Below are 56,016 nucleotides of genomic sequence, written 5' to 3'. Positions count from 1 at the left end.
TTGATTCCAATCGAATACATTGGACCGAAAATGGTTGAATATGCCAAACAAGCAAAAGTACCTGTCTGTGTGCATCTTGATCATGGAAGTGATTATACGTTTGTCTTACGAGCAATCCGTGCTGGATTCACATCCATAATGTATGACTTGAGTGCTTTGCCATTTGAAGAAAATGCAGCACAATTGAAAACATTTGTTGAATATGCACACAAGATGAACATTACGGTAGAAGCTGAATTGGGAATCATGACTTCGACAGCTGATGATAGTCACGGCGGTGCAGCTGGATGGACACATGAAACGATTAAAAAGACATTTACGGATCCAGCTCAAGCTGCTGAATTTGCGAATATCACAAATGTTGATGCTTTGGCCGTATGTTTTGGTACAGCACATGGAATTTATGCCGAACCACCAATTTTAGATATCGATCGTGTAAAAGCAATTCGTGCAGCGATGCCTTCTTCAACCCGTGTCGTTATGCATGGTGGAAGTGGTGTTGATGCTGATCAGGTACGAGCTGCGATTTCGGCTGGCGTTTCTAAAGTTAACTATTATTCGTATATGGCAAAGGCATGTAGTGCGCATATGGCAGAATATTTTGCTGAAAATAAAGGAGATGTTTTCTATCATGAAGCACAAGAAGAAGCTTATCGCTTTATGCGCGGATATGCAGCCGATGTGATGAGAGTATTTAAAAACGGAAAATAATATGGAATCTAGCATTGATCTATCAAAAGTTTTTGTGAAAGATGCTGTCGTGCTTGATCATGAACCTTTCTTGAATAAAGATGCGATGTTTGACTTCATGGTGGATCGATTTGTACAAGCTGGTATTGTAACCGATAAGCAACAATACTTGGATGCTTTACAATATCGTGAAGGACTTGGATCAACATACATGGGAAATTTTATCGCCCTTCCTCATGGAAAATGTGATGCCGTTATTCAACCAGGTATTGGCTTTTGTCGATGCATATCACCTTTTCAATATGAATCTTGTGGTGAGTCTGGGGAAGTAAAATATATATTCATGTTAGCAATTGCTGGTACACAAACAGGAGATGAATATATGCGTGTGTTAGCAGCTTTGGCAGGATTATTGGCTCATTACGAGTTTATCGATTTGGTGTCGAAAGCAAAAAGTTATGACGAAATTTTAGAAATAATAAAAGAGTTTAAAAAATAGGAGATGTCTTATGAAAGTTGTAGGGGTTACTTCTTGTGCAACGGGTATTGCACATACATATATGGCAGCAGAAGCAATCAAGAAAATTTGTAAAGAGAAAGGATACGAATGCAAAGTAGAGACCCAAGGTGCACTGGGAATCGAAAACAAATTAAAGGATAAAGAAATTGCAGCAGCTGATTTGATTGTCTTTGCCAATGATGTAGGAATTACACAGGCTAGTCGTTTCAAGCCATATAAAGACAAGACGATTTCGGTCAAACCTCATGAAGTCATCAAAAATCCGGGAATCATCTTCGAAAAACAATAAAAAAATAAAACATTAGGATTAAAGGAGAAATAATAATGAAAGACACATTACGTGAGATTCAACAGGCATTGTTAACTGGTGTTTCTTACATGTTACCATTTGTAATTTCAGGTGGAATTTTAATTGCTTTAGGATTCGCATTTGGAGGTTACTTGATTCCAAATGATCCATATGGATCGAGTTTTGCATCTACGACATTCTGGCTTGGTAAAGTTGCATTTGGATTGATGTTACCTGTATTGGGTGCATACATTGCCTATGCAATTGCCGATCGTCCAGGTATCGTTGTTGGTATGGTTGGCGCTTGGATGTGTACAGACCCTTGGGGTGTTGGCCAATCTTCTGGATTCTTAGGTGCTTTGATTGCAGGTATCATTGCAGGTTATTTAACAAACTTAATCAAACGTATTCCTTTACCAGAAAAATTACGTTCGTTGTTACCAACGTTAATTGTTCCTTTGTTAGGCGTTTGGGGCATTGGTTTGATTATGTTCTATATCATTGGTGCACCATTGGCAGCCATGACAACGGGTTTGACTTCATTCTTGAATGGATTGGGTACTGGAAACTTAATTATTTTAGGAATAGTCCAAGGATGTATGCTTGCCTTTGATATGGGTGGTACCGTAAACAAAGTTGCTTATGCATTTGCATTGGCTGCAATGGATGCTAATAATTTTATGCCAATGGCAGCTAACTTTATTGGTAGTATGGCACCGCCACTTGGAATTGCGATTGCTATGCTTATCAACAAGAAAAAATTTACAGAAAATGAACGAGGTTCATTGGTTGGTTTGTTTGTTGGTGCCTTTGCGATGATCACTGAATATGCGATTCCTATCGCGACAGCCGATCCAATTCGTGTTATTCCATCCTTGATGGTTGGTTCCGCAGTAGGTTGTGCATTGAGCTATGCATTTGGATTAACGATGCGTGCTCCACATGGCGGCTTATTCGTTCTATTTGCATTAAATAAACCTATTCTGTTTATCTTAGCATTGATTATTGCAGGTTTTGTAACAGCAGGAATGTTGTTGCTCTTGAAGAAAGATGCTCCGGTTGAGGAAGAAGACTAATAAGAGGTAAAAATGGCAAAGTTAAAAGACATATTAGAAAAATTTCCGTTTGAACCGGATCAAAAACGTCCGATGTTGATTCGAAAAGAAGATTATAGTACAGCACTTTATCCTCCTAATGATGCGTATACATCCGATAATACATTTACATTGATTTCTACCGACACTTTCATGCTGGGAATCTATGAATTAGGGCCAGGCGGTGTATTTCTGCCATTAGATATTCATCCTGGTGATGAATCGTATTATATCTTGAATGGACCAGTCGTACAACGTAGTGGCAATGGACAATTTGCTTATTTGGAAACAGGCGAAGGATTGTTTATGCCAAAGGGAGCATGGCATTGTTGTCATAACTTTGGATCTGAAAAAGCACGAATCTTATATTTTATTACTCCAAAAGCATGGAGTGAAAATATTCCACCAGCTTACATTCCTTCGGATGAAGAAACAAAATTCTATAAAGGACCAAACAATGATAAGTTGCCAAATATGAGAGATAAGATCCATGATATTTCTCGTCAAGGATGTACAGATGATATTGGTCATTGGCCATGTGAAGCAGCCGAAGCACGAGAAACAGGAGCTGTATATGGTGTACGGGATTTTGAAAAACTAAATGTGGTTCATGGCACAAAACATCCTATGTTGATGCGTTTCATCACTAGCAATGATTATGGACACTACGGCGAAATGATCTTGCCTGCTGGTGGTTATGGGCCAAGATGTTCAGATCCAGATGTACACAAAGGAGATGGAGCTCTATTCTGCATCGATGGACCAGTGACGATCAATTTGGTTGATTTGCAGGAAAGTTATGTATTAAACAAAGAGGAAACATTCTTCTTGCCTGCGGGAACAAAATATCAATTGGTAAATTTTGAATCGAAACCAATCAAGGTTGTCTTTGCGATAACAGAATTATAAACAAAAGACCGTAGATTTGTTCTACGGTCTTATTAGAAAGGAGATCAGATGAAATTAGTAGTTGGTTGTGATGAAGCAGCGTTTCAATTAAAGGAGCGCGTAAAAAAACATTTAATGGAAAAAGGATATGAGGTAATAGATGTTGGTGTCTATAATGAGGATCCATCTTTATATCCATTGACAGCAGAAAAGTTATGTCAGGAAATTATTGAAGGACGAGCTGAAAAAGGTGTATTGATGTGCGGAACAGGTATTGGTATGGCGATAACTGCCAATAAAATGCCAGGAATCCGAGCTGCTGTTTGTCACGATATTTTTTCTACAGAGCGTAGTAGAAAGTCAAATGATTGCCAAGTCATGTGTATGGGAGCAAGGATCGTTGCACCAGAAACAGCATTGATGTTATTGGATCGTTGGTTAGAATGTGAATTTTCTGGTGGAGGCAGTTTGCCAAAAGTTGAAAAAATCAATGAAATTGATCAGAAATATAGATGAGGTAGTGTCATGCAAAGAATAATAAATGACCCAAATTTAGTTGTTGAAGATATGTTGGAAGGTTTTGTGAAATGTCATAAAGATATTCTTCATGTTTCATCGGATAATCCTCGTGTAGTTGTATCAAATACCGCAAAAAACAAACCACGTGTTGGTATTGTTACTGGTGGCGGAAGTGGACATAAACCAGCTTTTATTGGATATTGTGGAAAAAATATGGTAGATGCTGTAGCGATTGGTGAAATTTTTTCATCTCCTACGGCCAAATCATTCTATGATTGCTTTCGTGAAGTCGATCAAGGTATGGGCGTTGCATGTCTGTATGGAAACTATGCAGGCGATAATATGAATGTAAAACTGGCAATGGAATTGGCAGATGATGATGATATCGAAGTCAAAACGGTCGTTGCCAACGATGATGTGGCGAGTGCACCTAAAACGGAAAGAGAAAAACGACGTGGGGTAGCCGGTGAAATCTTGATGTGGAAAGTAGGGGGTGCTATGGCTGCCAAAGGTGCTTCTTTGGATGAAGTTATCCGCGTATCCCAAAAAGCTATCGATCATACACGAAGCATTGGTGTTGGATTGAGTTCTTGCACAATTCCAGCGAATGGCAAGCCAAATTTTGAAATCAAACCAGGAACAATGGAATTTGGGATTGGCCATCATGGCGAACCGGGTATCAAAGTGGAACCATTAGGTACAGCCAAAGACATGGCCAAAGAGATGGTGGAAATGGTAGTGAATGACCTACCGTTCCAAAATCGCGATGAAGTGGTTGTGTTGGTGTCTGGTTTGGGATCGACACCTGTTATGGAACAGTATATTTATTATAATGAAGTAGAAAAATTATTGACTGAAAAAGGAATCCGTATTTATAAATCCTATGTTGGTAATTACTTCACATCATTGGAAATGAATGGAATCACTCTTTCTTTGATGGAACTAGACGATGAGCTAAAAGAATGTATAGATATGGACGTAAATACGATGGGATTGGTACAAGCGGAGTAGAATATGGAACAAATAAAGAATGAAAAAAATGCCAAAATTGTATTAGATATGATCCAGGCTATTCATGAAAATGCTGCTTACCTAAGTGAAGTCGATGGTGCTACCGGTGATGGGGATCATGGCGTCAATATGAACAAAGGATTCTTAATGGCAAAAGAGCGAATCAATGAAGAGATGAGTTTCTCGGATGCTTTAAAGATCTTAGGACGAACCCTAGTGATGGATATTGGGGGAAGTATGGGACCTATTTATGGTACATTCTTTAATCGTTTATCAAAGGTAATTTGTAAAAACGATATCGTTGATAAATATGTTTTAGCACAAGCGTTGAATAATGCTACAGAAGGGCTCATGGATCTTGCAGGTGCCAAAGTTGGTGATAAAACGTTGATTGATACAGTATATCCAGCTAAAGAGGCATTTCAAAAAGCCGTCAATCAAAATGAAGATTTTGCGACGTGTTTAGAAATTCTTTCCGATGCAGCCGAAGAAGGAAAAGAAAACACGAAAAATATGGTTGCTAAGATTGGTCGTGCAGCACGGCTAGGGGAACGCAGTAAAGGCTTCTTGGATGCAGGAGCTACATCTTGTTGTATCATTTTAAAAACGATGGCAGCATCTATGATTGCTGAATTAAATGAAACAAAGTAATGAATAGGAAGGTGGTGATGAAATGATCATAAACCGAAAATTAAATGTAAGTGATGAAGAATTATTTGATTATATTGTTAAGCTTTTTCGCCAAGAGATTAAAAAACAAGGTTTTGGAGATGTACGTATACAAGATTTTTATAAAGGATTGGTATTAAAAAAATCTATTCAAAATCAAGAGGAAAACCGAAGTTATTCCTTTACAATTGCTGAATACGACCGACCAAAACGAATAAAGATCATTTACACAACAAGTAAAGGTACACGGTTTGTTGATTATCGAATTCGCCACAAGAAAGACTTTGTATGTGACGTTGAATACGAGGAAGATATCGTTGCTAAAAATTTAAGGATGCGATTAAAGGCCATGAATAATGACGCGAAGACAAGAAAAAACATGGCTAAATCAATCAAAGCTATTGAACAGGATATCATTTCAAAACGACAACAAGATCATCCGATGGAAACAAATTTGTTTTCGGAATGATATTATAATTTAGTAATGTATTGTGTAGATTATCTTTTATTTCAGATTTTGAAGCCATTGTGTAAGCTGGGGCATGATCTTCAGCTTACGCTTTTTTTATTTAACGGCAATATGCTGTTAAATAAAATTAGCTTGTTTTTTTCGATTCAGCAAATTCAGCAAACATTTCAACAATATAGGCTAGTTCCGTTTCGTATATCTCACAATAAAATATGTCTTTGATTACTAAAAAATGCTCGTAGACAACATTATAGATATTACTGTATTTGCGTTGTAATGTATTCAGATGTTTATAGGCTAGCGGTTGCTTTTTTATCAATCTTTCGAGCATAAAGCTTGTATGCATCAAAAAGGCTGTTAAGAGGGAATTAGAAAAGTCTAAATCTAGATCTTTGACTATATTTGAATATATATCATTAAGAATAGGTAATATCTTATTTGCATCTAAAAAAATCAACTGTTGTTGGATGGTGCTCGATAAGACATCATATAAATTCTTTTCTTCTAGCTCTTTGGCATTTTCGGAAAGCGCTTGTGTATTTAAACTGTTTATTGAAGATGACGAATCTCGGAAACAATTGTAGATATTTTTGATTTCTGGATTTGACAAATGGGGGTGCGGACAAATTCTTGGACCGACGATGACAGGGAGGAAGAAAAATGTCGTTTACGGAGGAAGAGAAAAAGAAAGCACTTCAATTGTATGATGAAACTGGATCGATAGCTAAGGTAATTCATAAACTCGGATNCAGGGAGGAAGAAAAATGTCGTTTACGGAGGAAGAGAAAAAGAAAGCACTTCAATTGTATGATGAAACTGGATCGATAGCTAAGGTAATTCATAAACTCGGATATCCAAGCAGACAAAATATGTATACTTGGATCAAGAATCGAGATATCGAAAAGAAACGCAAGAAATATGATGCTACAGATTCACCAGGGCACAGGCGTCATCCATCATTAGAAATAAAACTTGAAATACTTCACCGTTGCTTTGAAGAAGGAGAAGACATAAAATCAATATCAGAAGAATACGGATATTCAAGGACGAGTATTTATAGTTGGAGAAAGCTGTATTTATCTGGAGGTGCAGCGGCGATAATGAATAAAAAGAAAGATTTGCCAAGAGGAACTTTGATCGTTAATGAAGATGCTGATAAGGGTTCCGATAATAATATTGAACTGGCAGCTAAGATAAGAGATCTGGAGCTAGAAAACGATATATTAAGACAGACAATAGAAATATTAAAAAAAGATCAGGGCATCGATCTGTTAAGACTGAAAAACGCAGAGAAGACAATGATAATCGATGCCCTAAGGAATAAATATGCATTGTCCCTGCTTCTTGCAAAACTTCAGATATCCAAGAGCAGTTACTTTTATCAGCACAAGATACAGCAATCACCTTATAAATATGAGGCAATAAAGGTAAAAATTATTAAATTATTCAAAGAAAACAAGGAAAGATACGGTTATAGAAGGATCCATTCACTACTGAGAAAAGATAATATCATTGTATCTGAAAAAATAGTAAGACAAATCATGAAAGATAATAATCTAGTAGTAAAAGTCAGAAAACACAAGAAGTATAGCTCCTATCAAGGAGAAATAAGTGAAGCGGCAGAGAATATTATCAATAGAGATTTTCATTCAGAAAAACCCAATGAAAAGGTGCTGACAGATATCACAGAATTCTCAATACCTGCAGGAAAAGTATATCTTTCACCAATAGTAGACTGTTTTGATGGAATGATATCAAGTTGTACAGTAAGTACCAACCCTAATGCAGATTTGGTCAATAGCATGTTGGATGATTATCATTCTAAGCTAAAAGAAGATGAGAAACCAATAGTTCATAGCGATCGGGGGGGTGTCATTACCGATGGCCTGGATGGATTAATAGAATGAATAAGTATGGATATACCAGAAGCATGTCTAAGAAAGGTTGCTCACCGGATAATTCGGCATGTGAAGGATTCTTTGGCAGGATGAAGAATGAGATGTTTTATGGCCGAAATTTTGTTGGTGTAACAATTGAAACGTTTGTAGAGATTATCAATGATTATATCATATGGTACAATACCAAAAGAATAAAAGCATCGTTGGGTTATTTGAGCCCTATGGAGTACAGGCAAAGTCTGGGACTAATTTGAAATAACAAGGTCCAAGAATTTGTCCGCACCCCCTCTCCATTAAAGGTGAAATATAATGAATCGAGTGATGATTTATGTTATTTGATTATAATAATAAAAACGAAAAAAGTATTTATGATTATGCAAAAAAGTTAGAAGGTATGACGTTTCGGGAAGTACTTGATGAATATAAAGATTCAATGTATAAGACCTATGATGATTTTCATCATTTACGTACGAAAGTTAATGATTCACCTAATATCTCATATTTAAACAAGGATCCTGGTTATATTTATAATCCAAAAGCTAAAGGTCAATTAGGAGGATTATTAGAAAATTGTTATTTTGGATATAAACCAAATAGCGACCCACATGCTGATTTTTTTGATGTTGGTGTTGAATTAAAATCTACCCCGATTGAAAAGAAAAATAATGGTGGATATAGAGCTGGGGAACGATTATCAATTACCAATATTTCATTTGAGGAACCGGTTGAAGATAATTTTTATAAAAGTCATGTTTGGGAAAAAATAAAACGAATATTGTTAATACAATATCTCCGAGATAAATCAATTGATCGATTGGACTATATGATTGAATTTGTAAACTTATTTACGCCACCAAAAGAAGATCTAAAGATAATTATTGATGATTATAATGCTATTAACAACAAGATAAAACAAGGAAAAGCACATGAACTTAGCGAAGGCGATACAATGTATTTAGGCGCTTGTACAAAGGGAGCAACTGCTAAAAAGAGCATGCGGCCACAATATTATGGTGATCATGAGCCTGCAAAAAAACGTAATTATTGTTTTAAAACGGCTTATATGAACTTCGTTTTAAAAAATTATATTCTCAAAAATAATGTGCCCTATGAATCGATTGTTAAAGAAAAGATTGATTCTACTGTTCAGGATTATATTTTAAAATTAATCAATCGACACATTGGTCAAACGGATGAGGAACTTTGTAAAGAATACAATCGTGAATACAACAATAACAAAGCGCAATGGAAAGATCTTTCATTTCGAATGCTAGGAATCAAAGGGAATCATGCTGCAGAACTTGAAAAAGCAAATATTGTTGTTAAAACAATTCGTATAGAAGAGAATGGGAAAAATAAAGAAAGCATGTCTTTTGCTCCTTTTAAAGCAAAAGAGCTTGTAAACGAAAATTGGGAAGATTCAACTGTATATGAATATTTTGAAGCAACTCAATTCCTATTTGTTGTTTTCAAAAAGTCAGGTAATAGATATAAACTTAAAGGCGCCAAACTTTGGCATATGCCATATCATGATTTGAATAAAGTGGTTCATGAAGAATGGGGCCAATATCAAAATATTATAAAAAACGGTGTAAAATTTGAAATTACCAATAGCGATTCCGGAAAAATGAACATTAAAAATAATTTGCCGGGACAAAAAGATACTAAAATTATACATATTCGTCCTCATTCGCAGAAAGCCGCGTATAAACTAAATAATGGTGTACAAATTGGTAATGTAGAACGAGATGCTGACGAATTACCAAATGGTGAATGGATGACCAGACAAAGTTTTTGGTTGAATAGAGAGTATGTATTGAAACAGCTTAAAGATTTATTATAAATATGAAACATAGACATTTAGAAACCACACCGGAAACATCCAAACGAATGAAATCAATGAGCCATAAAAAAAGCAAAGTAGAGTCTATGTTGGCGAAAGCATTATGGCATAAAGGTTATCGATATCGTTTGAATTATAAAAAATTATCGGGAACACCAGACATAGTACTTACCAAGTATAAAATTGTTATTTTTGTTGATGGTGAATTTTGGCATGGAAAAGATTTTGATAAAAATAAGAGTCGTCTACATCAAAATAAAGATTATTGGATTGAAAAAATTGAAGAAAATATCCGAAGAGATGAAGCAATTGATAAATTACTTCGTCAAGATGGTTGGGTCGTTCTACACTATTGGAGCAATGATGTAAAAAAAGAATTAGATGCTTGTGTGGAAGAAATTGAATCTTTTGTCGAACTACAAAAGGAAGGAATGAAAGATTCATAGAGTAAATGGAGCAATATTATAATGAAATTGAATAGAATTGATGGTTATCATAGTGTGCCCTTTGAAGAACTAGAATACACTGATTTGATAATTGATTGTATTTATCAAGGTGGAGAGTCAAAAAATATCAGTTCTGAACCATTCCATAAATTGATACCTAAATGTGAAAATTCTGGTGGTTTTCGTAAAAAGTTGAGGGAAGATGGAAGTGGAAAATATGCGTATATCATTTTATATACAACTATGGAGGAACTAGAATGGCCGGATTATTTGGACAAGGAAACAGGAATCTTTAGATATTATGGAGATAATCGTAAGCCAGGAAGAACGTTGACAGATACAAAGAAAAAAGGAAACCTAATACTCGAAAATGTATTTTCACTGTTGAATAGTGGTGAATCATTAGAAGATATGCCTCCTTTTCTAATATTTCGAAAATTTGACAAGGGTTCTAACATTGGACATGCACGAAATGTCCAATTTCTTGGTTTAGCTGCTCCAGGTAATCCTAAAATTAGTCCAGATAAGGACTTGGTTTCTTTCTGGAGAACTATGGGCGATAATCGATTTCAAAATTATGAGTCATACTTCACAATATTAGACACAGGAGATGAACCAATTTCTAGGAAATGGATTGAATCTTTGATATACGATCATAAGAATAATTTTAGATATGCTCCTAAAGCATGGAAAAAATTTATTCAACAAGGTAAGAATGGAATCAAACCATTGAAAGCTCCAAGAATTATTAAAATACCAACTAAATATGAACAACTACAAGCAAGTGATGAAGGATTGAAATGTTTGGATGAAATTAGGAACTATTATAAAGAAAATCCAACTGGTTTTGAAAGCTGCGCTGTGGATATCATAGAGAAAATGGATCCTAATTTTCTTGATTTTTCGATAACGCGTCCATGGAGAGATGGTGGCCGCGATGCATTTGGATATTACCAAATCTCACAAAATAGCAAATGGAATTATCCATTGAAAATTGATTGTAGTTTGGAGGCTAAATGCTATTCTAAAGATAATTCGGTTGGTGTTAAACAAATGTCAAGACTTATTTCAAGGATTCGGTATCGACAGTTTGGCATCATGGTTACAACAAGTTACGTTGATAGTCAAGCTTATAAAGAAGTGGTAGAAGATGGACATCCGATTTTAATTGTAACAGCATCGGATATAGCGGTAACCTTGAAACGTAGCTTAATAGATATGCATAATATTGATGAATGGCTTGCTTCTCTAGATTGAGAGGTAAGCTTTTATTATAAATATATGCTATAATAAAAATTCAATTCGATCTTTCAATATGGTCGAAAATCAATTATAATATTAAACTAGGAGCAGGTATGGATAAGACAATAGTAGAATTATTTGCTGGTGTTGGTGGATTCCGACTCGGTTTTGATAAATTAAATTCAGGATGGAAAACGGTTTGGTTCAGTCAGTGGGAACCTGGTAAAAAAACACAATGGGCACATGATTGCTATGTTTCCCATTATGGAGATGAAAAAGATTTGAATGGTGAATTAACCACTGGTATCGATATTGCATCAGTAGACAAAAATGCTATTCCAGACCATACGCTATTAGTTGGCGGATTTCCGTGTCAAGACTATTCTGTAGCCCATTCACTAAAGGGTGAAAAAGGCATCGAAGGGAAAAAAGGTGTCTTATGGTGGCAAATAAGAGATACAATCATTGCGAAACAGCCTCCATTTTGTTTATTTGAAAATGTCGACCGGTTATTAAAATCACCAGCCAAACAAAGAGGAAGAGATTTTGGAATGATATTAGCATGTCTAAATAATTTGGATTATGACGTAGAATGGCGAGTAATCAATGCTGCTCAATATGGATGTGCTCAAAGAAGACGAAGAACTTTTATTTTTGCTTATAAACGAAATACGAAATATTTTAAGAATCAAAAAAATCGTTCTGTGGATAGTATTTTAGATTCGGAAGGTTTTTTCGCAAAAGGATTTCCTGTTGACACGATTGACAAAAGAATGATAAAAACTACAAAAATTCCAGAAGATTTGCTCGAAGTATCAGATAATTTCCGTTTCCTATTTGAAAATTCAGGTTATTTACATGATGGAGAGCTACATACGCTAAAGGTTCAAGAAATCGAAGAAAAACCGATTGTATTGAGAGATATTCTACAATCGAATGTAGATGAAGAATATTATCTTTCCACTGATCAATTAAAAGATTGGACATACATGAAGGGGTCAAAACGAATTGAAAGAGTAGCCGCTAATGGTCATAAATATGTATATTCGGAAGGTCCTGTTGGATTTCCAGATGCATATGATAAACCAGGAAGAACGATGTTGACCAGTGAAGGTACAAAGAATCGTAGCACGCATGTTGTAGCTGATCCATGGACTGGTAGACTTAGGATATTAACTCCAATTGAGGCAGAAAGATTGCAAGGATTTGATGATGATTGGACAAACACGGGGATGACCAATAGACAACGTTATTTTTGCATGGGGAATGCTTTGGTTGTTCCTTTGATTACGCGAATGGGAAAGCAAATAGATAATCTTATTAAAGAAGAATAATTGGGATAATCATGTTGTTTTTTGTTTTACGTGCATGGATTTTCTATTGCATTTATTAGTTGTGAGAAAAATCTTGAATCACAGATAAAGAGAAAACGTAGATTAGGCTAATTATCAGGGGATGGCTCGATAATATATTTGATAAATTGCATAGGAATAAATGTATTTGTCAACTGAAAACTGACCAGCTATTCATTCTCAGATTGAAGATATCCCACCATCTTCAAACATGGGTTGGGGGTGCGGACAAATTCTTGGACCTTGTTATTTAAAATTGGTCCCATACTTTGCCTGTACTCCATAGGGCTCATATAAATGCTTGTATAAATATACGAAGACTCAATATGAAAAGTCATAATCACTTTTTGCTGTTTTGACCTTCCAAATCATGGATTACTAGTTTTCCATCAACGATTTCACAGCCACGTAATGCTGCCATTGTAGGATCTTCTTTCGTAAAAATATAAATTTCCTCATCGGTCAAGTTCCATGGAAAATCTTCCCAAAATTGATAGATTTTTTTCTTGTCGAAAGAAAAGAATGTAGGACCAAATCTCCCTATGGCTCCAGCTTCCCATATCTTGCTTTTTGGATCATTTTTATAAAAATCAGATAACTGGCCATATTCTTTTTCAGCTTCTTCTTTACTATAGTACATGCCCATCTACTCCTTTCATTTGTTTTTCAATGTCTGTATTGATAAAACGAATGCAATTGTTAAATTCATCATTCTTTTTCAAAGTATCAGCTTTTATAAAAAAGTTTCATAGGTCTGGAAAGCAGTTCATCTGAAAACTTGATTGTATGCCATCGATGTATCCTTTGTTTGGGCTGCATTGCATCGATTTCAGAAAGTATCAAAGTACTTCAGGACTTTGTTTATCCCTATCAAGCCCTGCATCGTAATAGTCCATGGTGGGTAGAGATAATCTTCATTTGTATTGTCAATGATTCTAACCAGCCCTTTTCTAGTGACAGGACTGTATAGACTTCACCATAAGTAAGTCCCAGAAAACTACTTTTACCTAACCATCCAGCTTTCATTCTGGCCACTTTTTCAATTTAAAAACGAAATGTCTTATTTCATATCCCAAGAATAGCTAAAAATCTAATTTTCTAGTTGATGTCTTTCTATCAATAATTGAATAAGCATGATTACCCATAGTATCCATGCAATACGTACTCCTTTACCAGGAGAGTATATATCAATGCCAATTCCAATCAAAAAAGGAATAGCCCACAACATCATCTTTTTCCCATAGTCTTTACATAATGTATCTTCATTGAATTTTTTGCGTTCGTCTATGGATTTCATATTATAGCCCGTTAAAAAATTAGCGGCTTTTCCGTTGGATTTATAAAAGTATATCCCAATCAAAAAGAAAAGAATGGCCATCATCAAATCAAATAGGATGTAATAAAGCTTCATAATAATATCCTCCTGAAGTCTAGATATTCAAATCATCAATCAATGCTACAAATTTGAGTTTGTATCCCATATTCATTTTCCTGTCTGATCCATTTATATTCAAAAATTATGTGGTTAAAACTTCAAAAATACGGATTATTTCCAATATGAAAAATACTTTAGGTTTGAGAGTATCTTATCTTTGTACAGACATCAACTACCATCCTAGTCATCGTCATCATTGGCAATCCAATCTCATCTTTTATATGTCGGTTTTGCTTGTAAGATGGCATCCGTTATTTGATAAAACGCTTGTTTCCAATCCAATTGGCCTTGTTTAACGGCCCATTTGTATTCCAAGCCTAGGAATGCAAAATTACAGGCATCATAGAGTGTTTTGGTATCTTCACTGGATTGGAATTCATTGGCTTTTTTTCCTTTATCAATGAACACTTCCACAATTTTTGAGAGTTGATCTCTGGTCGCAAAACTATTGAAATCTTTGGACAAATTCAGGTCTAACATCTTCGCAATTAATTTTGGTCCAAGTTCAATGGAACGATCGATGATCATGTCATAAAATAAGTGAAATTGTTCGTAGTATGTATCGGCTTGGACGATATGGGAAAAGTGCAAATAGATATCTTGACAGACTTCATCATAATAAGACGTTAAAATGGATTCTTTGGAATCAATATATTTATAAAAAGTGGGCTTAGTGATTCCAGCCTTTCTACAAATGTCATCGACACTGACTTCATCAAATCCCTTGGCTTTAAAACAGTCATAGGCAACGTGTAAGATTTCTTCTCTTGTGGTTTTATTTTTCATACTTTAAGAATATTAAAAATTAGTACAGTGTGCAATGTTTTATCATTTACTTTACTTAGAGTAAATGATAATCTGTATGTAGTAAATAATGGAGGAAATGAGTATGTCAAATTTATTTAGTCCTATGTATATTGGCAATCTACGCATTAAAAATCGCATTGCGATGGCCCCAATGCATACCAACTATGAAGCCGATGGTTCGTATCCTTTGAATGCCATTCGTTATTTTGAAGAACGTGCCAAAGGTGGTGCGGGCTTGGTCATGACGGGTGCCAATGTAGTGAGTACCAAGTATGACGGCAAACGCCCTAGTCCAGAAATTTCATCATTAGCGCATGTCGAACGCATGGCCATGCTCGTTGATCGGGTCCATGCCTATGGAGCGAAGGTTTGTTTCCAATTAAGTCCTGGTGCCGGTCGTGTAGCCGTTCCCAATCCTGCCAATCCACCGTATTCGGCCAGTGAAATTGAAGAATTTTGGGCACCTATGATCAAATGCCAAGTCTTGTCAGTGGAAGATATTCATTATCTAGCCGATCGTGTTGGCTTTGCAGCTTGGTTAGTAAATAAAGCGGGTGGTGACATGGTCGAACTGCATGCTTATGGTGGCTATTTATTGGATCAGTTTATGAGTAGTCAATGGAATCATCGGACCGATGCATATGGAGGATCCCTTGATAATCGCATGCGTTTTCCATTGGAATGTATTGCGGCCATTCGTAAATATACCAATGGAAAGATGCCTATCAGTGTTAAATTTACGGCCGACCAAGGCATTGAAGGATTCCGTACCTTGGATGAAGGTATTCAAATGGCAAAGATCTTTGAACAAGCGGGTGTGGATATCCTACATTGTGATCGCGGTGTCTATGAAGCTTGGTATCAAGCCATTCCAACCGTTTATCAAAAACATGCCTATAATGTCGAAATGATCAAAAAGATCAAAGCCAGTGTATCGATTCCTGTCATGGGACATGGTAAATTATTTGATCCAAGTCAAGCTACATCTATGATTGAAGAAAATATTTGCGATATGATTGCCCTTGGCCATCAAGAAATTGCCGATCCATATTGGCCAGAAAAAGTAAAGAAAGGAAATATCGAAGACATTGTTCCTTGTATTGGGTGTAACGAATGTTTGAATTCAGCCTTTAATGGTACACATCCTGTATGTTCGGTCAATCCAACTTGTTTTGAAGAAGATGCCTTTGCCTTACCAGAAACCCAAGATACCCATCGAAATGTGTTGATCGTTGGTGCTGGGGCTGGTGGCATGGAAGCCGCTATTACCGCAGCCAAACGCGGATATACTGTTGAAGTATGGGAAAAGAAGGATCGTGTTGGCGGTAATTTATGGGGAGCTGGAACCGCACCATTCAAACACGATGTGCTTCGTTTGATTACGTATTATGAAACACAAATGAAAAAATTAGGCGTACAAGTTGTTTTCCATAAAGAAGCAACAGCCGAAGAAATTTTAGCCAATTCGTATGATAAAGTCATCCTTTCTACGGGTGCCCATAGTTTTATGCCACCAATCAAAGGCATTGAATATGCCAAAGAATCCTTGGCATACCTAGAAGGAAACGTACAACCAGGCAAACATGTTGTTGTGATTGGTGGCGGATTAGTTGGTTGTGAAACGGCTTGTTTCATGGCCGAAAAAGCCGAAGATGTGACCATTGTGGAAATGTTACCAGACATTTTAAAGATTGCCGATCATTGTAAGAACAATGACCAAGCTTTACGTGCCATGATCGATGAAAAACACATCCAAAAAGTATGTGGTGTCAAAGTTACCGAGATCAAAGAAGATGGCATTATCTATCAAGATGATCAAGCCAATCTCCATACGCTTCCATGCGATACTGTGATCATTGCTTCTGGTTTTAGAAGCAACAACCAACTGATCAAAGAGTTGGATGGCAAGATCGATTTTGACATTGTTGGCGATGCCAATCGACCAACCAAGATCATCAATGCCGTGAAACAAGGCTATCACGCCATTCGCACGATGAAATAAAACGATAACCGTCCAATCGGGCGGTTATTTTTATGATATAGTAGGCTTATGATACAGATCTATTTAACTCGACATGGACAAACCCAATCCAATGTAGAACGTTTGATGCAAGGATGGGCCGATACACCTTTAACTGCTCTTGGTTTAGAACAAGGGAAGTTGTTAGGAAAGAAATTACGTTCGATTCCTTTTTCTAAGATTTATTGTTCACCTAGTAAACGAGCACAAATGACCGCTTCCTTTATCAATGCGTATCAGCACACCGATATCATTGCAACCAATGGTTTAAAAGAAATGAATTTTGGGGATTTAGAACTAAAAGCAGAACCCGAAGGCAGTACTTGGCAACAACTTTTGTTGTATGATTGGACAAAAATTGGTGGCAACAACATTGATATGGTTTCCAAACAAATGAAACAAATGATGGATAGAATCGTTCAACACGCTCAAGATAATACTAATATTTTATGTGTAACCCATTGTTTTTCAATCTTATCTTTACTTTATGCCATTGATGTCAATTTTTTTGAACAATGCCTGAAAAACGATGATAAAGTCGAAAACTGCCGATTGACCATCCTTCAATACGATGCCGGTCAATATTCCATTACTTCTTTTAATGAATAATGGATGCCGTTCTCACTGAAAGTTAAAACGATGTACGAATTCTGGTATCCTCGTTCCGGAAAAGCAAGACTACCCGGATTTAACAACAGGATACCTTTTTTCTTTGTGATTAAAGGAATATGGGTATGACCGAAACAAATGATATCGACTTGTTGAGAAATCCCTTCATTGATTAAATCTTGTAGTGAATATTTCACATGGTATAGATGTCCATGACAAATCAAGATCTTATAGCCACAGACGTCAATGATTCTTTCATATGGAATTTTTTTACCAATACGCCTGGAATCACAATTGCCCTTGACAAAATACATTGGAAAAGAAAGATCCTTGCCAAACGCCTCTTCCATATCGCCACAATGAATCAAACCATCGATAGGTGATTCCTTGTCAATCACTTCTTGGACCAAATCATTTTGTCCATGACTATCACTCATTACTAAAAATTTCTTCTTCATATTTTAAGCATACCACTTTATAATACAGATAAGAATAAACCACCGCCGGGTGGATGACCAGGACTTTGCATCAGTAGGCCAATGAAGATGCAAGGACCTGGTATTTTTTTTGGAGGTAGACATATGGAATGGATGTATCTAATCTTAGCTGGTATTTTTGAAATTACTTGGGCAACGACGATGAAACTATCCCAAGGCTTTTCCAAAGCGCTGCCCACATTGATTATCATCATTGGTTATATTGCCAGTGCCATCTTGCTTTCCATGGCATTAAAAAAGAAGTGCCTATGCGATATGGACGGGTATCGGTATTGTTGGGACAAGTGTACTTGGTGTTGTATTATTTCATGAAATGCTCAGTGGACTTCAAATCCTTTGTATCGGATTGATCGTCATTGGTGTTGCGGGATTAAAATTGCTTGCATAAAAAAAGATGAAGACTTACTTCATCTTTTTCTCTAATTCATCAAAATCAACCGGTGGGATTTCACCAAACGCTAACGTGACATGATCATCATTGACATAGCGAGGAATCAAATGCACATGGAAATGATGTACGCTCTGACCCGCTGCTTCATGAATGTTGGAAAGCACGTTGATCCCATCACAATGGAGTCTTTCCTCTAATTTGTTGGCTAGTTGTTGCGCAACTTCAAAGACATGATCACGAAGTTGTGGTGGACAATCCAAGAATGAATCGGTATGTTCTTTGGGAACGACTAGACAATGTCCATAACTCGTTGGATTGACATCGAAGAAAGCGATGACCGTATCATCTTCATATAATTTATGACTCGGAATCTTTCCGGCTGCGATATCGCAAAAAATACACATATGTAATGTCCTCCTTATTTTTTAGTATACGCCTAAAAATAGGAAAAGCCAGGCTAAGGGGATGCCTGACTTCTCCAAAAAATTAAGGGGATAGAAAATTGTATGAATATCGAATCGATGATTCACACAGGCAAGGTCTTCTACTCCTTGCTTATAACGAGTATATCACACCTTGCGACGCCATTTATGTGAAAATTGTGGGAAAATATGTGAAAACAGGTCAAAAATGGATTTTTATGGACAAAAATCTGAAAAATGTAGACTTTTTTTATCAAAAAAGAAAAAATTTCAAGGAAAAATGGGATGAAATGGGAATTTGAAATGGATAACTTAAAATGTGCTATAATAGCCGCACAAGGAGTATATTTCATGATTCAAACAACCATCCAAACCATCGCAAAAGCACTCGATACATCCCTTTTTGGATGTAAAGATTCCGATATTTCTATTTCCGGTATATCCATTGATTCACGTACCGTCCAGCCAGGTAATCTCTATATTCCGATTATCGGTGAACGCGTTGATGGACATACTTTTTTAGATTCAGCCAAAACCAATGGCGCTGTCGCTTCCTTTTGGCAAATCGATCATAAACCCTATCCTGATTTTCCTGTTATCCTTGTTAAGGATACCACCGTTGCTTTACAAGATTTAGCACGCGCGTATATGCAAAGTCTATCTTGTACCGTGATTGGCGTGACCGGATCCAATGGCAAGACCTCTTGTAAAGATATGTTGTATTCGGTCTTTTCACAAAAATACAAAACCCAAAAGACCCAGGGCAACCACAACAATGAAATTGGCTTACCACTCACCGTTTTAGATCTAGATGCTGATGTGGAAATTGCCATTTTAGAAATGGGTATGGAACACAAAGGCGACATCAACTTCTTATGTTCCATTGCTTCTCCCGATATTTCCATCATTACCAGCATTGGTTCGGCCCATATGGAAAATTTCGGATCCAAAGAAAATATTGCTCGTGGCAAATTGGAAATCTTGACCCACACAAAATCCTTATGTTTATATCATACCTGCCCCGAAATCGATGCCGTATTGTCCGAAATTCCGCATGGGGAAGTCATTTTGCATTCCTTTGGACCACATGGAGATAGCTATATTATAGGTGATATCATCCATCATAAAGATGGCATTACCTTTACCTGCAACGACATGGAAAATCCTGTTTCCATGAATGTTTTAGGAGACTTTCAAGCTGAAAACGCTTTACCCGTAATTTATGCCGCAAAGACTAAACAAATTGACGAAAATGCTATAGAATATGGTCTGGAGCATATTGAAATGACAAAGATGCGCACCCAACAAATCACGATTGGTCAAGCAACCATCATTGATGATTCGTATAAGTCCAATCCCGAAAGTGCCAAGGTCGCTTTGGATACTTTATCCAGCATTCCGACCCCTTGTCATATTGCCGTTTTATCGGATATGCTCGATCTAGGAGAAAACGAAAAATCTTTGCATGCACAAATTGGTACCTATGCCCATCAATTAGGCATTGACTATGTATTCTGTGTTGGTGATTTATCTTTTTATACGGCCGATGCAGCCCAAGGCACATGGTTTGACTCCAAACAATCGTTGATTCAAGCCTTGCGACCATTTTTAGATACCGATTGTGCCATTTTAGTGAAAGGATCCAGAGCGACCGCTATGGACCAAATTATTACCGATTTACAACAAGGAGAAAACGAATGAAAAAAATCAATCTGGCCGTCATTTTCGGCGGACAAAGTTCTGAATACAGTGTTTCGTTACATTCCGCAGCTAGCTTTTTACGACAAATTCATGCCGAAAAGTATCAAATGACCATGATTGGCATTGATCAAGAAGGCATATTCTATATATATGATGGATCGATTGACGATATCGAACATGACAATTGGCAAGAACAAGCCAGACCCTGTGCTTGGGTCCATCAAGGCATATTTGATCTAACCCAACAAAAGAAAATCGATATCGATTGTGCCTTCCCTATCTTACATGGTAAAAACGGAGAAGACGGATGCATCCAAGGCTTGATGGAACTAATGAATATCCATTGTGTAGGCTGTGATGTTTTATCCAGTGCGATGTGCATGGATAAAGAAATCATGCATATTATCTGTAAAGAAGCCCATATTCCATGTGCCGACTACATTTGTTTATACAAAAACGAAGAAGTTCCTGCTTTTGAATCTGTTGTTGCCAAGATTCCTTTACCATGGATCATTAAACCATGCAATGCCGGAAGTAGTTATGGCGTTCATAAAGTTGAAACCAAAGAACAATATACAGAAGCTGTCAAAGACGCGTTCCAATACGATGGTCGTGGCAAATGCTTGATTGAAAAAGCCATCGAAGGCTTTGAAATCGGTTGTGCCGTGATGGGAAATGACGAATTAGTGACAGGATCTTGTGATGAAATCGAAATCACGCGTGGCGTCTTCGATTTTGAAGGCAAATACGATTTGGTAGGTTCTAATATTTATTGTCCAGCCCGTATCGATAAAGATACATTTGATCATGCCCAAACCTTGGCAAAACGTGTGTATCGTGCTTTGAACTGTACCGGTATGGCCCGGGTAGATATGTTTGTCCAACCTGATCACTCCATTGTCTTAAATGAAGTCAATACCATTCCTGGCTTTACCGCTACCTCACGCTATCCAAGCATGATGGCTGAAGCTGGTATTTCCTTTCCAACTCTGATCGATCGTTTGATTGCATTGGCTATGGAAAGAGAAGTTGGCGTATGCTAGAGAGCTATAGCCGTGCCTGGATCGAAATTGATCACGATGCCATTGGCCATAATTTAGACCAAGTGCAAAAACTTGTCGGAAAAACCAAAATTATGGCAATCGTCAAAGCCAATGCCTATGGCCATGGTGATATTGCTGTTGCCAAAGCCTGTCAAGCATGGGGCGTTGACTTTTTTGGCGTCTCCAGTGTAGATGAAGCCTTACGCTTACGCCAAGCTGGCATCCAAGAAAATATCTTGATCTTAGGCTATACACCCGAAGAACACTGGCATTATCTTTACGAACAAAACATTACGCAATCGCTTTGTTCCTATGCGTATGCCTGTAAACTGAATGCCTATGCAAAGGCACATAATGTGATCATTCATGCCCATTGTAAAGTCGATACTGGCATGAATCGTACAGGGATTCTATATCAACCCCAAGAGAAACACTTGGACGACATCATTCAAGCCTATCACTTGGACCATATACAAGTCGACGGTATCTTTTCTCATTTTCCAGTCAGTGATGATTTGGGCGAAGATGCAGCCACTTTCACCAAACGACAAATTGCATTATTTAATGAAGTCATTGATCAATTAAAAGAACACGGCATTGACCCAGGCTTGACGCATCTACAAAATAGCTATGGCATCTTGAACTATCAAGACCTTGGCTATGACTATTGCCGACCTGGATTGTTGCCTTTAGGCTTAACCAGCGATGATCAAATTCCCATCGCCAGTCAGCCCGATTTTATACCAATCCTATCACTCTATGCCAATGTCAGTGTGGTCAAATGGATCCAACCTGGCATGAGTGTTTCGTATGGACGACATTTTATTGCCACCAAACCAACCAAAGTAGCCACCATGTCCATTGGCTATGCCGATGGCTTGCCACGCTTAGTTTCCAACCAAGGTCTAGAAGTGTTGGTTCATGGCCAACGTTGTCCATTGATTGGGAATATTTGTATGGATCAATGTATGATTGATGTAACCAATGTCGAAGACGTACAAGAAGGGGATACCGTATGTCTCATTGGTTATCAAGGCAATGAACATGTCACCATGGATGCGATCACACGAAAAGCACATACGATCAATAATGAATTGGCATCCACACTCGGTGCACGTGTACCACGATTAAAGAAAAGATAAAAAGGGGAAAGAGAGAGAATATGGCAAGACGAAAAAGGGGATATGGAGCTATCGATATTGCCAAATACGTATCGGCACTATTGGTTGTATGCATCCATACCTACCCATTCTATGAAGCTTCACAAACATTTAATACCTATTGGATCCAAACGGTTTGCCGTTTGGCCGTACCATTCTTCTTTGTGGCATCGGGATTTTTCTTCTTTCGTAAAATCACGGATGATACCCTTGCCAATGAAGAAGCACTCATTAATTATGAAAAACGTTTAGGCAAGATCTATTTGACCTGGACCATCATTTATTTACCATACACCATTTGGGATTATGCCCACGCCAACTTCCGTATCTATCACATCTTTGCGTACTTACGCGATGTGCTCTTGAACGGATCCTATTATCATTTGTGGTTCTTACCTGCATTGATGTTGGCAACGTATATTATTTATTTGTTGTATACAAATCACAGTATGAAACGCGCATTGATCGTTTCGCTGATCTTATATATCTTCGGCTATCTGATCAATGTCTATACACCAATTTGGGAAACCATGCCCTATGTATCCTTCTTCTTTGGCTTCTTCACCAAAGTGTTGGTTACTTCCCGGGATGGTATCTTCTTTGGACCTATGTTTGTCGCTATCGGCTTATTATTAAGCAAGACTCGTCGCCTACCACATCGCGTATCGATGGTCGGTTGGTTGATCAGTTTTATCTTATTGGTCTTAGAAGTTCACATCTATGATCGCATGGGCATCCTTCGTGATTTAACTAGTATGTATTTGATGTTGGTGCCAGCTACGTATTTTATGGTTAATAGTCTATTGACATGGAAACTTCCATATAAGGAAAGCTATATGACATTGCGTCATGAATCCTTATTGATTTATACATCGCATATCTTATTCGCAAAAATATTATTAGCGTTGTTACCACATGCGCACTTGGTTGTCTATTTCTTGACCTTGGCCTTTGCGCAAGCCTTTGCCAGCCTTGTGATGCATTACCACAAACGCTATCCGGTGTTAGATAATTTATTATGATACGAGTTTTTCAAGTAAAATGTACCTCGGAAGACAAATCCGAAATCGAGGCACAACTTCTCAAAAAACTACATATGCCAACCAAAGATCTTTTGTCTTGGTCCATCCACCGCAAAAGTGTGGATGCAAGATCACAAAAGATCTTCTTTTCGTATATCATCGATGCCAAAGTCAAACACGAACGCAAATACTTACGACATAAAGACGTTCAACCCCGTCCCAATGAACACTACCAACCCGTATCCAGTGGGACCCATCCCTTGCCAAATCGACCGGTTGTCGTTGGGTTTGGACCAGCTGGTATGTTTGCTGCTTTGATTCTTGCTCAAGCTGGGTATTGTCCCATCATCTTGGAACGTGGATCCAACGTGGATACCCGCACTCAAAAAGTGCATCAATTCTGGCAAACGGGCCGATTGGATCCCGAATGCAACGTCCAATTTGGTGAAGGCGGTGCCGGTACCTTCAGCGATGGCAAATTAACGACGCGATCCAAAGATAGTCGTTGTCGCAAAGTCTTAGAAGAATTGGTACATTTTGGTGCCAAAGACGAGATTTTGATTGATCAACATCCACATATTGGGACGGACGCTTTTATGGAAATCATCAAACAGTGTCGCAAAGAAATCGAACGATTGGGTGGCATGTTCTTGTTCGATACGGCTTTACAAGACATCCAAGTAAAAGATGAAAAATTGGTTTCGATTCAGTTTCAAAACCAATGGCATCCATGTACGGCTTTAATCTTGGCTTGTGGTCATAGTGCCAAAGATACCATCCTTATGTTACATACCCATCATATGGAACTAACTAATAAACGCTTTGCGGTGGGGGTACGCATTGAACATCGCCAAGATTATATTAATCAAGCCATGTTGAAAGAATATGCCCATGATCCCCGTTTGATTCCCGCACGCTACAAATTAACGCATATGGCCTCTAACCACAAAGGCGTCTATACCTTCTGTATGTGTCCAGGTGGCTATGTGATTCCAGCCGCCAGTGAACCAAAACATACCGTAATTAATGGCATGAGCTATGCCAAACGCGATGGCATCAATGCCAATAGTGCTCTCTTGGTCCAAGTGGATGAAAGTGATTATGGCACTAAAATATTAGGTGGCCTTGCCTATCAAGAAAACCTAGAGGCCAAAGCGTATCAAATGGCCGATGGCTATGCCGCTTGTTGCCAATTGGCCAGTGACTATTTAGATCATAAAGTATCCACAAGCTTTGGATCGGTGCAACCAACCTATGCATTAGGAACTAAATTTGTGGATTTAAATACCTTGTTTTCATCACCCATCAACCAAGCCTTACATGAAGCGTTAGAAGTTTTTGAAAAGCGCGTGCCTGGTTTTATTTCTTCGGGTGCCATCTTGAGTGCCGTAGAATCCCGTTCATCCAGTGCGATTCGTATCGCTCGCAATGAACAAGGAATGAGCTCGATTTTTGGTGTATATCCCAGTGGTGAAGGGGCCGGATATGCCGGCGGAATCATGACCAGTGCCATTGATGGTATCCATAGTGCGGAAAAATTAATTGAATATTTTGAAAAGCCTCAGTACAATCTAGAAAAGGAGGGTTGTGAATGACCAAATATTGTAAAGGGTGTGGCGTTGAACTTCAAAATGAAGACCCCGAAGCCTTGGGATATGTTCCCCGACTGGATGCAACCTATTGTGAACGATGTTATAAGATCTCGCATTATGGCCAAGTCACGATTTCCATGCAACAAGGCATTGAATCCAGTCAAACTTTCGAAAAGATCAATGCGATCGATGGCGTTGTCTTTTGGATCGTGGATCTCTTTGATTTTGAAGGCGGTATGATCTCACGACTCAATCAAAAATTACCGGGCAAAGATATTGTCTTGATCTTGACCAAACGAGATATCTTACCCAAGACTGTGACGGATCAAAAGATCTATGCGTTTGTGGATCATCGACTCAAAGAAGAAAAAATCGTAGTTCGCGATATCTTGATTTGTGGTGATCTAATCTTAGATCCATCCAAAAAACATAAAAAACTATCCGATCGAGGGATCCACAGCATCCATCAAATTGAACGTGCCATTGAACGCTATAGCTTTGGCAAAGATATCATCTTTATGGGCATGGCCAATGTAGGAAAAAGTACCTTGTTGAATCAAGTATTGGAAGATCGCCAATTAACGGTTTCGCGTAATCCCGGTACGACTTTGGATTTGATTCCAATTCCCCAAGATGGCTATACCATTTATGATACCCCGGGTATTGAAAATCGCCATAGTGTATTAGCTTGGCTGCAACCCAAAGACTTAAAGACCGTCATTCCAGTTAAACCGGTCCGTCCGTATGTATCACAAATTTATGAAGATCAATCCTTTGCAGCTGGTGGTTTGGCTCGTTTGGATGTTGTCACCAATGGCAAAGCATCCATTGTTGGGTATTTCTCCCGTTCGATTGCGATCCATCGTGGCAAACTAGCCGATGCCGATCGATTGTGGAATGATCATCTGAATGAAATGTTGGTGCCTTGTTTGGATACAAGCTTGGTTACCATGCACACATTCCATGGACCAAAGATTGGTAATGATAAAATGGATGTGGTCATTCACGGTTTAGGCTGGTTCTGCGTGAGTGGTGATATCCAACAAATTTATGTACGCGTACACAAAGGCATCAATGTGACATTTAGAAAGGCAATGATTTAATGGTAGATAAACAAACAAAGAAACAATTACGGAAAATGGCCAATTCCTATCGCGCCATCCTCCAAATCGGCAAAGACGGCTTATCTTATAATACGATGGAAACCTTAGACGCTGCCTTAGAAGCCCATGAACTGGTAAAATGTAAATTATTGAAGACCAGTCCTATTGATGTGCGAGAAGCAGCGATTGAATGTGCTGCCAATACCCATAGTGAAGTCATTCATGTGGTAGGACATACATTTGTATTGTATCGTCGGTCCAAAGAAAATAAGTTGGGGATGTGAATATGAAAGTAGGAATTGTAGGCGGATCTTTTGATCCCATTCATTATGGTCATATTCAAATGGCCAAAACGGCCTTGCAGGATCTTGCATGTGATGAAGTTTGGTTCATGCCCACCAAATCCACGCCATTAAAAGATCGTTCTTTGACAGCGGATGTCCATCGATTAGCCATGATTCAACGGGTCATGGCCTATGATGATCGGTTTCGTCTTTGTACCTTGGAAATGGATCGTGAAGGTAAAAGCTATACGATCGATACGGTCAAAACGTTGAAACAAAAGTATCCTGCATATGAGTTTATTTGGATGATTGGAAATGATCAATTGGCACAATTTGATCAATGGAAAGATCCAGAAGAATTGACTTCTTTGATTCAATTTGTGTGTGTGGATCGCGATGGCCAATTGGTACCAACCGAATATCCGATTCAACGCATTCATATGGAAGCCATGCCCGTATCGAGTTCCGAAATTCGGCAAGGCAATAAATTAAATTATGTACCCTATACAGTATTAGGATATATCTATGAACATCGGTTATATGTAGAAAATTTTATTGCGGCTAGAGAAACCAGACATCGGTATAAACACAGTGTATCAGTCGCGCATTTATGTGAAGAAATGGCTTTGGCCAATGGCTTGGATGGACAGAAAGCCTATTATATTGGTTTGTTTCATGACATTGCGAAAAACATGGATGTCCAACACATGGAACAATGGATGGATGCGATTTGTCCCGAAAACAAGAAATGGGCCGTTCCGGTATGGCATGGTTTTGTCGGTAGTGAAATTGTCGATCGTGTCTTTTATTTGGATGATCCGCAAATCAAAAATGCCATCTATCATCATGTCTTAGGCGATGATCATGATGATCCGTATGCGATGATTGTTTTTTGTGCCGATAAGACGGATCCTTTACGAGGCTATGATTCTACAGACCTGATCAATCAATGCAAAGCCGATATTTATCAAGGCTTTTGGACTGTCAAGAATGAAAATGATAAATATCTAGAGGAAGGAAAGTAAAATATGGAATTAAAAGATGTCGTGATTCAAGCGATATTGGAACGCAAAGGAATGTTTGTGAAAGACTACGATTGTATGGATATTACGCCGTTTATGGATGATATCATCGTGGTCACGGCGAACAATCTTCGCCAAAACAATGCGATTGCACAAAACATCAAAGAAAAAGTCAAAGAAGCTGGCTTTGATGTGGATATTCGTCAGGAAGGCGATGCCCATAGTCCATGGATCTTATTGGATCTTGGCAGTGTCGTTGTGAATTTGTTTGTGAAAGAAACACGTCAAGTTTATAATTTGGATCGCTTATATGCAGATTGTCCGGTGACAAGCTATGATCTATAATACGTTGGCCACTTATTATGATGATTTAGTCAAAGATGAACAAGCCACAAAAGCGTGGGTCGATTGGATCGAGAAACACAAATCGGCTTGTTCGATGTTAGAATGTGCTTGTGGTTCGGGTGAAATTACCCATGCCCTAGCCAAAAAAGGCTATACGATGAGTGCATTGGATATTTCCCAACAAATGATCGATCAAGCCAAAGCCAAAGATCCAACGATCTCGTATTATTGCCATGACATGAAAGATCTAAGCTTTTTGAAACAATACGATGCGATTGCTTGTTTATGCGATAGCTTCAATTATCTCTTAGATCCCGAAGATGTTACGACCTTTTTTCAACAAGTCCATGATCATCTACGACCCAACGGTATCTTTTTCTTTGATACCCATGCCCTGGATCGTTTAGAAGAATTCAGCCAAGAATGGAATGAGACCGGTGAATTTCAAGATGGCACCAAGTACCAATGGTCCATTGAAAGTGAAGATGACTGGATCTATCAAGATTTTGCCTTTTACACCAAAGATGGACTCATACAGGAACATCATCTGCAACGTGTCTATGATCCAAAGTGGCTAAAACAAACTTTAGCACCGTATTTTGAGATAGAATCCATCGATACGGATTTTGATCATCCGGGTATTTGTCCCGGTGAAAAATATTTTTATGTATGTACAAGAAAGGAAACGAAATGATAGGAATTATTGCTGCAATGGATATGGAAGTCGAAGCCATTGAAAAACTTTCGACCATTACGAAAACCGAACAAGTAGCGACATGCACCTTACACTATGGTACGATGCATGGTAAAGACATCGTGATTGCCAAATGCGGAATTGGGAAGACCCATGCCGCCATGGCCACAGCGATTTTGTGTACGCAACACAATTTGGAAGCCATCATCAATATTGGAACCGCTGGTGGTTTAAAAGATGATCAACAAGTCTTGGATATCGTCATCTCCAAGATGGTCGTTCAGGCCGATTTTGATTTGACCGCATTGGATGGACCCGATGCCTATGGTCTTGTTTACGAACCCGATCAAAAATTAGTGGATGTATGTACCACATGCGCAAAAGATTTAGGTATTCGCTATCATGTAGGTTGGATTGCCAGTCAAGATCTATTCATGTCACGAAAAGAAGATCTGGATAAATTAATGGCGCATTTCCCGGAATCGGCTTGTAGCGAAATGGAAGCAGGTGCGATTGCGCAAGTGGCTCATTCGTTCCAAGTACCATATGTGATTGTGCGGGCATTAAGTGATGTGGCTGTCCATTCGGATAATCCCATGGAATTTTCGGAATATGCACCCAAAGCCAGTGCCCAATCGGCTCGTTTAGTGGAAACCTTTATCGAACGTTTATAAGAAAGGAAGGGATAGGATGAAAGGACTGAATCGTCGTTTTACGGCTGTATTATGGATCGTATTGATTCTTTTGATTTGCACATTTTGGTCACTTTTCATCAGTGGTCCTAATCGTGTCCATGAACAAGTCGAAGCCCAAAATGAAGCGAAGATCCAAAAGAAAGTCAAAGGCATTCAGGGATTAACGACCCATGTGTTTGATTATAAGACATATCAAGGCTACACGAAAAAAACGTTATATTGGTTCAATGTGAAGGGCAATGTGATCACGACACGGAAAATGAGTACGTTAAATTATTCGAAAGCGAAGAAAGTCGCTAAAAATAAGTATGGCATCAAAGCTGATGAGATCGTTCTTGGCTATGGCTACAATAATCCTTGTTATGTGATCATGGGAGATGGATCGATGATCTTGATTGATTACGATACCTTTGTCCGTGTTTATGAAAGAGGGCTGAGTCCGAATGAGTAAGATGGATTGGAATGCACCCTATATCGATCATCGTACGTGGATCTTGGATCATCTACAAGATCTGCATGTCAATAGTGATGAAGCCATGGTCTTGTTGTTGATTGATTTTATGAATCAAACGCATACACCCATTGATCATGAAGCACTCTCTGCCAAGACCAAACTCGATGTAGATCAAATTGAAGAAATCTTTCTATCCTTGTCAGACAAAGGCTATCTGACCATTGATTTTCATGATGGGGCTTTGACCTTCCATATCGATGGTGTTTATGAAGAAGAGATTGGCCAACCATTGGATCAATCGTTGATTGAACGCATCGAAACCGAATTTGGCCGTCCTTTAAGTCCCAATGAGATGCAACGCATCTTAGATTTAGAAGAAAAGTATACCGAACGCATGGTCGTATGTGCCTTGAATGAAGCAGTGGTATATAATAAATTATCCCTGAATTATATCGAATCGATCTTGGTATCTTGGAAACAAAAAGGGTTAACTGTGGAAGAAGTGGAGAATGGTATTCGTGACCGGTAATGAAATTGTCGATGAAATGGAAAAGATCTTTCCAAACGCAAAATGTGAATTGATTCATGAAACGCCGTTTCAATTGTTGGTGGCGGTGGTTTTATCGGCCCAAACAACCGATGCATCCGTCAATCAAGTCACACCAGCCTTATTTGCGGCCTATCCGACTTCGAAGGAGATGGCACAAGCCGAAGTCAAAGACATCATCCCTTACATCAAACGGATTGGTTTGTATCGAAATAAAGCCCATTCCATCTTAAATTTAAGCAGAGAATTGGAAGCACGATACGATGGCATCGTTCCATCGCGTTATAAAGATTTGATGTCACTACCTGGTGTAGGCCGCAAAACGGCCAATGTGGTTCGCAGTGTAGCTTTTGGGATTCCTAGTTTTGCGGTGGATACCCATGTGGATCGGGTGAGTAAACGATTGGGATTGGCTAAACCTTATGATACGGTGGAAAAGGTCGAAGAAAAGCTGAAACGAAAGATTGATCGCGATCGTTGGAATCAAGCCCATCATGACTTTATCTTTTTTGGGCGTTATCTTTGTACCTCTCGCAATCCGAAGTGTAGTCAATGTCCTTTCACTAAGATTTGTAAGAAAGACAAATTGGATGCCTATAAACAGAAGCAATAGTACCCCAGGGGTACTTTTTTTATGGGAGAAAAAAGGTATAGTGAAGATAGGAGGGATGATCGTTTAGGCATGAAACAAAAACGATTTCTGTTTCCATATGCATCGCAATAAAGCCGAATGCAGGATAAGGAGAACAGTGCGAAGCCAAGGAAAGTTTTTGGGCATTCATGATCTTATAGATCTTTCGGAGATTGAGCAAAAATCATCGTGAATTTCCCCTTGGCTGTGTTCTGTTTTAGCAGGACACAGTTTTTTTTGAGCAAATCACAAGACAGAAGACAATATCTAAGATAAAAAAGATATAGGAGGACAAAGATGAAGACAGTAACACATTTTGATCTATCCACGTATTTGTCGTTTCGTATGGGACCTATCATTGATACGGTTTTCATCATCGAAAAGGATCAAGAAATTGAAGATATCTTTCACTTATATCCAAATGCTTCGATTTTAGGTGGAGGCACCAATACGTTGGTAGGAAAGGAAAAGGCCCAAGATGTTTGGTTGATCAATCAAATGATGGGTTGGCAAATGGAATCGGAAACCGTGCAGGGTGTACGCATTCGCATCCAATCCGGTCAAAATATGGACGCATTTATTCAATGGAGCGTAGAAAATGGGTACCAAGGCATGGAATCTTTATCGGGCATTCCAGGAAGCTTAGGTGGAGCTGCCATGATGAATGCAGGGGCTTATGGCCATGAACTAAAAGATGTCATTGAATCGATCCAAGTGTATGATCGTTTCACGCATCAAATAAAAATCTTTTCAAAAGCTGAATTGGGTATGGGATATCGAACGTCTATTTTTCAACAAGATCCCCAACGTTGGTTTATTCAATCGGTGGTTGTTTCTTTGATTAAAGGATCGAAACAAGCACTTGTTCAAAAACGGGCAGAAATAGTAGATCAACGAGCCCATCGCATTCCGAATCTGCAGCGCTATCCAAGTTGTGGCTCTTTTTTTCGCAATGTGATCATTGCCAAAAGTCAAGCCATCCAGCTCCAAAAACAATTTCCTACTTTGAAGATGTTTGATTTGCCAGCAGATCATATCAAAATATCAACGGGATCAATATTAAAGACCTTGTGGCCCAAGGGATTTCATTTTCAAGGAGTGCGCATGTATCCAGACAGTCCATTGATCTTGATCAATGAAGGAGCAACCATGGATTCGGTGTCTTGTGCAATCCAAACCATCTTAGAGAAGGTCTATGCCCACACAAAGATCCAATTGGAACCAGAAGTTCGATTGATGGGCATTCCACTTGGAAAACGTTCGATTTTTCGATACGATGAAAGCACAAGGAGGTAGATCCTATGAATAAAAATAACATATTGATCATTGGGGCTGGCATTGCCGGTCTAACTGCTGCCATATATATTCAACGCGCAGGAAAACAAGCCATCGTGTTTGAAAAAAATGCACCGGGTGGTCAGATCATTACGGCCAATGAAATCGAAAATTATCCGGGCATGGCTTCGGTGAATGGGGCTGATCTAGGTTTTAAGCTCTATCAACAAGCCATGGATCTCGGTGCTCATTTTGTCTATGAAGAAGTTGTGAAGATTGTTCCCGAAGAAAATCGTGTCACGATCCAAACGGCACAAGATACATATACCGGAAAGAGCTTGATCTATGCAGGTGGAGCGAGCCATCGTCATTTGGGCCTGGCCAATGAAGAAAAACTGATTGGACATGGCATTTCGTATTGTGCCAATTGTGATGGGGCATTCTTTAAAGATAAAGTGGTAGCTGTCAATGGCGGTGGTAATATTGCCTTGGATGATGCCATTTATCTATCATCGATTGCCAAAGAAGTCTATTTGATCCATCGTCGGAATACATATCGAGCCGAAACGGTCCTACAGGAAAAATTAGCAACCATCGACAACATTCATCCCATCACAAATACGATCATTTGTGGCTTAGAGGAAAAGCAGGGAAAACTATCGGGTCTTGCGCTTCAAAATGTGCAAACGAAAGAAAAGCGTTCATTAGCGGTAGATGGCTTATTTGTGGCCATTGGTATGCAACCAGAAACCAGCTTGTTGGAAGGCATTGTCCATTTGGACAAAAGTGGCTATATCCAAGCGGGAGAAGATACACGAACCAATGTAAAAAATATTTTTGTGGCAGGTGATGTGCGTACGAAAAATGTGCGTCAATTAACAACAGCGGCTGCCGATGGTACGGCTGCTGCCATATTAGCGGCTTCCATATAAAAAAAGAACCAATCAAAGTTTCTATTCTTTGATTGGTTTATTTTTTTTATAAATGACATTCAAGCCTTTGAAGATCAAATCCGCATCGTATGTATCAATCAATGGAGTATGGGCATGGATGATACGGCCTAGACCACCCGTTGCGACGACTTTGATGGGTTTATTGGTGTCGGCTTGTTTCTGGAATTGACGAATCGTATATTCCACACCGCCTAAGTATTGATAGAAGACACCGGCTTCCATCTCGCTTTGGGTATTGCGTGCCATGATGGTTTTTGGCTTACGAATTTCAATTTCTGGTAACTGCGCGGTTTGGTTGGTCAATGCCAAAGCACCTGTTTCAATGCCAACACTGATTACACCGGCACGAAACCGCCCTTTTTCATCCACAAAATCATAGGTTGTTGCCGTACCAAAATCAATGACCAATACCGGTCCGCCATAATGGGAGTAGGCACCGGCACAATCCACGATCCGATCGGCACCCACACTGCGTGGATTTTCCATTTGGACACTGATACCACTCTTTAATCCCGGACGAACAATAATGGGTTCGATCCCAAAGAATTTAAAGACACCATTGCGACAAGAGTGCATGACCTTTGGCACAACCGAAGTGATGATGACATCATCAATGTCTTCTTTTTCAATATTTTCTCTGGAAATAAACGACTGCAACATCAAACCAAATTCATCACTGGAACGACGTGCTTTGGTCGTTAAACGATATTTACCAACAATTTGGTCATTATTGATCAGACCCAACGTGATATTGGAGTTTCCGATATCGATACACACTAACATAGGCATTATTTTTCCTTTTCTAGTTTCGACATAGTCTTTAGAATTTTATATCCTAATTCCGATTTCGTCAACTTAGGCAATCGATCAATGGACTCTTTGGTGATCAAGCAGACAACATTGGTATCTCCTTGAAAACCAGCCCCTTCTACAAATAAGTTATTGCCAATCAATACATCACAATTCTTATCGATGAGTTTTTGACGGGCATTCTTTTCCAAATCTTGGGTTTCCATCGCAAAACCACATAAAATTTGATGAGTCTTGTGTTGACCAACATATGCCAAGATATCTGGATTTTTCACAAGACGAAGTTGCATAGTTTCATCGGACTTCTTGATTTTTTGATCAGAGATGACTTCGGGACGATAATCACCAACTGCAGCGGCCATAATGATATAATCGGCCTTTTCATAATTTTCTTTTACGGCTTCAAACATTTCTTGGGCTGTTTGCACATGGATCATTTTTACACCTGGTAAATCCGCTAGCGCACAAGGTCCACAAACCACCGTCACATTGGCACCCATATCTTTGGCGGCTTGTGCAATCGCATAGCCTTGTTTACCCGATGAATGATTGGAAATAAAACGCACGGGATCCATCGGTTCTTGGGTAGGTCCTGCTGTAATCAGTACATGCTTGCCTGCTAAAGATAGATCGGGATGAGTCAATTGTTCAATGCAATCTACGATATCGGATACCGGCGCTAATTTACCTTTGCCTGTTGCATCGCATGCCAAATGACCAACAACCGGTTCCACAAATTGATATCCCAAGTCTTTGGCTTTTTGGATATTTTCTTGGGTCACTGGATTTTCATACATATCCACATTCATGGCTGGACAAATCAATTTGGTGCATGTACAAGCTAAAAAAGTGGTAGATACAATATCATCACTGATGCCATGGACCACTTTGGCGATCACATTGGCTGTAGCTGGTACCAAAACGACAATATCTGCCCAATTGGCTAAGCTGATATGCGCAATGGGATCATCGGGATTATGAAACAAATCGGTTTCAACCGGATTTTTTGATAAGGCTTCAAACGATAATGGCGGAACAAAGTGTGCGGCATGTTCTGTCATCATAACTTTTATTTCGAAATCACGTTTGGAAAGAGTGCTGACTAGATCACAAGCTTTGTAGGCGGCAATTCCTCCACAAACGCCAATCAATACGTGTTTTTTGGCCATAGTAAACCTCCACATAAACTCTCTTCATTATATAGTATCGTCATTTTGAACTCAATCTTTTCTATGGTAAACTGAAACTATGAAAGTTGTAATTGCGAGCGATTCCTATAAAGGATGTATGACATCATCGCAAGCTTGTGATCGCATTGAAGCCGGAATTCTTCATGCCAATCCAGCCCATACGTGTGTAAAGTATCCCATGGCCGATGGGGGCGAAGGAACAGCCGCGGTCTTTTGTGATGTGATTCACGGCAAAATGGTGACATGTCAAACCGTGGATGCTTATGGCAAATCGATTCATGCCCACTATGCCTATAATGGTTCGATTGCGGTCATGGATGTAGCTAGTTGCATTGGGCTGAATATGACGCCCAAAGAAAAGCGCAATCCCATGGTAGCTTCTTCGTATGGGGTTGGTTTGATGATCAAAGATGCAATCCATCGAGGGGCTAAAAAACTGGTCATTGGTTTGGGTGGTAGTGGCACCAACGATGGTGGTATGGGCATCTTACGTGCTTTTGGCGTCAAATTCTACGATAAAAAACGGAAAGAGTTGGAGCCGGGCATTTATAGTTTGAAAAAGATTGCCTTTATGGATAAACGCCAATTTAAAAAGCCATCGATTGAAATCATTGTGGCTTGTGATGTCAAAAATCATCTCTTAGGGCCCGAAGGAGCCACGTATATTTTTGGTGCACAAAAAGGTATTTTCACCAATCAAATGAAAGACATTGATCATTGGATGGCCTTGTATCGAGATAAAGTCCAACAGACCTTTCATGTGGATATGGATGTTTATGAAGGATCGGGTGCAGCCGGTGGCATTGGCGGTGTCTTATTAGGCGTATTCCATGCCCGTCAACAAGCAGGAATTTCCTTGTTGATGGAAACCAATCATATGGCCAAGGATATCCAAGATTGTGATTTAGTGATTACCGGAGAAGGGCAGACCGATGCCCAAACCATGTATGGAAAAGTTCCCTATGGGGTTTGTGAACTCGCCAATCAGTATGGAAAACCAGTCATTTGTTTATCGGGTGCTTTAGGTAAAGGCTATCAAGATGTATATCAAACGGGAATGATTGGTATTTTTTCAACGGCCGATCGAGCCATGTCGTTTCATCAAGCGTTAGCGCAGGGCCCGGAAAAACTGGAAGCATTGGCTTATAGTATAACTAAATTAGTCGATGGATTAAGGAAGTGATGAACATGAAACGTTTCGTATCAATCGTATGTGTCCTAACCATGTGTTTGGCATTAATGGGTTGTCAATCGGGAAAGGATTTTCAAACCAAAGATATTACCGTGAGTCAACTTCAAGAAAAAATGAAGAAGAAAGATACATTTGTATTTATGGTCGAGCGGGATGGTTGTCAATTTTGTAAGAAATTGAATGCTTACATCAAAAAGACCAAGGGTGAACATAAAAATATTACTGTCTATGTGATTGATTCAACCGATTTTGGGTTTCAAAAAGAAACCGAAGATGCAGATCATTTAATTTCGACAACGGATGATGGCAAAGCTTTACTGAAAATTACACCATATTTTATGTATACTCCGGCTTTATATGCCGTTAAAAAGGGAAAGGTCAAACAAGCAGCCATTGGTTTCAATGATTCGGATAAGACCGTTGCTTTGTGGAAGAATACGTCACAAATTGATTTTGAACAAGCCGAATATGAAGATTTCTGGGATTTTGTTGAAAACAACGCCCAATAAAGTTGCATTTCTTGTAAACTCTTTCAAGAATGATATAATGAGTGTACATATTTTCAGGAGGATTTATGCAAGAGATTGAAAATAATGCGCTCTTCTGGCAAAAAGTGGATACACTTGTGTTATCGAGCTCGATCGAGATTGATTATCCCAAAGGATCCAAACACAAACAATTTACCAATTTAGTGTATCCCGTGGATTATGGGTATTTGACCGATACCATTGATCCGGCTGGTGATCCAATTCATATTTACCAAGGATCGAAAAAAACCAATCGTGTGGATGCATTGGTCATTAGTGCCGATATCTTAAAGAAAGATTGTGTTGTGAAATTCTTATTAGGATGTGATGAAAAAGAAACCTTGGCAATCATGGAATTTTTAAATCAAACGGATTTTCAGAAAGCGGTATTGATTCGACGGGGATCAGAAATTCCAAATTGGGCCTCAAATGACTAAAAAAAATGGTATAATAATCAACAAAGAGGAGGTCTGATTTTATGGAATTAAAAGGTTCTCAGACAGAAAAAAACTTAGAGACGGCTTTTGCGGGTGAAAGCCAAGCAAGCATTAAGTATCAGTATTATGCTTCCCAAGCTAAGAAAGATGGATATGTAAAGATTCAAAATATCTTCTTAGAAACAGCAGGCAATGAAAAAGAACATGCGAAATTGTGGTTTAAAGCGTTGCATGGTGGTGCCGTTCCAACAACGACAGAAAACTTGAAAGATGCAGCGGCTGGTGAAAACTACGAATGGACCGATATGTATGCCGGTTTTGCCAAAACAGCTCGTGAAGAAGGTTTTGATGAAATTGCTCGTTTATTTGATGGCGTAGCGAAAATCGAAAAACATCATGAAGCTCGTTATAGAGCAATGTTAAAAGAAGTTGAAGACGATACGATGTTCAAAAAGGCACCTGATACAGTATGGATCTGCTTGAATTGCGGACATGTATTTGTCGGACCAAATGCACCGGAAAAATGCCCAGTATGTGCACATCCAAAGAGCTATTTCCAAGAATTGAAAGAACATTTTGAATAATAGAGAGGCTGGATTTTCCAGCCTTTATATTTTGAGGTACTATGAAAATTATTGAATCGGTAGAAGTTGTTGAATATTTAAAAGCAGGTCATGTCTTGGTCATCATTGAAGATGGAACCTTGGTAGTCTTGCAAGAAGGAAAGATTCGTCTTCAAAATCCGAATTGGCACAGTGTCGTATCGTATTCGGATTTTAAAGTATTATATCCAAAAGCCCATTTTGGGTTGTATGAAGAAGAAGTGACCATCGATGAAAAGAAAGATGAAGAATATTATCGATGGCGTGCTAAATATCAATAGGAGGAAAGACTATGCCACCTGTTTTCACAAAATGGAAAGATCTAAAAAAACAAGTCCGACGGATTGGTTGGCTTTTGCTGGGATTTACGGGGGCACAGGTCTTAGCAGGATGGATCTTACGTTCTATCTATGCCCGTTATTATGTGTATATCAACGAAGAAACCTATGCCGGTATTCGTCTGTTTTTGTTGACGTTATTGACAACGGGAGGGACGGCTCTAATTGGTAAGAAAGTGTTGAGGGTCAAATGGACAAAATCAAACTTTCAATGGAATTTTTCATGGGAAACCGTAAGTAAGACCGTTGCTTCGATGTTTACCATCACTATTACTTTTTCCATGCTTTTGACATTGATTCAAATGGCATTGGGCGTTCATTTTATGGATGGGAGTTTAACAGAATACAACAGTCCATTGTATGTTGTGTTGATGATTCTTTCGGCGGTGTTTATTGCCCCTTGTTGCGAAGAACTCCTATTTCGTGGTGAGATTGAACATAGTCTCATGCCTTATGGGGCACTGTTTGCTGCCATTTTTAGTGGTATCCTTTTTGGATGGATGCATATGAACTTTACCCAGGGCATCATGCATATGTTTACCGGCACTTTTTTGGGATTGGTTTATTATAAACATCGCAATCTATCTTTGAATATTGTTTGTCATATGTTGTTTAATGGCATTACGGTAGGTTTAAATTATTTGACCAATTTTATGGGACTACGCGCTATTATCGTATTTGTATTGGTTGTCTATGGTATCCTTGGTTTGAAGGATTTACGACCTTTGCCAGAGAAACCATCCTATCCTATTTTTCGAATGGCTTTTCGACAGATTTCCATCGTCTTATTCTTTATTGTCTTTTTGGTCATTTCGATATGGAGCATCTATTAAAAAAAGTAAAAAAGTGTGTTGACATCAAATATTGGTAATGGTAATATGATTAGGCAGTCAACAAGCGGGCCTGTAGCTCAGTTGGTTAGAGCGCACCCCTGATAAGGGTGAGGTCGCTGGTTCAAATCCATTCAGGCCCACCATTTAATTTGTTGGCTTTCATATACATGGGGTGTTAGCTCAGATGGGAGAGCACCTGCTTTGCAAGCAGGGGGTCATCGGTTCGATCCCGATACGCTCCACCAATTTTTATTAAAATATCGCTTCGGCGATTATCGCGGGCCTGTAGCTCAGTTGGTTAGAGCGCACCCCTGATAAGGGTGAGGTCGCTGGTTCAAATCCATTCAGGCCCACCATTTCTATTTATTATTTATTTCCAATGGGGTGTTAGCTCAGATGGGAGAGCACCTGCTTTGCAAGCAGGGGGTCATCGGTTCGATCCCGATACGCTCCACCAATTGTTAAGAAAATCGCAATCGCGATTTTTTTTTTTGCTTTTATGGTAAAATAGGAATATGAATATACAAGTACTACAAGGATTGTTATTGCCCTTTTTAGGAACCAGTTTAGGCGCTGCTTTTGTCTTTTTTATGCGCCAGGACATGTCCACTCAAACGAAACGAATGATGACAGGATTTGCCTCCGGTATCATGGTTTCAGCAAGTTTTTTTAGCTTATTGGAACCCGCCTTAGAACAAGCCAAAACGGTAGGACCCGTTGTTTGTGGTTTTTTATTGGGTATGGGCTTTCTTTTGTTTTTGGATGTGGTCATTCCCCATACACATATGGATGATCAAGAAGAAGGGCCTGCTAATCACCTGCAAAAATCAACGAAGTTGTTATTTGCGGTCACGCTTCATAATTTACCGGAAGGTATGGCAGTTGGTATTGTTTATGCTGGATGGTTAGCTCATCCGAATGCTGTTTCTGGTGCGTTTGCCTTAGCTTTGGGTATTGCGATTCAAAATATTCCAGAAGGAGCCATCGTTTCGATGCCGTTACATGCAGCGGGTATGTCAAAACCCAAGACCTTTTTAGCCGGTGTTGGATCAGGGGCTGTGGAACCCATTGGTGCTTTATTGACGATTTGGCTATCGCATTGGATCTTGCCTTGGATGCCGGTGTTATTAGCCTTTGCAGCCGGGGCCATGATGTATGTTGTGGTAGAAGAATTGATTCCAGAAATGAGTGAAGGCGAACATTCCAATTGGGGAACGATTTGTTTTGCGTTGGGATTTGTTTTGATGTTGATTTTAGAATAATCGGAATTGACAATCTATTTTGTGTGACATAGGATGAAACAAAAGAAGTGTTTTTTATGGGAGAACTTTATAATTTCTTAAAAGATGCCGGTGTATGGTTTTTGGCAACGGACGAAGATGGCCAGCCACATGTACGTCCAATTGGAACAGAACTGATCTATAATGACAAATTGTATTTTCAAACCGGATTGAAAAAGAAGATGGCACAACAATTATTAAAAAATCCGAAAATTGAGATCACAGCTGTGAAGGGTGACCGTTGGGTCCGTGTACAGGCCGAAGCTGTCCATGATCCGGATGAAGATGTACAAGGCACTATGTTGGATGCTTTTCCAGAACTAAAAGAAATGTATGCTGTTGGTGATGGAAATACCGCATGTTTTTATTTAAAAAATGCCATTGCTACTTTCTGTAGTTTTACGGAAAGTCCATATACGGTTAAATTCTAAGTAGAGTTGTATAATGCGTACAGCTCTTTTTTTAAACAAATAGTAGGCAGCTTCGTATCCAAGGAAGCTGCCTTAATCTTTAATCTTCAAAAGGAAAATGATAGTTTAGATGATACATATCACGTACGGCTTTGAAATCATCTTGGACACCTTTGCCCATTGGTACCCCTTTGTCTTTTCGTACTTGCCATACATCCCATTCTTTTTCACCAGCTGTATAGATTCGATCATGACCAGGTGCTTTTTGACTGTTACGTAAACCACGCAAGATATCACCCGCTGTTTTCTTAAAGGTATCTAGACCCATAAAGAATTCTGGATTGATGACCAAGAAGAAATGACCCAAATGATAAGGACGTTTGGTTCCATCGGGATTCTTATTCGTTAGATCTTTCATGAATAAGCCACCGGTTAGGGCTGCTGATAGAATTTCTACAACCGCAGCATAGCCATAGCCTTTATAACCAGCCATTTCATCACCAATACCACCCAATGGCGTTAAAGCAGCGGTTCCTTCCACCAATTTCTTTAAAATTTCTTCAGAATCGGTTAAAGCCGTGCCATCATGAGCGATGACCATACCTTTTGGTGTTGGTTTGCCTGAACGGGCATAATATTCAATCTTGCCACGTTGAACGATGGATGTTGCACAGTCTAAAATAAAGTCAAAATCTTCATCCGTCGGGAAGGCGAATGTAAGTGGGTTGGTACCCATCATGTTTTCCACACCAAAGGTAGGTGCAATTGAAGGACGGGCATTGGTTCCGGTGATACCTAACATGCCTTCTTTACTAGCCATGGTTGCCCAATAACCAGCAATACCATAATGTGAAGAATTCTTAATGGCACCCATCGCTAAACCATATTTTTTCGCTTTATCGATCAGTGAAGTCATCATCTTATAACTCGCAACCATACCCATACCATCGTGGGCATCGGCTACACAAGTGGTTGGCGTATCTTTCAATACTTCATAATGGGTAACCGGATTTAAGATGCCATCATTGATTCGATCAATATAAATGGGTTTGAACCGGTTGGTACCATGACTTTCGATACCACGACGATCACTTTCCATTAATACATCGGTACAAATTTTTGCGTCTTCTTCGGGTACACCCGCTGCTTGAAACGCATCAATCATAAAATTTTGAATGAGGTCCCAGCTAACATAAGGACGAGTTTCTTCCATTTTCTTTACCTCCAAACGTATGTTTTCTATTGGTATCTTATCATAATAACGCGTATAATAGAGGAAACTTAGGAGGATGCAACCATGATGAAACAACTGTCGGTTTTTGCCGAAAATAAAAAAGGCGCAATCAACGATATTACGAAAGAATTAGCCGATGCCAATATCAATTTATATGCGCTATTGACCAACGATAGTTCGGCTTTCGCGATTGTCCGTATGATCGTTTCAGACACAGAGAAAGCACAAGAAATCTTAAAGAAACAATACTTGACACACTTGGATTCTGTTTTAGCTGTTCGTGTTTCCAATGAAGTGGGCAGCTTGAATCGATTATTAGAAGATGTCAAAGAATGCAACATCAACATTGATTATCTCTATACGACTTTTGGTTGGGATACCCCACAGCCCATCATGTTGATTCATTGTGAAGAAGAGGAAGAATTAGAAATTAGTCTCAAAAACAAAGGATACGATCTTATGTGATCGTATCTTTACTTTTGTTTTTCAAAGGTAATCGTAGCTCCACTGTATTCAAGGATCAAATGTCCATCTTTAGCTTTAAAATCCATTGTATCTTTGGAATCTTTTAACTGGATTCCATTTTTGATTTCTTCCCAATCCCCTTTGTACGTATCTTTATCGATGGTAACTTTTGCACTGCCATCTTCCTTTAGATCCATGGAAAATTCACCAACAAGAGATTCTGTTGAAATCGATACACCATAGGCTTCGGCTTGGGTGGCCTTCCAGGTACCAAGATATTTGCTATTCGCATATTTGGCACTTCCACAACCCACCAACAAGAATAAAATAGTAAACAGGCTGATCAGTAAACGCTTTTTCATGGGACTTCCTCTCTTTCAATGTATTTATACCATGATAAAAAACGTTCCAATAGTACCCCTAGGGTACTATTTTGCATTTGAATAGAGATCTTGGATCCGACCACATCGTTGAAAAAGATCCACATAGATTAATAACTCTTCTTTGGACTTGATGCCCAATTTATGATAGATATTTTTGTTGTGCTTTTTGACCGTATTGACACTAATACAAGCAATATCAGGAATTTCACGAATCTCATGACCATGGATGTATAAGTCTGTGATGGATCGTTCCGCAGGTGTCAACGTCGCAAATCCGTGAAGGAACGTATCCAAAGCTTCTTGTAACTCATAGGGTATTTCTGGTTTTTGATGCGTCATGAATTCCTTTGACTCACGTGCAAGATCCTTCACGGACTGGAATACACATCCTTGTTTGGTATGGAAATAAGGAATATGCACCATATGAATGAAAGTATCCATGGAATGAATATCCTCGCTAATCTGTACCGGTGTAATCTGAACCGAAAATTGATAGGTGTGATGTCGATACTGCCAAGGACTGGCCATACGTGCCTGAATCGTTTGACAGAGGGACAGGGGATCCTCAGTGGTCGTTAAGACATAGATACCATATTCACAATCGTAACAATGTCCCCTTTTCACAAGGCTGGATAGCCAATCGGTGATCAATAAACGATAACTATGAGAAATATCACTCGTTTGAGAGAAAAACGATAAGACTTCCAATCGTGATATTTTGATGATGATGGCATACATCGATGTCTGATTCACAAAATAGGGCGATAGGTCATTGATCATCGCTTGGAAATTTTTGATCCTCGTAACCGGATGATAATACTGATCAATGGGATCAATGAGTTGTAAAAAGCCATAGAAACCTAAAGCCTGAAAATACATTTCAATGAGTTGGTGAGGCATGAAAAGACTTTGGATCAAAACTGGTATGCCTGACAATAGAAATAAATACAACAAGGTGCGATATTGTCGCTGTGTCAAACGCTCTCTTTTATGAATGATCAAACCCAGACAAAGTGCCAAATACAAATATACAGCACCATAGATCATGTACATCATTGGACCATGAACATAGTGATTGGTTTTGTCATAATAGAAAACAGCATGGGTCCAAGGATTGAGAAGCAAAGGAAAAAGAATGAAACAACATTCAGGCAAAAGGAGAAGGATATTTATATAGTGATGGGTCGTATGACCAATTTCTAAATCAACGATCAAAAAATATAGAAACACAAAGGCTTCACTGGAATGAACCGCTAAAAAAATATAGTTCATCGCATCACGGAAAAAAGGGGCTGTAGCACTAGGATAGGAATTCGTAAAGGAACTCGCAATATCGGTGATCAAGGCAACCATGTGCATTAACAATAAGATCAAAAAGATACGACTGAAACGGTTATGGTGGTTTCGTCGATAAAAAAGGGTATAAAGGGCCATCCCTGTCAAAGCAATCGCACAGATATCAAAAGAAATATTATAAAGCATATATGTAAGTTATCCTTTATGATTACTATACAAAACTTTTGATGATTTGCCTAGGCAACCATAGAAAATTCGGTTTGTAGTATAATAAAAAACATGAATTGTATCAGTATCTCCTATAAAATAGCTCCGATTGAGATTCGGAATCTATTGGCCTTTGATGCAACTGAAAAAAAAACAATTTTTTGACCAGATAGAAGGACAATGCGTCCTTCTATCGACCTGCAACTGGCTGGAAATCTATTTTGACATAGACATCGATGCGATGGAAGACCAACTTTGTCGTTTCAAAGATTTAGATTGTGATGTGATGATGCCTTATTTTGCGACCTATACATCGGTAGGTGCGATTCGCCATTTGGCGCGTGTGGCTTGTGGCATGGACTCCATGGTTTTGGGGGAAGATGAAATCTTTAGTCAAGTCAAAGAAGCCTATGAATATTCTCGGCAATTCAAAAAGACCACTTATTCGTTTCATACGATTTTTCAAAGGGTCATGAAAACAGTGAAACAAATCAAGACCTAGACAGGACTGTCTTCGACTTCGGTTTCCATTGGCACATTAGCGGCCCATGCGGTTTTTGACTTTGGCGCCCACACGGTGTTGGTCATTGGAATCAGTGGTAAAATTGGCAGCATCACCGCCAAAAATGTCTTGGCCAAATCAAACATTTCCCTGATCCAACAGGCCGACAGCTGTGATCATCAGTGCAACATCGAGTCCCCATTATACGATCACCAAGACAGAACTGGCAAAACATATCGATTCAAAACCACGCTTATTTATCGATTTAGCTGTTCCCAATGATATGGATCCGCATCTGCAATAATTGTCCCATTGTACATATATGAATATCGACCATTTTCAACAACTGGCCAAAACCAATAATCAAAAGAAACAAGACTATGCCCAAAGGGCACAAGCCACCATTGATCAAGGTGTATCGGACATTTTAAAAGAATTGCGGATGCACGATGTGATTTCGTATTTGCCCCAAATCAAAGAAAAAACCATGGAATCTTTTGTCTATTCTTTACGCAAGACCAACACCTATGAACAAATGGATGCCATAGTTTCCTGGCTTGAAAAGTGGGTGAACAACGAATGAGTTATTTTTCACTCATGATCGATCTCGATCAGAAACAAGTCTTGATCATCGGTGGTCAAAAGACAGCATTACGAAAAGCACATCAATTAAAACAATTTGGCGCCGATATTCATATCATTAGTGAAACCATTTGTGACCAACTTCGATCCTATCCCTATGAAATCCGATCTGTAAAGCCTTCGGATATCTGTTCCCGATATGACTTGATCATTGCCGCTACCAATCAAAGAGAGGTCAATGCCTGGATAGCCCAAATGTGTAAACAAGAACGCATCTTGGTCAATGTGGTGGATGATCCAGCTTTATGCACCTTTATCTTTCCGGCTATCCTCAAACAAGATGATGTCATCGTTGGAATCTCCTAAAACTAGCAGAATTATTCAGAGAGGCGAAAAATGACTAAACTACGAATTGGCACATGAACTTCACAATTAGCCAGGATCCAGACGCAAATGGTCGTGGATGCGCTACAAATCCCCGTCCAAATCGTCCCTATTGTCTCCAAAGGCGATCAGATCCAAGATCGGTGCTTGGCTTCCATTGGCGGCAAAGGCTTATTTGTTTCTGTGTTTGAACAAGCCATCCAAAAGGATCAAATCGATATTGCTGTGCATAGTGGCAAGGATATGCCCAGTCAAATCACAGACGGTTTTTATGTACCTGCTGTATTAGCACGAGCCAATCCTGCGGATCTATTGATTTCCAAGACCAAGATCTGGCCCGGAGCAACCATTGACACATCCAGTCCGCGACGTGCCCAGTTGTATACTCGCATCGATCCTACATGCCAGATCAAGATGATTCGTGGCAATGTGGAAACCCGTTTGCGAAAGTTAGAAGAAGGCGATTATGATGGTATCATTCTTGCACAAGCCGGATTGGAACGACTACACATCGATTTGCATGCCTATGTTGTTCAAGTTTTGGATATCCTGCCCGCAACCGCACAAGGAATCATTGCCATTGAAACCAAGACCGGCTTTATTTTACCCAAAAACATTGACGATAAAAAGACACACATCTTGTTTGATACCGGACGCCAATTGATGGCTTTGATGCATGCCGATTGTCACGATGCCGCTAGTGCTCATGCGCAATGGATCGATGATGACACTCTTCAAATACAAGCGTTTTATCAAGATTCACCCATTTTCATGTGCCAAACCAAACTTGATCAGATCGATGCTTGTATTCAAGAAATGGCAGGTGCTCTCTATGGGTAAAGTCTATCTTTGCGGAGCAGGACCTGGTGATCTAGATCTGATGAGTCTCCCTGATGAGTCTCCAAGTTCGGCATCTGATCCGGATTTGTGATGTATTGATCTATGATGCCTTGGTAGATGCAAGTATCCTGAAACAAACTAAGGCGCAAACCATTTATGTGGGCAAACGAGCCGGCCAACATGCCATGTCCCAAGAAGCCATCAATCAATTATTGATTGAAAAAGGGAAGACCTCGATTGTTGTACGCTTAAAGGGTGGGAATCCCTTTGTGTTTGGCCGTGGGGGCGAAGAATGCATGGCCTTGGCCAAAGCTCAGATCCACTATGAAGTGATTCCAGGCATTTCCAGTGCCATTGCGGTACCGGAAACCATGGGAATTCCTTTGACACATCGATCAGTCGTAGTTTTAGTGTGATCACCGGTCATACCCAAACGGGAAAGGTGGATGTGGCCCCATATGCCCAACTACCCGGTACCTTGGTCTTTTTGATGAGCATGGGAAATGCCAGTCAGATTGCCGATGATCTGATTCAAAACGGAAAACCAGGCTTTACTCTGGTGGCTATTCTTTGTCGCGGTACACGATTCGATGCTTATCGAAAAAATTGCACCTTAGAAACGATCAAAGAGGCTTTCGAAGATCCGCAGGTCGGTACCCCAGCCATCCTTGTTGTCGAAGAGGTGGCTGCTTTGGATGTTCGCTCAAAAACGCCTAGCGTAGTGGTTTGTGGAACGGAGCACTTTACTCGCGCCTTTCAAGACCAATGTTCGATTCCATGTACGCGCCAAGCGTATGTACAAATTGTCTATGAACCCGATAAGAAAATTGATTTTCGACCCTATAGTCATGTTGTATTAACGGGAAAAGCCGGTATCGATGGTCTGTTTCAAATGATGGAAGATATGCGTGAAATCAGTCATCTACAGTTTGTGACCATCGGACCGAGCAGTGCCAAATATTTATACGATACGTATCACATCCATGCCGACTTTATCCCATCATCATATACTTCAGACGAATTAGCCAATCTTTTATGTGGATGGTCAGATGCCAATCTTTTGATCTTACGAGCCCAAAAAGGCAATTCGGTATTGTCTTCGCGATTGGATGCAGCCGGTATAAGCTATACCCAGATTCCTGTCTATGATACGACTATTGGCCAAGTGCGAGCTATTCATGAAGACTTTGCCATCTTTGGCAGTGCCCAAGGTGTTCATGCCTTTTTTCAACAAGCCGGACATATCGATCCACACACTCAAGTCTTGGCCATTGGACCATATACACAAGCTGCTTTGGCTGCTCATCATATACAAAATATACAAGTTGCTCAACAAGCAACCATTTCAAGTTTGATAAAGAAATTGGAGGAATGTTTATGAAACAATTTCGACGTCTCCGTCAAAATTAAGCCTTACGCAATTTAGTCTGTGAAACACGATTGGACCCCAAAGATCTGATTTATCCTCTATTTGTGGTGGAAGGCACAAACATCAAAGAACCTATCGCAACAATGCCAGATATTTATCGCTATTCCTTGGATCGCATCGATGAAGAATTAGAATGCGTGCAAGCAGCAGGTATCTCCGGCATCTTATTATTTGGTGTGCCGGCCCATAAAGATGCCGTAGGATCGAGTGCATACGATCACCATGGCATCTTGGCACAAGCCATTACCCATATCCAATCGAAGTTACCTCATCAACTTGTGATTGCGGATGTGTGTCTATGTGAATATACCGATCATGGCCATTGTGGTTTGGTGCATGAACACGCCATATTAAATGATGAGACTCTTCCCTTATTGGCAAAGATGGCTGTGTGCTGTGTCCAAGCCGGTGCCGATATGGTTGCACCCAACGATATGATGGATGGCGATATCACAGCCATTCGTCAAGCTTTGGATGCCCATGGCTTGAGTCAAACACCCATCATGGGGTATAGTGCCAAATATGCGTCGGGCTATTACTCGCCTTTCCGAGATGCGGCTGGTTCCGCTCCTTGTTTTGGAGATCGTCGATCGTATCAAATGGATCCACGCAACGGAAAAGAAGGCGTTCGCGAAGTGGAGAATGACATTGATATGGGTGCCGACATCGTTATGGTCAAACCTGCATTGGCTTATTTGGATGTGGTGAAAGCTGTTTCCGAACACTGTTCTTTGCCTTTGGCTGTCTATAATGTCAGTGGTGAATATGCCATGGTCAAAGCGGCCGCTAAAGCCGGTATGATTGATGAAAAACGCATCATTTTTGAAAATTTAATTGCCATGAAACGAGCGAGTGCCCAGATCATCATTACCTATCATGCACTCGAAATGGCACATTGGCTAGAAACCGGAGAAGTCTATGCATTTTGATTATTCCCAACAAGCCTTTGCACTGGCATCGACACTGATGCCAGGTGGTGTCAACTCACCCGTACGTGCGTTTCAATCTGTAGGAGGAACCCCTTTATTTATCAATCATGCGAAAGGCGACAAAGTGACCGACATCGATGGGAATACATTTATTGATTATGTCTGCAGCTGGGGACCTGGCATTTTAGGTCATGCCCATCCCCAAGTTATCCAAGCGGTACAGAAAGCTTGTGTCGATGGTTTGACCTTTGGGGCACCAACCCGAAAAGAAAGTACCTTGGCCCAATTGGTCCAACAATGTTATCCAGCCATTGAAAAGTTGCGTTTGGTCAATAGTGGAACTGAAGCTTGCATGAGTGCCATTCGTGCTGCTCGAGGCTATACCCATCGCGACTACATCATTAAATGCATTGGGTGTTACCATGGTCATTCCGATGGGTTATTGGTCAAAGCCGGATCGGGTTTATTGACCCAAGCTGTCGCAGATAGTGATGGGGTACCATCTGGCTATACAAAAACCACTTTATTGGCTCCTTACAATGATGAAAAAGCCATCCAACAATTGTTTGAAACCTATCCCAATCAGATTGCGGCCGTGATCATTGAACCGGTAGCAGCCAACATGGGTGTGGTCCCACCCAAACCTGGTTATTTACAATTCTTACGTGACATCACCAAAACCTATGATAGTATCTTGATCTTTGATGAAGTCATTACTGGATTCCGATTGGCTTTAGGTGGTGCCAGTGAATATTTTGGCATTACCCCGGATATGGCAACGTTTGGCAAGATTGTTGGTGGTGGTATGCCTTTGGCTGCCTATGGTGGTAAAAAAGAAATCATGGATGTGATTTCACCTGTCGGTTCTGTCTATCAAGCTGGAACCCTATCGGGCAATCCCATTGCGACAACCGCTGGTATTGAAACACTTCAGATCTTGATGAAAGATCCGGATATCTATGATCGTATCGATTATAAAACCGCCCAATTGGCACAAGCCTATAAGGAGAAAGGCTATACGGTCAATCGGGTGGGATCCTTAATGAGTGTTTTCTTTACGGATCAAGAGGTCGTGGATTATGCCAGTGCAAAAACCAGTGACACCCAACAGTTTGCACATTATTTCCATATCATGTTGGATCATGGTATCTATGTAGCACCGAGTCAATTTGAAGCTATGTTCATTTCAGATGCCCATGATCAAAAAGATATTGAGAAAACGATTCAAATCATTCAAACCTATTTGTAAGCATCGAGGATTCGATGCTCTTTTCATATTTGACGTGCATGATACAATAAACAAGACAAACAGGAGGAACTGTTTAGATGACGAAAAAATATAAGTGGATACTTGTGATTGCGTGTGTGATTAGCTTTGGAGCCGGTATGTTTGTTCCTCAAAAAGCGACTTCAACGGATGAACAAAATAAATTTGATGCGATCTATTCCATCTTGACCAAGAAATGGTACTATGCCAACAAGACCAAGAATTTGGATCAAACCTTAATGGAACAAGCCATTACGGGTATGACCACCCTCGAAAAAGATCCGCATACCAATTATTTTAACTTGAAGCAATCCAAACAATTTGCCCAAAGCTTAGATGGCAGTTCTTCCGGACTTGGCTTTAGTTATTATGTCAATGGTGATGGCAACATCATCATTCGCGATGTCTTCATTGATTCGGCTGCCGATACAGCCGGTCTGAAACAAGGCGATATCATTACCGCTGTCAATGATCAAGTCTGTGCGAAAAAAGGCGCCGATGCCGTTGTTAAATACATCAAGAAACAATCCAAAAAAGTCACAGTCAAGTTCATTCGCAACGAAAAGGACAAGACCACCAAGATCAAACCCAAAGACTTTGATGCGAGTGTGACCTATCGTGTCAGTGGCAATGTGGCCATCATCGGTATTTCGAGTTTCTCCAGTCATACCGGATCCAGTTTTGAAAATGCGGTTGAACGCGCCCATAAACAAGGCATTTCTTCCATTGTCTTGGATTTACGCAACAATGGTGGTGGCTATCTTGTCGCTGCTCAAGAAGTAGCCTCCGTCTTAGTGCCAGCCCATTCGGTTGTGTTTGAAGAGAAAGACAGTCAAGGCAACATCACCAAGACGCGGACCAATGATAATTTCAAACAAATCAAAATGGATAAAATCATCGTTCTTCAAAATGAAGATACAGCCAGTGCTTCCGAAGTGGTGATTGGGGCTTTAAAAGCGGGCTTAGGCGATAAAGTCACGACCGTGGGGACAACGACCTATGGTAAAGGAACGGAACAAACCCAAGTATCATTTGAAGATGGTACATCCATGAAATATACCGTTGCGGAATGGTTGGATCCTAATGGGGATTCCATCAATAATAAAGGATGGAAACCCGATGTGAAAGTGGAACCATTGGATGTCACAAGCGTGAATTATATAGAGATGAAAAAATCATCGACAATGAAAGAAGATCATGTATACACCAATGCCAAAGCGTTGCAGACGTATTTAAAATATTTAGGTTATGACGTGGATCGAACCGATACATACTTTAGTCATCAAAGTGCCGAAGCGTTAAAACAATTTCAAAGTGATCATAAACTGGATGCAATCGGCATTTGCGATAAAGATACATGGGATACTTTATTAAAAATGATTTCTCAACAAGTGTATGCGAATGAATACAGTGAAGATCCACAATATGTGAGAGCCATTCAATTGGCACAGTAGGAGGCAATATGAGCGATACATTTGAATTGGTTTCGGATTATCAACCCAGTGGCGATCAGCCCCAAGCCATTCAATCGCTAGTGGAAGGATTGAAAGAAAAAAAGAAATACCAAGTTTTGATGGGCGCAACCGGAACCGGTAAGACCTTTACCATTTCCAACGTGATTGCGCAAGTCAATCGACCCACCTTGGTGTTTGCGCACAATAAGACATTGGCTGGCCAATTGTATTCTGAATTTAAGGAATTCTTTCCTCACAATCGCGTGGAATACTTTGTTTCGTATTTTGATTATTATCAACCCGAAGCCTATCTTCCCAAAACGGATACCTACATTGATAAAAGCACAAAGACCAACGAAGAATTGGACATGTTGCGCATGGCGGCTGTTAATAGTGTATTGGAACGAAGGGATACGATCATCGTCGCTTCGGTCGCATCCATTTATGGAGCTTCCAATCCAGATCATTATCGTCACATGTTGTTTACGATCCACGTAGGCGATGAAATTGAGCGAAATGATTTTATGATGCAGCTGGTCGGGCAACAATACAAACGCAATGACACCGATCCGCTACCTGGTACCTTCCGCGTACGTGGCGATGTCATTGAAATTACACCTGGCCATACCGAAAAATACTTAATTCGCGTGGAATTTTTTGGCGATGAAATCGACCGTATTAGCGAAGTAGATCCCGTGACGGGTAAAGTCAATGCATCTTATCAACTGTATGTGATCTATCCAGCCCATGCCTATGCATCCAGTATGGATGTGATCAACCATGCCGCTGATACGATCGAAGAAGAATTGGAAGATCGATTGGCATATTTTGACAAAGAAGAAAAACCATTGGAAAAAGAACGCTTGGAACAACGTTGTCGCTACGATATCGAAGCCCTACGTGAATTGGGTTTCTGCCCTGGCATTGAAAATTATTCCCGTCATATCGATGGACGAAAACCCGGAGAAAGACCCTATACTTTATTTGATTATTTTCCCAAAGACTATTTATTAGTGGTCGATGAAAGTCATGTTTCTTTACCACAGATTCGCGGTATGTACAATGGTGATCAAGCCCGGAAAAAAGTCTTGGTGGAATATGGTTTCCGCTTACCCAGTGCCTTGGATAACCGTCCTTTGCGATTTGAAGAATTTACCTCTTTGATCAATCAAGCGATTTTTGTATCCGCTACTCCTGGTGATTGGGAATTGGAACAAACCCATGGCCAATATGTCGAACAAATTATTCGACCAACCGGTTTATTAGACCCCGAAGTCGAAGTTCGTCCCATCGAAGGCCAAGTTGATGATTTGGTCGATGAAATCAAACGCCGTATTGAAAAGCATCAACGCGTTCTGATTACGACATTAACCGTACGCATGGCTGAAGATTTAACCTCGTATTTAAAAGAAATGGATTTTAAAGTGGCTTGGTTACATCACGAAATCAAGACCATTGAACGAACCGAAATCATTCATGATCTACGGGCTGGTAAATACGATGTATTGGTTGGTATCAATTTGTTGCGTGAAGGATTGGATATTCCCGAAGTCAGTTTGATTGCAATCTTGGATGCGGATAAAGAAGGTTTTTTACGTTCCCGTCGTTCGTTGATCCAGATCATTGGTCGGGCGGCTCGAAATGCAGAAGGCAAAGTCATCATGTATGCCGATACGATTACCGAATCAATGAAGGCAGCCATGGATGAAACCGCACGTCGTCGTAAGATTCAGATGGCTTATAATGAAGAACACGGCATCGTACCGAAGACGATCATCAAGCCAATTCATGATGTCGTTCGTTCCAAAGAAACCAAGGAAATGACAGCAAAATATCTCAAGAAACGTCGCATGGGCAAGAAGGATAAAGAAAAGATGATCCAGAATATTACCCAGGAAATGAAAGAAGCAGCACGTACATTAGATTTCGAACGTGCTGCCCAATTACGAGATATTTTATTTGAACTCCAAGATGATAAATAATTATACGTTGGACCGGGTCCAATCAATTGGTGTTTGACCATGGGATATTAAATATTCATTGGCTAATTTAAAATGATTGTTGCCGAAAAAACCACGATTGGCACTGAATGGACTTGGATGAGGACTCATCAAAATCAAATGATCGGGGTTAGTCAAAAGAGGCAATACACTTTTGGCTTTAGCACCCCATAATAAGAAGGCGACCGGGCCTTCTTTTTTATTGATCCAAGAAATGGCCTCGTTGGTGAAGTTTTGCCAACCAATATTTTGATGCGAAAGGGGCTTACCTTCTTCCACTGTCAAAATGGTATTGAGAAGTAAGACGCCTTGATGGGCCCAATCACTCAAATCACCACTTCGATGGATGGGGTGGCCATATTCCATTTCTAATTCCTTATAAATGTTTTGTAGGGAAGGGGGCAAACGAAAATTGGCAGGCACACTAAAACTAAAGCCTTGAGCTTGTCCGGGACCATGATAGGGATCTTGTCCCACGATCACAACTTTCGTATTTTCTAAGGATGTCATTTGAAAGGCGTGGAAGATATTCGGTGCAGCTGGATAGATGTGCTTGGTTTTATATTCGCGGGCAAGAAAGTAGTCAATTTTCTTCAAATAGTCTTTTTGAATTTCTTGATCAAATAAAGCTTGCCAATCGTTATTCATTTTCATAGAAGACCTCCAATACATGTTATAATAACACCATGGATTATAAAGCAACAATACAATATATCGAAACAAAAAAAGGATTGAATCATGATTTGAATCAATATCGTCAATGGTTAAATGAACAACTGCCAGATCATACGCAATTACCGAAGATTCAAGTGGGCGGGACCAATGGAAAGGGATCGACCGTAGCTTGGATGAATCAGTTGTTGTCATATCAAGGTGTCAAGACAGGCATCTTTACTTCGCCACATCTGGTTACGCATCGCGAACGCATCCGTATTGGAAAAACAATGATTAGTGAAAACGATTGGATGCGCATTTACCAACAATACGAAGCCTTCTTTGAAAAAGAAAATTTGACCATGTTTGAGATTGATTTATGGATGGCCATGGCCTATTTTCTCGAACAGAAAGTCGACATCGCTTTGATCGAAGTGGGTTTAGGCGGTCGTTTGGATGCTACAACAGCCCTCGATTATAATTTAGTGATGATCACCAATGTCGGCTTGGAACACTGTGCCATCTTAGGTGATACCATCGAACAGATCAGTTATGAAAAAGCCGGTATTTTTAAACCGGGATATGTCGCTCTAACTACGGAAACCAAACCCAATGCCAAAAAGGTCATGGAACAAGTGGCTGGCTATATGGGTACCTTACTTGGTTTTGTGGAAATTCCTTTTAAAGAAACCGACGATCATCAAGTCATCTTTGAATGGCAGGATCATACCTATGTCTTGCATCCACCCAAATACCAAATCTATAATCTATCTCTTGCCTTAGAAGGTTTGAATTATTTGGGCTATACCTTAAAACCAGATTGTGTCCAATCAGTGATTGACCATTTTCATTGGGCCGGACGATTTACCATTGCACGCAAAGATCCATTGATCATTTTGGATGGAGCTCATAATAAAGAAGGCATTGAAGCATTGGTGGATTCGTTGGGACATTTTGATGGTCACATTTATTTTTCGGTCTTAAAAGATAAAAAAGCCAAAGAGATGTTGAATGTATTAGAAACCTTACATTGTCCGATTACTTTGGTATCGATGGATACAGCACGTTTGTATGATCTACAAACCTTAAATTATCCGATCATCAATGAAAAACAATTGATGGTAGAACTCCAAAATACC

General features: G+C 39.6%; 67 protein-coding genes, 4 tRNA genes and 2 pseudogenes (2 of these 73 only partly in view). 61 read left to right on the top strand and 12 right to left on the bottom strand.

Annotated elements, in window-relative coordinates:
* The 9 genes in view from EDX97_RS10555 to EDX97_RS10515 are tightly spaced (at most 48 nt apart) and all read left to right on the top strand, a layout consistent with a single transcriptional unit that may run on beyond the window.
* A protein-coding gene (locus EDX97_RS10555; protein ID WP_128521117.1) for a class II fructose-bisphosphate aldolase crosses the window boundary here: on the top strand, nucleotides 1-711 show its 3' portion. Its footprint begins 162 nt before the window's first position; only the last 711 of its 873 coding nucleotides appear in the window; its start codon lies off the left edge, out of view; its stop codon occupies nucleotides 709-711.
* A 1-nt stretch (nucleotide 712) separates the two neighbouring features.
* Nucleotides 713-1,189, top strand: coding sequence for a PTS sugar transporter subunit IIA (locus EDX97_RS10550; RefSeq protein ID WP_128521116.1), 477 nt, complete (start codon nucleotides 713-715; stop codon nucleotides 1,187-1,189).
* A gap of 10 nt (nucleotides 1,190-1,199) precedes the next feature.
* Entirely contained in the window at nucleotides 1,200-1,499 is a 300-nt protein-coding gene (locus EDX97_RS10545; protein WP_128521115.1) for a PTS fructose transporter subunit IIB, read from the top strand.
* 35 nt (nucleotides 1,500-1,534) lie between these two features.
* Nucleotides 1,535-2,575 (top strand): PTS fructose transporter subunit IIC, encoded by a 1,041-nt coding sequence (locus EDX97_RS10540; RefSeq protein ID WP_128521114.1) that lies wholly within the window; start codon nucleotides 1,535-1,537, stop codon nucleotides 2,573-2,575.
* A 12-nt stretch (nucleotides 2,576-2,587) separates the two neighbouring features.
* Entirely contained in the window at nucleotides 2,588-3,502 is a 915-nt protein-coding gene (locus EDX97_RS10535; protein ID WP_128521113.1) for a cupin domain-containing protein, read from the top strand.
* Nucleotides 3,503-3,550: 48 nt separating this feature from the next.
* Nucleotides 3,551-3,997 carry a ribose 5-phosphate isomerase B gene (rpiB, locus tag EDX97_RS10530; protein WP_128521112.1) on the top strand — a complete coding sequence of 149 codons (447 nt, stop codon included), beginning with the start codon at nucleotides 3,551-3,553 and terminating at the stop codon, nucleotides 3,995-3,997.
* 9 nt (nucleotides 3,998-4,006) lie between these two features.
* Entirely contained in the window at nucleotides 4,007-5,011 is a 1,005-nt protein-coding gene (locus tag EDX97_RS10525; protein ID WP_128521111.1) for a dihydroxyacetone kinase subunit DhaK, read from the top strand.
* A gap of 3 nt (nucleotides 5,012-5,014) precedes the next feature.
* The gene (gene dhaL / locus EDX97_RS10520) at nucleotides 5,015-5,662 is read left to right on the top strand and encodes a dihydroxyacetone kinase subunit DhaL (RefSeq protein ID WP_128521110.1); all 648 of its coding nucleotides are present in this window, start codon (nucleotides 5,015-5,017) and stop codon (nucleotides 5,660-5,662) included.
* 22 nt (nucleotides 5,663-5,684) lie between these two features.
* On the top strand, nucleotides 5,685-6,149 hold the full coding sequence (locus EDX97_RS10515) for a DUF3284 domain-containing protein (RefSeq protein WP_128521109.1): 465 nt from the start codon (nucleotides 5,685-5,687) through the stop codon (nucleotides 6,147-6,149).
* A 127-nt stretch (nucleotides 6,150-6,276) separates the two neighbouring features.
* On the opposite strand, the gene EDX97_RS10510 is transcribed toward EDX97_RS10515, so the two are convergent.
* Nucleotides 6,277-6,759 carry a PRD domain-containing protein gene (locus tag EDX97_RS10510; RefSeq protein ID WP_183164345.1) on the bottom strand — a complete coding sequence of 161 codons (483 nt, stop codon included), beginning with the start codon at nucleotides 6,757-6,759 and terminating at the stop codon, nucleotides 6,277-6,279.
* A gap of 139 nt (nucleotides 6,760-6,898) precedes the next feature.
* On the opposite strand from EDX97_RS10510, the gene EDX97_RS10505 reads away from it, so the two are divergent.
* The 6 genes from EDX97_RS10505 to dcm form a co-directional block, all read left to right on the top strand.
* On the top strand, nucleotides 6,899-8,056 hold a 1,158-nt coding region (locus EDX97_RS10505), incomplete at its 5' end, for an IS3 family transposase (protein WP_221175942.1).
* Complete coding sequence (locus EDX97_RS11925) at nucleotides 8,053-8,301, top strand: IS3 family transposase (protein WP_221175929.1); 249 nt, start codon at nucleotides 8,053-8,055, stop codon at nucleotides 8,299-8,301. The genes EDX97_RS10505 and EDX97_RS11925, both read left to right, overlap by 4 nt.
* A 74-nt stretch (nucleotides 8,302-8,375) precedes the next feature.
* Entirely contained in the window at nucleotides 8,376-9,890 is a 1,515-nt protein-coding gene (locus tag EDX97_RS10500; RefSeq protein ID WP_128521107.1) for a Sau3AI family type II restriction endonuclease, read from the top strand.
* A 2-nt stretch (nucleotides 9,891-9,892) separates the two neighbouring features.
* Nucleotides 9,893-10,336 (top strand): very short patch repair endonuclease, encoded by a 444-nt coding sequence (locus tag EDX97_RS10495; protein WP_128521106.1) that lies wholly within the window; start codon nucleotides 9,893-9,895, stop codon nucleotides 10,334-10,336.
* 21 nt (nucleotides 10,337-10,357) lie between these two features.
* Nucleotides 10,358-11,593, top strand: a complete 1,236-nt coding sequence (locus EDX97_RS10490; RefSeq protein ID WP_128521105.1) for a restriction endonuclease — start codon at nucleotides 10,358-10,360, stop codon at nucleotides 11,591-11,593.
* Nucleotides 11,594-11,691: 98 nt separating this feature from the next.
* On the top strand, nucleotides 11,692-12,912 hold the full coding sequence (dcm, locus tag EDX97_RS10485; RefSeq protein WP_128521104.1) for a DNA (cytosine-5-)-methyltransferase: 1,221 nt from the start codon (nucleotides 11,692-11,694) through the stop codon (nucleotides 12,910-12,912).
* Between the two features lie 358 nt (nucleotides 12,913-13,270).
* On the opposite strand, the gene EDX97_RS10480 is transcribed toward dcm, so the two are convergent.
* The 3 genes from EDX97_RS10480 to EDX97_RS10470 all read right to left on the bottom strand — a co-directional run bounded on the left by EDX97_RS10480 (nucleotide 13,271) and on the right by EDX97_RS10470 (nucleotide 15,151).
* Nucleotides 13,271-13,570 carry a DUF7675 family protein gene (locus EDX97_RS10480; RefSeq protein ID WP_128521103.1) on the bottom strand — a complete coding sequence of 100 codons (300 nt, stop codon included), beginning with the start codon at nucleotides 13,568-13,570 and terminating at the stop codon, nucleotides 13,271-13,273.
* Nucleotides 13,571-14,020: 450 nt separating this feature from the next.
* Nucleotides 14,021-14,341, bottom strand: coding sequence for a DUF3784 domain-containing protein (locus tag EDX97_RS10475; protein WP_128521102.1), 321 nt, complete (start codon nucleotides 14,339-14,341; stop codon nucleotides 14,021-14,023).
* 234 nt (nucleotides 14,342-14,575) lie between these two features.
* Nucleotides 14,576-15,151 (bottom strand): TetR/AcrR family transcriptional regulator, encoded by a 576-nt coding sequence (locus tag EDX97_RS10470; RefSeq protein WP_128521101.1) that lies wholly within the window; start codon nucleotides 15,149-15,151, stop codon nucleotides 14,576-14,578.
* 103 nt (nucleotides 15,152-15,254) lie between these two features.
* Between EDX97_RS10470 and EDX97_RS10465 the strand changes: the two genes are divergently transcribed.
* Both EDX97_RS10465 and EDX97_RS10460 read left to right on the top strand, forming a co-directional pair.
* Nucleotides 15,255-17,174, top strand: a complete 1,920-nt coding sequence (locus EDX97_RS10465) for an oxidoreductase (protein WP_128521100.1) — start codon at nucleotides 15,255-15,257, stop codon at nucleotides 17,172-17,174.
* 48 nt (nucleotides 17,175-17,222) lie between these two features.
* Nucleotides 17,223-17,801 (top strand): histidine phosphatase family protein, encoded by a 579-nt coding sequence (locus tag EDX97_RS10460; protein WP_128521099.1) that lies wholly within the window; start codon nucleotides 17,223-17,225, stop codon nucleotides 17,799-17,801.
* On the opposite strand, the gene EDX97_RS10455 is transcribed toward EDX97_RS10460, so the two are convergent.
* Entirely contained in the window at nucleotides 17,771-18,259 is a 489-nt protein-coding gene (locus EDX97_RS10455) for a metallophosphoesterase family protein (RefSeq protein ID WP_128521098.1), read from the bottom strand. The two genes, EDX97_RS10460 and EDX97_RS10455, sit on opposite strands and share 31 nt — an antisense overlap.
* A 123-nt stretch (nucleotides 18,260-18,382) precedes the next feature.
* Here EDX97_RS10455 and EDX97_RS10450 point away from each other — a divergent pair, with 123 nt between their 5' ends.
* Both EDX97_RS10450 and EDX97_RS12275 read left to right on the top strand, forming a co-directional pair.
* Nucleotides 18,383-18,610, top strand: a complete 228-nt coding sequence (locus EDX97_RS10450) for a DMT family transporter (protein WP_221175941.1) — start codon at nucleotides 18,383-18,385, stop codon at nucleotides 18,608-18,610.
* Nucleotides 18,552-18,686: an SMR family transporter gene (locus EDX97_RS12275; RefSeq protein WP_221175947.1), complete on the top strand. Its 135-nt coding sequence runs from the start codon at nucleotides 18,552-18,554 to the stop codon at nucleotides 18,684-18,686. The genes EDX97_RS10450 and EDX97_RS12275 overlap by 59 nt, the downstream gene beginning before the upstream one ends.
* A 14-nt stretch (nucleotides 18,687-18,700) precedes the next feature.
* Here EDX97_RS12275 and EDX97_RS10445 read toward each other — a convergent pair whose 3' ends face one another.
* A complete protein-coding gene (locus tag EDX97_RS10445; protein WP_128521097.1) occupies nucleotides 18,701-19,093 on the bottom strand; it encodes an HIT family protein in 393 nt (130 codons plus the stop codon).
* A 98-nt stretch (nucleotides 19,094-19,191) separates the two neighbouring features.
* Here EDX97_RS10445 and EDX97_RS10440 point away from each other — a divergent pair, with 98 nt between their 5' ends.
* From EDX97_RS10440 to EDX97_RS10360, 17 genes are all read left to right on the top strand, one after another.
* The gene (locus EDX97_RS10440) at nucleotides 19,192-19,413 is read left to right on the top strand and encodes a hypothetical protein (protein ID WP_128521096.1); all 222 of its coding nucleotides are present in this window, start codon (nucleotides 19,192-19,194) and stop codon (nucleotides 19,411-19,413) included.
* Nucleotides 19,414-19,462: 49 nt separating this feature from the next.
* On the top strand, nucleotides 19,463-20,812 hold the full coding sequence (locus EDX97_RS10435) for a UDP-N-acetylmuramoyl-tripeptide--D-alanyl-D-alanine ligase (protein ID WP_128521095.1): 1,350 nt from the start codon (nucleotides 19,463-19,465) through the stop codon (nucleotides 20,810-20,812).
* Nucleotides 20,809-21,855: a D-alanine--D-alanine ligase family protein gene (locus tag EDX97_RS10430; protein WP_128521094.1), complete on the top strand. Its 1,047-nt coding sequence runs from the start codon at nucleotides 20,809-20,811 to the stop codon at nucleotides 21,853-21,855. The genes EDX97_RS10435 and EDX97_RS10430 overlap by 4 nt, the downstream gene beginning before the upstream one ends.
* On the top strand, nucleotides 21,849-22,997 hold the full coding sequence (alr, locus tag EDX97_RS10425; protein ID WP_128521093.1) for an alanine racemase: 1,149 nt from the start codon (nucleotides 21,849-21,851) through the stop codon (nucleotides 22,995-22,997). The genes EDX97_RS10430 and alr overlap by 7 nt, the downstream gene beginning before the upstream one ends.
* A 20-nt stretch (nucleotides 22,998-23,017) precedes the next feature.
* Nucleotides 23,018-24,037: an acyltransferase family protein gene (locus EDX97_RS10420; RefSeq protein WP_128521092.1), complete on the top strand. Its 1,020-nt coding sequence runs from the start codon at nucleotides 23,018-23,020 to the stop codon at nucleotides 24,035-24,037.
* Nucleotides 24,034-25,632, top strand: a complete 1,599-nt coding sequence (locus EDX97_RS10415) for an NAD(P)/FAD-dependent oxidoreductase (RefSeq protein ID WP_128521091.1) — start codon at nucleotides 24,034-24,036, stop codon at nucleotides 25,630-25,632. The genes EDX97_RS10420 and EDX97_RS10415 overlap by 4 nt, the downstream gene beginning before the upstream one ends.
* Nucleotides 25,629-26,732 (top strand): GTPase, encoded by a 1,104-nt coding sequence (locus EDX97_RS10410; protein ID WP_128521090.1) that lies wholly within the window; start codon nucleotides 25,629-25,631, stop codon nucleotides 26,730-26,732. Before EDX97_RS10415 ends, EDX97_RS10410 begins: the two co-directional genes overlap by 4 nt.
* Complete coding sequence (locus EDX97_RS10405) at nucleotides 26,732-27,016, top strand: YhbY family RNA-binding protein (RefSeq protein ID WP_128521089.1); 285 nt, start codon at nucleotides 26,732-26,734, stop codon at nucleotides 27,014-27,016. The genes EDX97_RS10410 and EDX97_RS10405 overlap by 1 nt, the downstream gene beginning before the upstream one ends.
* 2 nt (nucleotides 27,017-27,018) lie before the next feature.
* The gene (nadD, locus tag EDX97_RS10400; RefSeq protein ID WP_128521088.1) at nucleotides 27,019-28,041 is read left to right on the top strand and encodes a nicotinate (nicotinamide) nucleotide adenylyltransferase; all 1,023 of its coding nucleotides are present in this window, start codon (nucleotides 27,019-27,021) and stop codon (nucleotides 28,039-28,041) included.
* A 3-nt stretch (nucleotides 28,042-28,044) separates the two neighbouring features.
* Nucleotides 28,045-28,383, top strand: a complete 339-nt coding sequence (gene rsfS / locus EDX97_RS10395; protein WP_128521087.1) for a ribosome silencing factor — start codon at nucleotides 28,045-28,047, stop codon at nucleotides 28,381-28,383.
* Nucleotides 28,373-29,077, top strand: coding sequence for a class I SAM-dependent DNA methyltransferase (locus tag EDX97_RS10390; RefSeq protein WP_128521086.1), 705 nt, complete (start codon nucleotides 28,373-28,375; stop codon nucleotides 29,075-29,077). Before rsfS ends, EDX97_RS10390 begins: the two co-directional genes overlap by 11 nt.
* Nucleotides 29,074-29,751: a 5'-methylthioadenosine/adenosylhomocysteine nucleosidase gene (locus EDX97_RS10385; protein WP_173446247.1), complete on the top strand. Its 678-nt coding sequence runs from the start codon at nucleotides 29,074-29,076 to the stop codon at nucleotides 29,749-29,751. The genes EDX97_RS10390 and EDX97_RS10385 overlap by 4 nt, the downstream gene beginning before the upstream one ends.
* Nucleotides 29,752-29,767: 16 nt before the next feature.
* On the top strand, nucleotides 29,768-30,223 hold the full coding sequence (locus EDX97_RS10380; RefSeq protein ID WP_128521084.1) for a hypothetical protein: 456 nt from the start codon (nucleotides 29,768-29,770) through the stop codon (nucleotides 30,221-30,223).
* Complete coding sequence (locus EDX97_RS10375) at nucleotides 30,216-30,755, top strand: DnaD domain-containing protein (RefSeq protein ID WP_128521083.1); 540 nt, start codon at nucleotides 30,216-30,218, stop codon at nucleotides 30,753-30,755. The genes EDX97_RS10380 and EDX97_RS10375 overlap by 8 nt, the downstream gene beginning before the upstream one ends.
* Nucleotides 30,745-31,386 (top strand): endonuclease III, encoded by a 642-nt coding sequence (nth, locus tag EDX97_RS10370; protein ID WP_128521152.1) that lies wholly within the window; start codon nucleotides 30,745-30,747, stop codon nucleotides 31,384-31,386. The genes EDX97_RS10375 and nth overlap by 11 nt, the downstream gene beginning before the upstream one ends.
* 315 nt (nucleotides 31,387-31,701) lie before the next feature.
* A complete protein-coding gene (locus tag EDX97_RS10365; protein ID WP_128521082.1) occupies nucleotides 31,702-32,700 on the top strand; it encodes a UDP-N-acetylmuramate dehydrogenase in 999 nt (332 codons plus the stop codon).
* Nucleotides 32,701-32,705: 5 nt separating this feature from the next.
* Complete coding sequence (locus EDX97_RS10360; RefSeq protein WP_128521081.1) at nucleotides 32,706-33,611, top strand: NAD(P)/FAD-dependent oxidoreductase; 906 nt, start codon at nucleotides 32,706-32,708, stop codon at nucleotides 33,609-33,611.
* Between the two features lie 21 nt (nucleotides 33,612-33,632).
* Here EDX97_RS10360 and EDX97_RS10355 read toward each other — a convergent pair whose 3' ends face one another.
* Nucleotides 33,633-34,415: a type III pantothenate kinase gene (locus EDX97_RS10355; RefSeq protein ID WP_128521151.1), complete on the bottom strand. Its 783-nt coding sequence runs from the start codon at nucleotides 34,413-34,415 to the stop codon at nucleotides 33,633-33,635.
* 5 nt (nucleotides 34,416-34,420) lie between these two features.
* Nucleotides 34,421-35,611 carry a bifunctional phosphopantothenoylcysteine decarboxylase/phosphopantothenate--cysteine ligase CoaBC gene (coaBC, locus tag EDX97_RS10350; protein ID WP_128521080.1) on the bottom strand — a complete coding sequence of 397 codons (1,191 nt, stop codon included), beginning with the start codon at nucleotides 35,609-35,611 and terminating at the stop codon, nucleotides 34,421-34,423.
* Nucleotides 35,612-35,690: 79 nt separating this feature from the next.
* Here coaBC and EDX97_RS10345 point away from each other — a divergent pair, with 79 nt between their 5' ends.
* The 12 genes from EDX97_RS10345 (at nucleotide 35,691) to EDX97_RS10285 (ending at nucleotide 41,272) form a co-directional block, all read left to right on the top strand.
* Nucleotides 35,691-36,815 (top strand): glycerate kinase family protein, encoded by a 1,125-nt coding sequence (locus EDX97_RS10345; RefSeq protein ID WP_128521079.1) that lies wholly within the window; start codon nucleotides 35,691-35,693, stop codon nucleotides 36,813-36,815.
* 5 nt (nucleotides 36,816-36,820) lie between these two features.
* Nucleotides 36,821-37,333: a hypothetical protein gene (locus tag EDX97_RS10340; RefSeq protein WP_128521078.1), complete on the top strand. Its 513-nt coding sequence runs from the start codon at nucleotides 36,821-36,823 to the stop codon at nucleotides 37,331-37,333.
* Nucleotides 37,334-37,398: 65 nt separating this feature from the next.
* Nucleotides 37,399-37,788, top strand: a complete 390-nt coding sequence (locus tag EDX97_RS10335) for an Inorganic pyrophosphatase (RefSeq protein ID WP_128521077.1) — start codon at nucleotides 37,399-37,401, stop codon at nucleotides 37,786-37,788.
* Between the two features lie 41 nt (nucleotides 37,789-37,829).
* Complete coding sequence (rbr, locus tag EDX97_RS10330) at nucleotides 37,830-38,372, top strand: rubrerythrin (protein WP_128521076.1); 543 nt, start codon at nucleotides 37,830-37,832, stop codon at nucleotides 38,370-38,372.
* A 41-nt stretch (nucleotides 38,373-38,413) separates the two neighbouring features.
* Complete coding sequence (locus EDX97_RS10325; RefSeq protein ID WP_128521075.1) at nucleotides 38,414-38,671, top strand: hypothetical protein; 258 nt, start codon at nucleotides 38,414-38,416, stop codon at nucleotides 38,669-38,671.
* An 11-nt stretch (nucleotides 38,672-38,682) separates the two neighbouring features.
* Nucleotides 38,683-39,561: a CPBP family intramembrane glutamic endopeptidase gene (locus EDX97_RS10320; RefSeq protein ID WP_128521074.1), complete on the top strand. Its 879-nt coding sequence runs from the start codon at nucleotides 38,683-38,685 to the stop codon at nucleotides 39,559-39,561.
* A 66-nt stretch (nucleotides 39,562-39,627) separates the two neighbouring features.
* Nucleotides 39,628-39,704 (top strand) — tRNA-Ile (locus tag EDX97_RS10315).
* Between the two features lie 26 nt (nucleotides 39,705-39,730).
* Nucleotides 39,731-39,806, top strand: a tRNA-Ala gene (locus tag EDX97_RS10310).
* A gap of 34 nt (nucleotides 39,807-39,840) precedes the next feature.
* Nucleotides 39,841-39,917 (top strand) — tRNA-Ile (locus EDX97_RS10305).
* 25 nt (nucleotides 39,918-39,942) lie between these two features.
* Nucleotides 39,943-40,018: transfer RNA gene (locus EDX97_RS10300), tRNA-Ala, on the top strand.
* Between the two features lie 58 nt (nucleotides 40,019-40,076).
* Nucleotides 40,077-40,823, top strand: coding sequence for a ZIP family metal transporter (locus EDX97_RS10290; protein WP_128521073.1), 747 nt, complete (start codon nucleotides 40,077-40,079; stop codon nucleotides 40,821-40,823).
* Between the two features lie 56 nt (nucleotides 40,824-40,879).
* Entirely contained in the window at nucleotides 40,880-41,272 is a 393-nt protein-coding gene (locus tag EDX97_RS10285; RefSeq protein WP_128521072.1) for a pyridoxamine 5'-phosphate oxidase family protein, read from the top strand.
* 79 nt (nucleotides 41,273-41,351) lie between these two features.
* On the opposite strand, the gene EDX97_RS10280 is transcribed toward EDX97_RS10285, so the two are convergent.
* Complete coding sequence (locus tag EDX97_RS10280; RefSeq protein ID WP_128521071.1) at nucleotides 41,352-42,464, bottom strand: Ldh family oxidoreductase; 1,113 nt, start codon at nucleotides 42,462-42,464, stop codon at nucleotides 41,352-41,354.
* A gap of 84 nt (nucleotides 42,465-42,548) precedes the next feature.
* Here EDX97_RS10280 and EDX97_RS10275 point away from each other — a divergent pair, with 84 nt between their 5' ends.
* Nucleotides 42,549-42,950: an ACT domain-containing protein gene (locus EDX97_RS10275; protein ID WP_128521070.1), complete on the top strand. Its 402-nt coding sequence runs from the start codon at nucleotides 42,549-42,551 to the stop codon at nucleotides 42,948-42,950.
* Between the two features lie 8 nt (nucleotides 42,951-42,958).
* On the opposite strand, the gene EDX97_RS10270 is transcribed toward EDX97_RS10275, so the two are convergent.
* The gene (locus tag EDX97_RS10270) at nucleotides 42,959-43,312 is read right to left on the bottom strand and encodes a hypothetical protein (RefSeq protein ID WP_128521069.1); all 354 of its coding nucleotides are present in this window, start codon (nucleotides 43,310-43,312) and stop codon (nucleotides 42,959-42,961) included.
* A 66-nt stretch (nucleotides 43,313-43,378) separates the two neighbouring features.
* Nucleotides 43,379-44,815, bottom strand: a complete 1,437-nt coding sequence (locus EDX97_RS10265; RefSeq protein ID WP_128521068.1) for a LuxR C-terminal-related transcriptional regulator — start codon at nucleotides 44,813-44,815, stop codon at nucleotides 43,379-43,381.
* Nucleotides 44,816-44,972: 157 nt separating this feature from the next.
* Between EDX97_RS10265 and EDX97_RS10260 the strand changes: the two genes are divergently transcribed.
* The 11 genes and pseudogenes from EDX97_RS10260 to uvrB all read left to right on the top strand — a co-directional run bounded on the left by EDX97_RS10260 (nucleotide 44,973) and on the right by uvrB (nucleotide 54,205).
* A complete protein-coding gene (locus EDX97_RS10260) occupies nucleotides 44,973-45,338 on the top strand; it encodes a hypothetical protein (protein ID WP_128521067.1) in 366 nt (121 codons plus the stop codon).
* Between the two features lie 172 nt (nucleotides 45,339-45,510).
* Nucleotides 45,511-45,642 (top strand): hypothetical protein, encoded by a 132-nt coding sequence (locus EDX97_RS10255; protein WP_128521066.1) that lies wholly within the window; start codon nucleotides 45,511-45,513, stop codon nucleotides 45,640-45,642.
* Nucleotides 45,643-45,660: 18 nt separating this feature from the next.
* Nucleotides 45,661-45,921, top strand: a complete 261-nt coding sequence (locus EDX97_RS10250) for a hypothetical protein (RefSeq protein WP_128521065.1) — start codon at nucleotides 45,661-45,663, stop codon at nucleotides 45,919-45,921.
* Nucleotides 45,918-46,286 (top strand): precorrin-2 dehydrogenase/sirohydrochlorin ferrochelatase family protein, encoded by a 369-nt coding sequence (locus EDX97_RS10245; RefSeq protein WP_128521064.1) that lies wholly within the window; start codon nucleotides 45,918-45,920, stop codon nucleotides 46,284-46,286. Before EDX97_RS10250 ends, EDX97_RS10245 begins: the two co-directional genes overlap by 4 nt.
* Before the next feature lie 72 nt (nucleotides 46,287-46,358).
* A pseudogene (hemC, locus tag EDX97_RS10240) lies at nucleotides 46,359-47,144 on the top strand (hydroxymethylbilane synthase); the annotation flags it as partial.
* Between the two features lie 53 nt (nucleotides 47,145-47,197).
* Nucleotides 47,198-47,560 carry a uroporphyrinogen-III C-methyltransferase gene (locus EDX97_RS10235; RefSeq protein WP_221175940.1) on the top strand — a complete coding sequence of 121 codons (363 nt, stop codon included), beginning with the start codon at nucleotides 47,198-47,200 and terminating at the stop codon, nucleotides 47,558-47,560.
* Nucleotides 47,557-48,525 carry a uroporphyrinogen-III synthase gene (locus EDX97_RS10230; protein ID WP_221175939.1) on the top strand — a complete coding sequence of 323 codons (969 nt, stop codon included), beginning with the start codon at nucleotides 47,557-47,559 and terminating at the stop codon, nucleotides 48,523-48,525. The genes EDX97_RS10235 and EDX97_RS10230 overlap by 4 nt, the downstream gene beginning before the upstream one ends.
* Before the next feature lie 44 nt (nucleotides 48,526-48,569).
* A pseudogene (hemB, locus tag EDX97_RS10225) lies at nucleotides 48,570-49,502 on the top strand (porphobilinogen synthase); the annotation flags it as partial.
* Nucleotides 49,492-50,751, top strand: a complete 1,260-nt coding sequence (hemL, locus tag EDX97_RS10220; protein ID WP_128521062.1) for a glutamate-1-semialdehyde 2,1-aminomutase — start codon at nucleotides 49,492-49,494, stop codon at nucleotides 50,749-50,751. The pseudogene hemB and the gene hemL, both read left to right, overlap by 11 nt.
* A gap of 77 nt (nucleotides 50,752-50,828) precedes the next feature.
* Nucleotides 50,829-52,223 carry a S41 family peptidase gene (locus EDX97_RS10215; protein WP_128521061.1) on the top strand — a complete coding sequence of 465 codons (1,395 nt, stop codon included), beginning with the start codon at nucleotides 50,829-50,831 and terminating at the stop codon, nucleotides 52,221-52,223.
* Between the two features lie 8 nt (nucleotides 52,224-52,231).
* On the top strand, nucleotides 52,232-54,205 hold the full coding sequence (uvrB, locus tag EDX97_RS10210; RefSeq protein ID WP_128521060.1) for an excinuclease ABC subunit UvrB: 1,974 nt from the start codon (nucleotides 52,232-52,234) through the stop codon (nucleotides 54,203-54,205).
* Here uvrB and EDX97_RS10205 read toward each other — a convergent pair whose 3' ends face one another.
* Nucleotides 54,206-54,877, bottom strand: a complete 672-nt coding sequence (locus EDX97_RS10205; protein WP_245978055.1) for a uracil-DNA glycosylase — start codon at nucleotides 54,875-54,877, stop codon at nucleotides 54,206-54,208. It abuts the gene before it with no gap.
* Between the two features lie 32 nt (nucleotides 54,878-54,909).
* On the opposite strand from EDX97_RS10205, the gene EDX97_RS10200 reads away from it, so the two are divergent.
* Nucleotides 54,910-56,016, top strand: the 5' portion of a protein-coding gene (locus EDX97_RS10200; protein WP_128521059.1) for a bifunctional folylpolyglutamate synthase/dihydrofolate synthase. Its footprint extends 72 nt past the window's final position; the window shows 1,107 of its 1,179 coding nt (coding positions 1-1,107); the start codon lies at nucleotides 54,910-54,912; the stop codon falls past the right edge of the window.

The organism is Absicoccus porci (genome assembly GCF_003725415.1).
Lineage (GTDB): Bacteria > Bacillota_I > Bacilli_A > Erysipelotrichales > Erysipelotrichaceae > Absicoccus > Absicoccus porci.
Note: the sequence above shows the minus strand (reverse complement) of the source record. Positions and strands in the feature narration are given on the sequence as shown.

Bases quoted from the DNA above. Each gene is read 5' to 3' on its own strand.
- EDX97_RS10550 (WP_128521116.1), top strand. From the start codon at position 713: ATGGAATCTAGCATTGATCTATCAAAAGTTTTTGTGAAAGATGCTGTC.
- EDX97_RS10545 (WP_128521115.1), top strand. From the start codon at position 1,200: ATGAAAGTTGTAGGGGTTACTTCTTGTGCAACGGGTATTGCACATACA.
- EDX97_RS10540 (WP_128521114.1), top strand. From the start codon at position 1,535: ATGAAAGACACATTACGTGAGATTCAACAGGCATTGTTAACTGGTGTT.
- EDX97_RS10535 (WP_128521113.1), top strand. From the start codon at position 2,588: ATGGCAAAGTTAAAAGACATATTAGAAAAATTTCCGTTTGAACCGGAT.
- rpiB (WP_128521112.1), top strand. From the start codon at position 3,551: ATGAAATTAGTAGTTGGTTGTGATGAAGCAGCGTTTCAATTAAAGGAG.
- EDX97_RS10525 (WP_128521111.1), top strand. From the start codon at position 4,007: ATGCAAAGAATAATAAATGACCCAAATTTAGTTGTTGAAGATATGTTG.
- dhaL (WP_128521110.1), top strand. From the start codon at position 5,015: ATGGAACAAATAAAGAATGAAAAAAATGCCAAAATTGTATTAGATATG.
- EDX97_RS10515 (WP_128521109.1), top strand. From the start codon at position 5,685: ATGATCATAAACCGAAAATTAAATGTAAGTGATGAAGAATTATTTGAT.
- EDX97_RS11925 (WP_221175929.1), top strand. From the start codon at position 8,053: ATGAATAAGTATGGATATACCAGAAGCATGTCTAAGAAAGGTTGCTCA.
- EDX97_RS10500 (WP_128521107.1), top strand. From the start codon at position 8,376: ATGTTATTTGATTATAATAATAAAAACGAAAAAAGTATTTATGATTAT.
- EDX97_RS10495 (WP_128521106.1), top strand. From the start codon at position 9,893: ATGAAACATAGACATTTAGAAACCACACCGGAAACATCCAAACGAATG.
- EDX97_RS10490 (WP_128521105.1), top strand. From the start codon at position 10,358: ATGAAATTGAATAGAATTGATGGTTATCATAGTGTGCCCTTTGAAGAA.
- dcm (WP_128521104.1), top strand. From the start codon at position 11,692: ATGGATAAGACAATAGTAGAATTATTTGCTGGTGTTGGTGGATTCCGA.
- EDX97_RS10480 (WP_128521103.1), bottom strand. From the start codon at position 13,570: ATGTACTATAGTAAAGAAGAAGCTGAAAAAGAATATGGCCAGTTATCT.
- EDX97_RS10475 (WP_128521102.1), bottom strand. From the start codon at position 14,341: ATGAAGCTTTATTACATCCTATTTGATTTGATGATGGCCATTCTTTTC.
- EDX97_RS10470 (WP_128521101.1), bottom strand. From the start codon at position 15,151: ATGAAAAATAAAACCACAAGAGAAGAAATCTTACACGTTGCCTATGAC.
- EDX97_RS10465 (WP_128521100.1), top strand. From the start codon at position 15,255: ATGTCAAATTTATTTAGTCCTATGTATATTGGCAATCTACGCATTAAA.
- EDX97_RS10460 (WP_128521099.1), top strand. From the start codon at position 17,223: ATGATACAGATCTATTTAACTCGACATGGACAAACCCAATCCAATGTA.
- EDX97_RS10455 (WP_128521098.1), bottom strand. From the start codon at position 18,259: ATGAAGAAGAAATTTTTAGTAATGAGTGATAGTCATGGACAAAATGAT.
- EDX97_RS10450 (WP_221175941.1), top strand. From the start codon at position 18,383: ATGGAATGGATGTATCTAATCTTAGCTGGTATTTTTGAAATTACTTGG.
- EDX97_RS10445 (WP_128521097.1), bottom strand. From the start codon at position 19,093: ATGTGTATTTTTTGCGATATCGCAGCCGGAAAGATTCCGAGTCATAAA.
- EDX97_RS10435 (WP_128521095.1), top strand. From the start codon at position 19,463: ATGATTCAAACAACCATCCAAACCATCGCAAAAGCACTCGATACATCC.
- EDX97_RS10430 (WP_128521094.1), top strand. From the start codon at position 20,809: ATGAAAAAAATCAATCTGGCCGTCATTTTCGGCGGACAAAGTTCTGAA.
- alr (WP_128521093.1), top strand. From the start codon at position 21,849: ATGCTAGAGAGCTATAGCCGTGCCTGGATCGAAATTGATCACGATGCC.
- EDX97_RS10420 (WP_128521092.1), top strand. From the start codon at position 23,018: ATGGCAAGACGAAAAAGGGGATATGGAGCTATCGATATTGCCAAATAC.
- EDX97_RS10415 (WP_128521091.1), top strand. From the start codon at position 24,034: ATGATACGAGTTTTTCAAGTAAAATGTACCTCGGAAGACAAATCCGAA.
- EDX97_RS10410 (WP_128521090.1), top strand. From the start codon at position 25,629: ATGACCAAATATTGTAAAGGGTGTGGCGTTGAACTTCAAAATGAAGAC.
- EDX97_RS10405 (WP_128521089.1), top strand. From the start codon at position 26,732: ATGGTAGATAAACAAACAAAGAAACAATTACGGAAAATGGCCAATTCC.
- nadD (WP_128521088.1), top strand. From the start codon at position 27,019: ATGAAAGTAGGAATTGTAGGCGGATCTTTTGATCCCATTCATTATGGT.
- rsfS (WP_128521087.1), top strand. From the start codon at position 28,045: ATGGAATTAAAAGATGTCGTGATTCAAGCGATATTGGAACGCAAAGGA.
- EDX97_RS10390 (WP_128521086.1), top strand. From the start codon at position 28,373: ATGATCTATAATACGTTGGCCACTTATTATGATGATTTAGTCAAAGAT.
- EDX97_RS10385 (WP_173446247.1), top strand. From the start codon at position 29,074: ATGATAGGAATTATTGCTGCAATGGATATGGAAGTCGAAGCCATTGAA.
- EDX97_RS10380 (WP_128521084.1), top strand. From the start codon at position 29,768: ATGAAAGGACTGAATCGTCGTTTTACGGCTGTATTATGGATCGTATTG.
- EDX97_RS10375 (WP_128521083.1), top strand. From the start codon at position 30,216: ATGAGTAAGATGGATTGGAATGCACCCTATATCGATCATCGTACGTGG.
- EDX97_RS10365 (WP_128521082.1), top strand. From the start codon at position 31,702: ATGAAGACAGTAACACATTTTGATCTATCCACGTATTTGTCGTTTCGT.
- EDX97_RS10360 (WP_128521081.1), top strand. From the start codon at position 32,706: ATGAATAAAAATAACATATTGATCATTGGGGCTGGCATTGCCGGTCTA.
- EDX97_RS10355 (WP_128521151.1), bottom strand. From the start codon at position 34,415: ATGTTAGTGTGTATCGATATCGGAAACTCCAATATCACGTTGGGTCTG.
- coaBC (WP_128521080.1), bottom strand. From the start codon at position 35,611: ATGGCCAAAAAACACGTATTGATTGGCGTTTGTGGAGGAATTGCCGCC.
- EDX97_RS10345 (WP_128521079.1), top strand. From the start codon at position 35,691: ATGAAAGTTGTAATTGCGAGCGATTCCTATAAAGGATGTATGACATCA.
- EDX97_RS10340 (WP_128521078.1), top strand. From the start codon at position 36,821: ATGAAACGTTTCGTATCAATCGTATGTGTCCTAACCATGTGTTTGGCA.
- EDX97_RS10335 (WP_128521077.1), top strand. From the start codon at position 37,399: ATGCAAGAGATTGAAAATAATGCGCTCTTCTGGCAAAAAGTGGATACA.
- rbr (WP_128521076.1), top strand. From the start codon at position 37,830: ATGGAATTAAAAGGTTCTCAGACAGAAAAAAACTTAGAGACGGCTTTT.
- EDX97_RS10325 (WP_128521075.1), top strand. From the start codon at position 38,414: ATGAAAATTATTGAATCGGTAGAAGTTGTTGAATATTTAAAAGCAGGT.
- EDX97_RS10320 (WP_128521074.1), top strand. From the start codon at position 38,683: ATGCCACCTGTTTTCACAAAATGGAAAGATCTAAAAAAACAAGTCCGA.
- EDX97_RS10290 (WP_128521073.1), top strand. From the start codon at position 40,077: ATGAATATACAAGTACTACAAGGATTGTTATTGCCCTTTTTAGGAACC.
- EDX97_RS10285 (WP_128521072.1), top strand. From the start codon at position 40,880: ATGGGAGAACTTTATAATTTCTTAAAAGATGCCGGTGTATGGTTTTTG.
- EDX97_RS10280 (WP_128521071.1), bottom strand. From the start codon at position 42,464: ATGGAAGAAACTCGTCCTTATGTTAGCTGGGACCTCATTCAAAATTTT.
- EDX97_RS10275 (WP_128521070.1), top strand. From the start codon at position 42,549: ATGATGAAACAACTGTCGGTTTTTGCCGAAAATAAAAAAGGCGCAATC.
- EDX97_RS10270 (WP_128521069.1), bottom strand. From the start codon at position 43,312: ATGAAAAAGCGTTTACTGATCAGCCTGTTTACTATTTTATTCTTGTTG.
- EDX97_RS10265 (WP_128521068.1), bottom strand. From the start codon at position 44,815: ATGCTTTATAATATTTCTTTTGATATCTGTGCGATTGCTTTGACAGGG.
- EDX97_RS10260 (WP_128521067.1), top strand. From the start codon at position 44,973: ATGCAACTGAAAAAAAAACAATTTTTTGACCAGATAGAAGGACAATGC.
- EDX97_RS10250 (WP_128521065.1), top strand. From the start codon at position 45,661: ATGAATATCGACCATTTTCAACAACTGGCCAAAACCAATAATCAAAAG.
- EDX97_RS10245 (WP_128521064.1), top strand. From the start codon at position 45,918: ATGAGTTATTTTTCACTCATGATCGATCTCGATCAGAAACAAGTCTTG.
- EDX97_RS10235 (WP_221175940.1), top strand. From the start codon at position 47,198: ATGAGTCTCCAAGTTCGGCATCTGATCCGGATTTGTGATGTATTGATC.
- hemL (WP_128521062.1), top strand. From the start codon at position 49,492: ATGCATTTTGATTATTCCCAACAAGCCTTTGCACTGGCATCGACACTG.
- EDX97_RS10215 (WP_128521061.1), top strand. From the start codon at position 50,829: ATGACGAAAAAATATAAGTGGATACTTGTGATTGCGTGTGTGATTAGC.
- uvrB (WP_128521060.1), top strand. From the start codon at position 52,232: ATGAGCGATACATTTGAATTGGTTTCGGATTATCAACCCAGTGGCGAT.
- EDX97_RS10205 (WP_245978055.1), bottom strand. From the start codon at position 54,877: ATGAAAATGAATAACGATTGGCAAGCTTTATTTGATCAAGAAATTCAA.